General features: G+C 57.7%; 54 protein-coding genes, 1 tRNA gene, 3 pseudogenes and 1 other annotated feature (1 of these 59 cut by a window edge). Of the genes and pseudogenes, 23 read left to right on the forward strand and 35 right to left on the reverse strand.

The features are described from left to right. Positions 1-82: 82 nt before the first annotated feature. From ykgO to MYY08_RS14340, 4 genes are all read right to left on the reverse strand, one after another. Complete coding sequence (gene ykgO, locus MYY08_RS14325) at positions 83-223, reverse strand: type B 50S ribosomal protein L36 (protein ID WP_288014670.1); 141 nt, start codon at positions 221-223, stop codon at positions 83-85. A gap of 9 nt (positions 224-232) precedes the next feature. Further along, positions 233-490, reverse strand: a complete 258-nt coding sequence (locus MYY08_RS14330) for a type B 50S ribosomal protein L31 (protein ID WP_288014708.1) — start codon at positions 488-490, stop codon at positions 233-235. Positions 491-715: 225 nt separating this feature from the next. Continuing rightward, on the reverse strand, positions 716-3865 hold the full coding sequence (locus tag MYY08_RS14335) for a multidrug efflux RND transporter permease subunit AcrB (protein ID WP_038627558.1): 3150 nt from the start codon (positions 3863-3865) through the stop codon (positions 716-718). A 17-nt stretch (positions 3866-3882) separates the two neighbouring features. Continuing rightward, positions 3883-5085 carry an efflux RND transporter periplasmic adaptor subunit gene (locus tag MYY08_RS14340; RefSeq protein ID WP_038627556.1) on the reverse strand — a complete coding sequence of 401 codons (1203 nt, stop codon included), beginning with the start codon at positions 5083-5085 and terminating at the stop codon, positions 3883-3885. Between the two features lie 140 nt (positions 5086-5225). Between MYY08_RS14340 and acrR the strand changes: the two genes are divergently transcribed. Then, a complete protein-coding gene (gene acrR, locus MYY08_RS14345) occupies positions 5226-5876 on the forward strand; it encodes a multidrug efflux transporter transcriptional repressor AcrR (RefSeq protein WP_038627554.1) in 651 nt (216 codons plus the stop codon). Between the two features lie 4 nt (positions 5877-5880). On the opposite strand, the gene rsmS is transcribed toward acrR, so the two are convergent. Together rsmS and MYY08_RS14355 are read right to left on the reverse strand one after the other, a co-directional pair. Beyond that, positions 5881-6036, reverse strand: coding sequence for a pleiotropic regulatory protein RsmS (gene rsmS / locus MYY08_RS14350; protein ID WP_071883697.1), 156 nt, complete (start codon positions 6034-6036; stop codon positions 5881-5883). Between the two features lie 10 nt (positions 6037-6046). Continuing rightward, positions 6047-6289, reverse strand: a complete 243-nt coding sequence (locus MYY08_RS14355; RefSeq protein WP_038627552.1) for a GlsB/YeaQ/YmgE family stress response membrane protein — start codon at positions 6287-6289, stop codon at positions 6047-6049. A 127-nt stretch (positions 6290-6416) separates the two neighbouring features. Between MYY08_RS14355 and MYY08_RS14360 the strand changes: the two genes are divergently transcribed. From MYY08_RS14360 to MYY08_RS14400, 9 genes are all read left to right on the forward strand, one after another. Then, positions 6417-6797, forward strand: coding sequence for a DUF454 family protein (locus MYY08_RS14360; RefSeq protein WP_038627550.1), 381 nt, complete (start codon positions 6417-6419; stop codon positions 6795-6797). Between the two features lie 206 nt (positions 6798-7003). After that, positions 7004-7555 carry an adenine phosphoribosyltransferase gene (apt, locus tag MYY08_RS14365; RefSeq protein ID WP_084970009.1) on the forward strand — a complete coding sequence of 184 codons (552 nt, stop codon included), beginning with the start codon at positions 7004-7006 and terminating at the stop codon, positions 7553-7555. A gap of 79 nt (positions 7556-7634) precedes the next feature. Next, positions 7635-9584 carry a DNA polymerase III subunit gamma/tau gene (gene dnaX / locus MYY08_RS14370; RefSeq protein ID WP_038627545.1) on the forward strand — a complete coding sequence of 650 codons (1950 nt, stop codon included), beginning with the start codon at positions 7635-7637 and terminating at the stop codon, positions 9582-9584. Beyond that, positions 8926-8987: a sequence feature (DnaX frameshifting element), on the forward strand. (Overlaps the previous gene by 62 nt.) A gap of 51 nt (positions 9585-9635) precedes the next feature. Beyond that, entirely contained in the window at positions 9636-9965 is a 330-nt protein-coding gene (locus MYY08_RS14375) for a YbaB/EbfC family nucleoid-associated protein (RefSeq protein WP_038627543.1), read from the forward strand. Beyond that, positions 9965-10570 (forward strand): recombination mediator RecR, encoded by a 606-nt coding sequence (recR, locus tag MYY08_RS14380; RefSeq protein ID WP_038627541.1) that lies wholly within the window; start codon positions 9965-9967, stop codon positions 10568-10570. Before MYY08_RS14375 ends, recR begins: the two co-directional genes overlap by 1 nt. Before the next feature lie 103 nt (positions 10571-10673). Continuing rightward, entirely contained in the window at positions 10674-12542 is a 1869-nt protein-coding gene (gene htpG / locus MYY08_RS14385; RefSeq protein ID WP_038627540.1) for a molecular chaperone HtpG, read from the forward strand. 244 nt (positions 12543-12786) lie between these two features. Continuing rightward, a complete protein-coding gene (gene adk / locus MYY08_RS14390) occupies positions 12787-13431 on the forward strand; it encodes an adenylate kinase (RefSeq protein WP_038627538.1) in 645 nt (214 codons plus the stop codon). 382 nt (positions 13432-13813) lie between these two features. Beyond that, positions 13814-14773, forward strand: coding sequence for a ferrochelatase (gene hemH / locus MYY08_RS14395; RefSeq protein ID WP_084970008.1), 960 nt, complete (start codon positions 13814-13816; stop codon positions 14771-14773). Positions 14774-14830: 57 nt separating this feature from the next. Then, entirely contained in the window at positions 14831-16135 is a 1305-nt protein-coding gene (locus tag MYY08_RS14400; RefSeq protein WP_084970007.1) for an inosine/guanosine kinase, read from the forward strand. Positions 16136-16173: 38 nt separating this feature from the next. Here MYY08_RS14400 and ybaL read toward each other — a convergent pair whose 3' ends face one another. Beyond that, positions 16174-17868 carry a YbaL family putative K(+) efflux transporter gene (gene ybaL, locus MYY08_RS14405; protein ID WP_288014676.1) on the reverse strand — a complete coding sequence of 565 codons (1695 nt, stop codon included), beginning with the start codon at positions 17866-17868 and terminating at the stop codon, positions 16174-16176. A gap of 521 nt (positions 17869-18389) precedes the next feature. Here ybaL and ushA point away from each other — a divergent pair. Further along, the gene (gene ushA, locus MYY08_RS14410) at positions 18390-20081 is read left to right on the forward strand and encodes a bifunctional UDP-sugar hydrolase/5'-nucleotidase UshA (protein ID WP_288014710.1); all 1692 of its coding nucleotides are present in this window, start codon (positions 18390-18392) and stop codon (positions 20079-20081) included. 53 nt (positions 20082-20134) lie between these two features. Here the strand turns inward: ushA and MYY08_RS14415 are convergent, their stop codons facing one another. After that, positions 20135-20572 (reverse strand): multidrug/biocide efflux PACE transporter, encoded by a 438-nt coding sequence (locus MYY08_RS14415; protein WP_038627530.1) that lies wholly within the window; start codon positions 20570-20572, stop codon positions 20135-20137. An 87-nt stretch (positions 20573-20659) separates the two neighbouring features. Here MYY08_RS14415 and MYY08_RS14420 point away from each other — a divergent pair, with 87 nt between their 5' ends. Further along, positions 20660-21523: a LysR family transcriptional regulator gene (locus tag MYY08_RS14420; RefSeq protein WP_038627528.1), complete on the forward strand. Its 864-nt coding sequence runs from the start codon at positions 20660-20662 to the stop codon at positions 21521-21523. Here MYY08_RS14420 and ybaK read toward each other — a convergent pair. The 3 genes from ybaK to copA form a co-directional block, all read right to left on the reverse strand. After that, positions 21520-21999, reverse strand: a complete 480-nt coding sequence (gene ybaK / locus MYY08_RS14425; RefSeq protein WP_038627526.1) for a Cys-tRNA(Pro)/Cys-tRNA(Cys) deacylase YbaK — start codon at positions 21997-21999, stop codon at positions 21520-21522. The two genes, MYY08_RS14420 and ybaK, sit on opposite strands and share 4 nt — an antisense overlap. A 168-nt stretch (positions 22000-22167) precedes the next feature. Continuing rightward, positions 22168-22971 (reverse strand): TraB/GumN family protein, encoded by an 804-nt coding sequence (locus MYY08_RS14430; RefSeq protein WP_038627524.1) that lies wholly within the window; start codon positions 22969-22971, stop codon positions 22168-22170. Positions 22972-23049: 78 nt separating this feature from the next. Further along, positions 23050-25674 carry a copper-exporting P-type ATPase CopA gene (gene copA, locus MYY08_RS14435; protein ID WP_288014678.1) on the reverse strand — a complete coding sequence of 875 codons (2625 nt, stop codon included), beginning with the start codon at positions 25672-25674 and terminating at the stop codon, positions 23050-23052. A gap of 675 nt (positions 25675-26349) precedes the next feature. On the opposite strand from copA, the gene cueR reads away from it, so the two are divergent. Beyond that, complete coding sequence (gene cueR, locus MYY08_RS14440) at positions 26350-26757, forward strand: Cu(I)-responsive transcriptional regulator (protein WP_038627520.1); 408 nt, start codon at positions 26350-26352, stop codon at positions 26755-26757. On the opposite strand, the gene MYY08_RS14445 is transcribed toward cueR, so the two are convergent. From MYY08_RS14445 to tesA, 5 genes are read right to left on the reverse strand one after another with little or no spacing between them, the layout of a single operon-like run. Next, positions 26754-27212, reverse strand: a complete 459-nt coding sequence (locus MYY08_RS14445) for an NfeD family protein (RefSeq protein WP_038627518.1) — start codon at positions 27210-27212, stop codon at positions 26754-26756. The genes cueR and MYY08_RS14445 overlap by 4 nt on opposite strands. Further along, positions 27212-28129: an SPFH domain-containing protein gene (locus tag MYY08_RS14450; RefSeq protein WP_038627516.1), complete on the reverse strand. Its 918-nt coding sequence runs from the start codon at positions 28127-28129 to the stop codon at positions 27212-27214. Before MYY08_RS14450 ends, MYY08_RS14445 begins: the two co-directional genes overlap by 1 nt. A 53-nt stretch (positions 28130-28182) precedes the next feature. Next, positions 28183-29040, reverse strand: a complete 858-nt coding sequence (locus tag MYY08_RS14455; RefSeq protein WP_038627514.1) for a co-chaperone YbbN — start codon at positions 29038-29040, stop codon at positions 28183-28185. A gap of 56 nt (positions 29041-29096) precedes the next feature. Continuing rightward, positions 29097-29894 (reverse strand): SDR family oxidoreductase, encoded by a 798-nt coding sequence (locus tag MYY08_RS14460; RefSeq protein WP_038627512.1) that lies wholly within the window; start codon positions 29892-29894, stop codon positions 29097-29099. Between the two features lie 28 nt (positions 29895-29922). Beyond that, a complete protein-coding gene (gene tesA / locus MYY08_RS14465; RefSeq protein WP_038630093.1) occupies positions 29923-30546 on the reverse strand; it encodes a multifunctional acyl-CoA thioesterase I/protease I/lysophospholipase L1 in 624 nt (207 codons plus the stop codon). Here tesA and ybbA point away from each other — a divergent pair. Both ybbA and ybbP read left to right on the forward strand, forming a co-directional pair. Continuing rightward, a complete protein-coding gene (ybbA, locus tag MYY08_RS14470) occupies positions 30517-31203 on the forward strand; it encodes a putative ABC transporter ATP-binding protein YbbA (protein ID WP_084971464.1) in 687 nt (228 codons plus the stop codon). The genes tesA and ybbA overlap by 30 nt on opposite strands. Continuing rightward, complete coding sequence (gene ybbP, locus MYY08_RS14475; RefSeq protein ID WP_288014682.1) at positions 31200-33608, forward strand: putative ABC transporter permease subunit YbbP; 2409 nt, start codon at positions 31200-31202, stop codon at positions 33606-33608. The genes ybbA and ybbP overlap by 4 nt, the downstream gene beginning before the upstream one ends. A gap of 76 nt (positions 33609-33684) precedes the next feature. Here ybbP and purK read toward each other — a convergent pair whose 3' ends face one another. The 4 genes from purK to ppiB all read right to left on the reverse strand — a co-directional run bounded on the left by purK (position 33685) and on the right by ppiB (position 36613). Further along, positions 33685-34752, reverse strand: coding sequence for a 5-(carboxyamino)imidazole ribonucleotide synthase (gene purK, locus MYY08_RS14480; RefSeq protein ID WP_084971723.1), 1068 nt, complete (start codon positions 34750-34752; stop codon positions 33685-33687). Then, complete coding sequence (purE, locus tag MYY08_RS14485) at positions 34749-35258, reverse strand: 5-(carboxyamino)imidazole ribonucleotide mutase (protein WP_288014685.1); 510 nt, start codon at positions 35256-35258, stop codon at positions 34749-34751. The genes purK and purE overlap by 4 nt, the downstream gene beginning before the upstream one ends. A gap of 144 nt (positions 35259-35402) precedes the next feature. Beyond that, on the reverse strand, positions 35403-36119 hold the full coding sequence (gene lpxH, locus MYY08_RS14490; protein ID WP_288014687.1) for a UDP-2,3-diacylglucosamine diphosphatase: 717 nt from the start codon (positions 36117-36119) through the stop codon (positions 35403-35405). Beyond that, positions 36119-36613, reverse strand: a complete 495-nt coding sequence (gene ppiB, locus MYY08_RS14495) for a peptidylprolyl isomerase B (RefSeq protein ID WP_038627502.1) — start codon at positions 36611-36613, stop codon at positions 36119-36121. Before ppiB ends, lpxH begins: the two co-directional genes overlap by 1 nt. Positions 36614-36858: 245 nt before the next feature. On the opposite strand from ppiB, the gene cysS reads away from it, so the two are divergent. The 3 genes from cysS to MYY08_RS14510 all read left to right on the forward strand — a co-directional run bounded on the left by cysS (position 36859) and on the right by MYY08_RS14510 (position 40283). Beyond that, complete coding sequence (cysS, locus tag MYY08_RS14500; RefSeq protein WP_288014689.1) at positions 36859-38244, forward strand: cysteine--tRNA ligase; 1386 nt, start codon at positions 36859-36861, stop codon at positions 38242-38244. Positions 38245-38449: 205 nt separating this feature from the next. Then, positions 38450-39208 carry a DeoR/GlpR family DNA-binding transcription regulator gene (locus MYY08_RS14505; RefSeq protein ID WP_038627498.1) on the forward strand — a complete coding sequence of 253 codons (759 nt, stop codon included), beginning with the start codon at positions 38450-38452 and terminating at the stop codon, positions 39206-39208. Beyond that, positions 39201-40283 carry an oxidoreductase gene (locus MYY08_RS14510; RefSeq protein WP_038627496.1) on the forward strand — a complete coding sequence of 361 codons (1083 nt, stop codon included), beginning with the start codon at positions 39201-39203 and terminating at the stop codon, positions 40281-40283. The genes MYY08_RS14505 and MYY08_RS14510 overlap by 8 nt, the downstream gene beginning before the upstream one ends. Positions 40284-40361: 78 nt before the next feature. On the opposite strand, the gene ybcJ is transcribed toward MYY08_RS14510, so the two are convergent. Both ybcJ and folD read right to left on the reverse strand, forming a co-directional pair. After that, positions 40362-40574, reverse strand: a complete 213-nt coding sequence (gene ybcJ / locus MYY08_RS14515) for a ribosome-associated protein YbcJ (RefSeq protein WP_038627494.1) — start codon at positions 40572-40574, stop codon at positions 40362-40364. After that, positions 40574-41440: a bifunctional methylenetetrahydrofolate dehydrogenase/methenyltetrahydrofolate cyclohydrolase FolD gene (folD, locus tag MYY08_RS14520; protein WP_038627492.1), complete on the reverse strand. Its 867-nt coding sequence runs from the start codon at positions 41438-41440 to the stop codon at positions 40574-40576. Before folD ends, ybcJ begins: the two co-directional genes overlap by 1 nt. A gap of 181 nt (positions 41441-41621) precedes the next feature. Between folD and MYY08_RS14525 the strand changes: the two genes are divergently transcribed. Continuing rightward, positions 41622-41698: transfer RNA gene (locus MYY08_RS14525), tRNA-Arg, on the forward strand. An 18-nt stretch (positions 41699-41716) separates the two neighbouring features. Here MYY08_RS14525 and MYY08_RS14530 read toward each other — a convergent pair. The 11 genes and pseudogenes from MYY08_RS14530 to MYY08_RS14580 form a co-directional block, all read right to left on the reverse strand. Continuing rightward, a pseudogene (locus tag MYY08_RS14530) lies at positions 41717-42877 on the reverse strand (integrase). 134 nt (positions 42878-43011) lie between these two features. Further along, a pseudogene (locus tag MYY08_RS14535) lies at positions 43012-43104 on the reverse strand (helix-turn-helix domain-containing protein); the annotation flags it as partial. 80 nt (positions 43105-43184) lie between these two features. After that, on the reverse strand, positions 43185-43358 hold the full coding sequence (locus tag MYY08_RS14540) for a hypothetical protein (protein WP_167401658.1): 174 nt from the start codon (positions 43356-43358) through the stop codon (positions 43185-43187). A gap of 45 nt (positions 43359-43403) precedes the next feature. Continuing rightward, on the reverse strand, positions 43404-43703 hold the full coding sequence (locus MYY08_RS14545) for a DUF7739 domain-containing protein (RefSeq protein WP_084970567.1): 300 nt from the start codon (positions 43701-43703) through the stop codon (positions 43404-43406). Next, the gene (locus MYY08_RS14550; RefSeq protein ID WP_084970568.1) at positions 43693-43923 is read right to left on the reverse strand and encodes a hypothetical protein; all 231 of its coding nucleotides are present in this window, start codon (positions 43921-43923) and stop codon (positions 43693-43695) included. The genes MYY08_RS14545 and MYY08_RS14550 overlap by 11 nt, the downstream gene beginning before the upstream one ends. A gap of 66 nt (positions 43924-43989) precedes the next feature. Continuing rightward, positions 43990-44289 carry a hypothetical protein gene (locus MYY08_RS14555; RefSeq protein ID WP_084970569.1) on the reverse strand — a complete coding sequence of 100 codons (300 nt, stop codon included), beginning with the start codon at positions 44287-44289 and terminating at the stop codon, positions 43990-43992. A gap of 3 nt (positions 44290-44292) precedes the next feature. After that, positions 44293-44613, reverse strand: coding sequence for a hypothetical protein (locus MYY08_RS14560; protein WP_133052072.1), 321 nt, complete (start codon positions 44611-44613; stop codon positions 44293-44295). A gap of 264 nt (positions 44614-44877) precedes the next feature. Then, entirely contained in the window at positions 44878-45252 is a 375-nt protein-coding gene (locus tag MYY08_RS14565; RefSeq protein ID WP_145055386.1) for a hypothetical protein, read from the reverse strand. Positions 45253-45347: 95 nt separating this feature from the next. Then, positions 45348-45590, reverse strand: a complete 243-nt coding sequence (locus MYY08_RS14570) for a hypothetical protein (RefSeq protein WP_288014695.1) — start codon at positions 45588-45590, stop codon at positions 45348-45350. A gap of 333 nt (positions 45591-45923) precedes the next feature. Then, complete coding sequence (locus tag MYY08_RS14575; RefSeq protein WP_288014696.1) at positions 45924-46403, reverse strand: hypothetical protein; 480 nt, start codon at positions 46401-46403, stop codon at positions 45924-45926. Next, positions 46396-47001 carry a hypothetical protein gene (locus tag MYY08_RS14580; RefSeq protein WP_288014698.1) on the reverse strand — a complete coding sequence of 202 codons (606 nt, stop codon included), beginning with the start codon at positions 46999-47001 and terminating at the stop codon, positions 46396-46398. The genes MYY08_RS14575 and MYY08_RS14580 overlap by 8 nt, the downstream gene beginning before the upstream one ends. A gap of 84 nt (positions 47002-47085) precedes the next feature. On the opposite strand from MYY08_RS14580, the pseudogene MYY08_RS14585 reads away from it, so the two are divergent. Together MYY08_RS14585 and MYY08_RS14590 are read left to right on the forward strand one after the other, a co-directional pair. Next, positions 47086-48253: pseudogene (locus MYY08_RS14585) on the forward strand (IS3 family transposase). A gap of 210 nt (positions 48254-48463) precedes the next feature. Next, positions 48464-49924, forward strand: a complete 1461-nt coding sequence (locus tag MYY08_RS14590) for a hypothetical protein (RefSeq protein WP_288014700.1) — start codon at positions 48464-48466, stop codon at positions 49922-49924. 245 nt (positions 49925-50169) lie between these two features. On the opposite strand, the gene zwf is transcribed toward MYY08_RS14590, so the two are convergent. Then, positions 50170-51645 carry a glucose-6-phosphate dehydrogenase gene (gene zwf, locus MYY08_RS14595; protein ID WP_288014702.1) on the reverse strand — a complete coding sequence of 492 codons (1476 nt, stop codon included), beginning with the start codon at positions 51643-51645 and terminating at the stop codon, positions 50170-50172. A gap of 632 nt (positions 51646-52277) precedes the next feature. On the opposite strand from zwf, the gene dsdA reads away from it, so the two are divergent. Both dsdA and MYY08_RS14605 read left to right on the forward strand, forming a co-directional pair. Continuing rightward, a complete protein-coding gene (gene dsdA / locus MYY08_RS14600; RefSeq protein ID WP_288014704.1) occupies positions 52278-53603 on the forward strand; it encodes a D-serine ammonia-lyase in 1326 nt (441 codons plus the stop codon). 377 nt (positions 53604-53980) lie between these two features. Continuing rightward, positions 53981-54802 (forward strand): Cof-type HAD-IIB family hydrolase, encoded by an 822-nt coding sequence (locus tag MYY08_RS14605; RefSeq protein ID WP_038627482.1) that lies wholly within the window; start codon positions 53981-53983, stop codon positions 54800-54802. Positions 54803-54878: 76 nt separating this feature from the next. Here the strand turns inward: MYY08_RS14605 and MYY08_RS14610 are convergent, their stop codons facing one another. Then, positions 54879-55846, reverse strand: partial view of an iron-containing alcohol dehydrogenase gene (locus tag MYY08_RS14610; RefSeq protein WP_288014706.1) — the 3' portion only. Its footprint extends 175 nt past the window's final position; the window shows 968 of its 1143 coding nt (coding positions 176-1143); its start codon lies beyond the right edge, outside the window; its stop codon occupies positions 54879-54881.

A 55846-nucleotide genomic window follows, 5' to 3' on the forward strand; every position in this document is an offset into this window, starting at 1 on the left:
GTATTAACGAGTCACCGATGATGAGGCGTTGAGAGAGATTTTACAGGGAAAAGGGCCGTTGTGGCTACGGCCCTGTGATGCGTTAGCGTTTTTTCTTTCTGCCCTGAACGGCTTTAAAGCGTGGATTGCTTTTGCAAATAACGTAGATGCGGCCGTGGCGGCGCACCACTTTGCAATCTTTATGGCGCGCCTTTGCCGTGCGCAATGAGCTGAGTACCTGCATGACCCTTCCTTATTGGCCTTTACCGAGAAAACGGCCATAGCGCTGATTAAAACGTGCGGTGCTGCCTTCACGGCTGTAATCCTTTTGCTTGCCCGTATAGTGCGGATGCGAAGCGGAGGAGACCTCCAGCGCGACATACGGGAAGGTTTCGCCATCAATATCGATGGTACGATCGGTTTTAATGGTTGAGCCGGTTTTGAAATAGTGATCGACGCTGGTGTCATGGAAGACAACGGTACGATAGTGAGGATGAATACCTGGTTTCATCATGATCTCCTTTTGATATGTTATATCATAACAATTAGTATGCACTTTTCTGTATGTCAATGCAATGCCTCTCTGAGGAAGGCGCTATCACAGCGATGCAGGGCCGCAGAGAGTGAACCGAAAGAAGAATGCGAAAAAGGGAAGGAACAGACGAGGTGCCACGCCGCAAACGGCCTGCAAAAAAAGAGGCCACCTGATGGTGGCCTCTGAATCAATGCGTTTTACTTAGTGCTGGTGTTCAACAGGATGGCCCTGTTCCAGCTCTTCTTTATGCTTGCTGAAGCGGCGGCGAACCACCACGAAGAAGACCGGCACAAAGAAGATAGCCAACACGGTCGCAGTAACCATACCGCCCATTACACCGGTACCTACCGCATTCTGCGCGCCGGAGCCTGCGCCAGTACTGATAGCCAGCGGCAGTACGCCCAGAATAAAGGCCAGTGAGGTCATCAGGATGGGACGCAGACGCATGCGTGTCGCTTCCAGCGTCGCTTCCACCAGGCCTTTGCCCTCCTTCTCCATCAGATCCTTGGCGAATTCCACAATCAGGATGGCGTTCTTCGCCGACAGGCCAATGGTTGTCAGCAGGCCTACCACGAAGTAAACATCGTTGCTCAGACCGCGCAAGGTAGTGAAGATCAGCGCGCCGATAACGCCCAGCGGCACCACCAACATTACGGCGAACGGAATCGACCAGCTCTCATAGAGCGCGGCCAGACACAGGAACACCACGATGAGAGAGATAGCGTACAACGCAGGCGCCTGGTTGCCGGAAAGGCGTTCCTGATAGGACATGCCCGTCCAGTCATAGCCGATGCCCTGCGGCAGCTGAGAAGCCAGCTGTTCCATCAGCGCCATCGCGTCGCCGGAGCTGCGTCCCGGCGCGGCCTGACCCAGAATTTCCATGGACGGCAAGCCGTTATAGCGCTCCAGACGCGGCGAACCATATTGCCAGCGCGCCGTTGAGAAGGCGGAGAAGGGCACCATATCCCCGTTAGAAGCGCGTACGTACCATTTATTGATATCGTCCGGCAGCATACGAGAATCAGCCTTACCCATCACATACACTTTCTTCACACGACCGCGATCGATAAAGTCGTTCACATAGGAGCCACCCCAGGCGGCGCCCAGCGTCGTGTTGATATCAGAGATGGAGACGCCCAGCGCCTGCGCCTTCTCTTGATCCACCGTCAGCTTATACTGCGGCGTATCTTCCAGACCGTTAGGGCGTACGCCGACAACGGTATCCGGATGCTGCGCCACCATGCCTAACAGCTGGTTACGGGCCTGCGTCAGCTTATCGTGACCCAGGTTCGCCTGGTCGATCAGTTCAAAGTCGAAGCCGGTGGCGTTACCCAGTTCGATAATTGCCGGCAGGTTAAATGGAATAACCATGGCGTCTTTGATGGTGCTCAGCGCCTGCATGGCGCGGCCTGCGATTGCGGGCACCTTGTTTTCTGAGCCGCCACGCTCGTCCCACGGCTTCAGACTGACGAAGGCGATACCGGTATTCTGACCGCGACCGGCAAAGCCGAAGCCGTTAACCGTAAACACCGACTGCACGCTGGCTTTCTCTTTGGTCAGAAAGTAATTACTGACCTGGTCGAGAACTTTCTGCGTACGCTCCTGCGTGGCGCCAGCGGGCAGCTGCGCCTGGGCCAACAGCAGACCCTGGTCCTCTTCCGGCAGGAAGGAGGTAGGGAGACGCATAAACAGCACTGCCATGCCGACCACGATAAACAGGTAGATCAGCAGATAACGACCAGTGCTGCGGACGATATGCCCCACGCTGTCTACGTAGTGGTTGGTGCTCTTGTCGAACAGGCGGTTAAACCAGCCGAAGAAGCCGGTCGTCTTGCCGTGATCGCCTCGCTTAATCGGCTTAAGCAGGGTGGCGCAGAGCGCGGGCGTCAGGATCAGCGCGACGATGACCGACAGCACCATGGCGGAAACGATGGTGATGGAGAACTGACGGTAGATAACCCCGGTCGACCCGCCGAAGAAGGCCATCGGGATAAAGACCGCAGAGAGCACCAGCGCGATACCCACCAGGGCGCCCTGGATCTGGTCCATCGATTTGCGCGTCGCTTCTTTCGGCGGCAAACCTTCTTCCGCCATGACACGCTCGACGTTTTCCACCACGACGATGGCGTCATCCACCAACAGGCCGATGGCCAGCACCATCCCGAACATCGTCAGCGTGTTTATCGAATAGCCGAACGCGTTAATGATAGCGAACGTACCCAGCAGCACCACCGGCACTGCAATGGTTGGGATCAGCGTGGCGCGGAAGTTCTGCAGGAACAGATACATTACCAGGAACACCAGCACGATCGCTTCAAAAAGCGTTTTCACCACCTCGAAAATGGAGATTTTAACAAACGGCGTGGTGTCATAAGGGTAAACCACCTTCAGGCCTGCCGGGAAGGTAGGCGAAAGGCGTGCCAGCTCTGCTTTTACCGCATCCGCAGTATCCAGCGCGTTAGCGCCGGTCGCCAGTTTGATCCCCAGACCGGAAGCTGGCTGTCCGTTAAAGCGCGCAATGATCTCGTAGTTTTCCCCGCCTAGCTCAATAGTGGCGACATCGCGCAGACGTACCTGCGAGCCATCCGGGTTAACTTTCAGCAAAATTTTACCGAACTCTTCCGTTGAGGTCAGACGCGTTTGCGCAATGATCGAGGCGTTAAGCTGCTGGCCTTTCACCGGCGGCGTACCGCCAAGCTGACCTGCGGCGACCTGGGCGTTCTGGGTGGAGATAGCGTTTACGACGTCGACCGGCGTCAGCTGATAGTTATTCAGCTTATGCGGGTCCATCCAGATACGCATCGCATACTGCGCGCCAAACAGCTGGGTATCGCCAACGCCGGTGGTGCGGCTGATGGGATCCTTGATGTTGGAAGAGACGAAGTCGGCGATATCGTTCTGCGTCATGCTGCCGTCCTCGCTCACGAAGCCGGCGACCATCAAGAAGCTGCTGGACGATTTCTCTACCTGGATACCCTGCTGCTGCACTTCCTGCGGCAGCAGCGGCATCGCCAGCTGCAGTTTATTCTGCACCTGCACCTGAGCGATATCGGCGTCAGTGCCGGACTGGAAAGAGAGCGTCAACTGCAGCGAGCCGGAAGAATCACTGTTCGAAGACATATACATCAGTCCGTCGATACCGTTCATATTCTGCTCGATAACCTGCGTGACCGAATCCTGCAGCGTTTTCGCATCGGCGCCGGGGTAGTTTGCACTAATCTGTATCGCTACAGGAGCAACATTGGGATATTGCTCAATCGGCAGCTTAAGAATCGATAGCGCACCCGCCAGCATAATAATGATGGCGATGACCCACGCGAAAATGGGGCGATCGATAAAGAACTTAGCCATGAATCAGTGGCTCCTGTTTAAGACTGAGATTGTTCAGACTGCGACTGCGGCTGCGAGGGTTGATTAGCTTTCGCATCTTCTGTCACTTCCTGCGGCGTAACCTGAGCGCCAGGCTTCGCACGCTGCAGTCCAACAGAAATCACGCGATCGCCAGCCTGCACGCCCTGCGTGACCAGCCATTTGTCGCCAATTGCCTGCTGCGCCGTCACGTTGCGAACCGCCACCTTGTTGTTCTGATCGACCACCATGACCGTCGCCTGACCGGTCGGCGTACGGGTCACCGCCTGCTGCGGCACCAGTATCGCGTTCGGGTTGGTGCCTTCTTCCAGACGCGCGCGCACGAACATGCCCGGCAACAGAGTATGGTCAGGATTCGGGAACACGGCGCGCAGCGTAATGGAGCCGGTGGTTTCATCGACGGTCACATCAGAAAATTCCAGTGTGCCCGGCTGCTTATATTCGCTACCATCAGGCATCATCAGCGTGACATTCGCTTTACCGTCGGTCTGTTTCAGCTGACCAGACTCCAGCTCCTTGCGCAGGCGCATATATTCATCGCTGGACTGGGTGACATCGACATACATCGGATCGAGCTGCTGCACGGTGGCCAGCGCCGTGGTCTGGCCGGTTTGCACCAGCGCGCCCTCGGTCACGGCGGATTTACCGATGCGGCCGCTGATAGGGGAGGTCACTTTGGTATAGGCAAGATTAATGCGCGCCGTTTCCAGGCTCGCCTTCGCGACCGCCACGGCCGCAGCCGTCTGGCTCTGCGTGGCGACCGCCTGATCGTAATCCTGCTGGCTGATATATTTGGTGCCCAGCAGCGGCTGATAGCGTTTTACCGTTACGGCGGCGATTTGCGCATTAGCCTGCGCCTGTGCTAAATCGCCTTTGGCGCTGTTATAAGCGGCCTGATAAGGCGCCGGATCGATCTGATAAAGCGATTCGCCCGCTTTAATATCGCTGCCTTCAACGAAGTTGCGTTTCAAAATAATGCCGGAAACCTGCGGCCGCACTTCCGCTACGCGATAGGCTGACGTTCTGCCCGGTAGCTCGGTCGTAATTTTCAACGGTTCGCTTTTTAATGTTACTACGCCGACTTCAGGCGCCTGTTGCTGTTGACCAGCCTGCTCGGACTTATTGTCACATCCTGTTAGCGCAAAGCTGCCTGAAAGCATCAGGACGGCCGCCAGAGGCGTTAACCCTCTGTTATTTTTCATAAATCAACCTCGATTGTTCGATATCGATTGGTCAATGGATCACAAACCGTTGAGCCATTGCTGCGTTTAAATTATGGTCATGCTATGGTACATACATTCGCAAATGTATGTAAATCCGCCGCCTGGTAAAAGCACTCACTATGGCACGAAAAACCAAACAGCAAGCCCTTGAAACACGGAATCAAATTCTTGATGCCGCGATTGCGCGTTTCTCTGAGTTCGGCGTTTCAGCAACCTCCCTGGCCGATATCGCTACGGCGGCTGGCGTAACGCGGGGCGCTATCTACTGGCATTTTAAAAACAAGACCGATCTGCTGAATGAGATCTGGGCGCAGTCTGAGTCTGGCCTGGAAGATGTTGAGCAAGAGTATCAGTCAAAATACCCTGACGATCCACTTTCCCTGATGCGCGCCATGCTGCGCTACGTCTTTGAAGCGACCGCGCGCGACCAGCGGCGGCGCTCTTTGCTGGAAATTATCTTCCATAAGTGCGAATTTGTGGGCGAGATGCTGCCGCTGCAAATCATGCAGCAGAACCTCTATCTTGAATGCTATGAGAAGATTGAAGAGGTGCTCGGCAACTGCATTAGCGCGGGGCAGCTGCCGGCGGGGCTGAACTTGCGCCGCGCGGCGATCATCATACGCGGCTACATTACCGGCATTATGGAAAACTGGCTGTTTATGCCCGACAGCTTCGATATTGAACAGGATGCGCCGATGCTGGTGGAAACCCTGATTGATATGCTTAAGCACAGCCCCAGCCTGAGCCAGCCGGCGGTCAGCCCAGGCTGAACGCTCAGGACGCGACGGGCGACTGTTGCTTATTTTCATAATCGCGGCGCACGATCTCCAGCGCCGCCAGCACGGTTTCGGGCGCGACGTCGCTCTGTTCCAGCAGCATAATCAGATCGACCGCCAGCTTGATCTCATCCGGTGCGCTTTCCAGTGACATGATGTGCTCCTTAATGACGAATAATGCGCGCCACGCCTGGCAGCACCAACGCGCCGGCCAGCGCCAGCAGCAGCGCGCGTGGGTGCAGGCTGGCCAGCGTTCCCCAGTTAAAATAGACGCTAATATAGCCGCCCACCAGAGCGCCGATCGTCGCCAGAATCAGCGTCGGCAGCCAGCCGCCGCGTACGGCGAAAAATTTGCCCGCGATCAAGCCCACCAGCACGCCGATAACCAGCCAGGATAACAGTCCCATATCTATGTCCTTAAAAAGCGATTGCGAATCGGTAATGTTGCTATTGATAAAATAGCCGCTTAACGGCTGAGGAACAGCTTACCGCCTGTGATAAAGTGATCCGGTTGGCTCTTTAGCAGGATATTTCATGCAGCGCATTATATTACTGATTATTGGCTGGTTGGCTATTGTACTGGGGGCGCTGGGCGTCGTGCTGCCGCTGTTGCCGACGACCCCGTTTATACTGCTCGCCGCCTGGTGCTTCGCCCGTTCGTCGCCGCGCTTTCATCACTGGCTGCTTTACCGCTCCTGGTTCGGCAAATATCTGCGCCACTGGCAGCAGCATCGCGCGCTGCCGCCGGGCATAAAGGGACGCGCCATGCTGCTGACCGTCGCGACTTTCGCCCTTTCTCTCTGGCTGGTGAAGCTGTTCTGGCTAAGGGTCATGCTGCTTTGTATGTTGGCCGCGCTGCTGCTGTTTATGTGGCGGATGCCGGTAGTGACGGAAAAAGAAAAAGGCGAGCGCTGACCGGCGTTTTCAGATTTACCTTAGCGTTTTTCAAACACTTACGCTATCAGGATGGCGATCGGTATTGCATTTATCCTGCAGTTTGCTTAGATTTGTTCGTTTTCGTGCGCGGCTTCCCTTGTTTCACTCTTTTCCGCCTGCGGCGCTGCCCGTCAGCGTAAGGCGAAGCTGCGCGAGTCAGTTTAGTATTCACCAGGCATAACATTATGACCGCGACTGCGCAGCAGCTTGAGTATCTTAAAGACAGTATTAAAAGCGTACCGGACTATCCGAAGCCGGGTATCCTGTTTCGTGATGTCACCAGTCTGCTGGAAGATCCGCAAGCTTTCGCAACAACTATCGATCTGTTTATTGCGCGTTTCCGCGATCGTGGCATCACCAAAGTGGTGGGCACCGAAGCGCGCGGATTCCTGTTCGGGGCGCCGGTAGCGCTGGGTTTGGGCGTCGGCTTCGTGCCGGTGCGCAAGCCGGGCAAACTGCCGCGCGAAACCTGGAGCGAAACCTACGATCTCGAATATGGCAGCGACCAGCTTGAGCTGCATCGCGACGCCATCAAACCGGGCGACGTGGTGCTGGTGGTGGACGATCTGCTGGCGACCGGCGGCACTATCGAAGCGACGGTAAAACTGATCCGCCGCGCCGGCGGCGAAGTGAAAGATGCGGCGTTCGTTATCAATCTTTACGACCTCAACGGCGAAGCCCGTCTCAATGCGCTGGGCATCGAATGCTACAGCCTGGTCTCTTTCCCCGGCCACTGAGTTTCCCGCCTTCAGCCTCGCCGTCGCGGCGGGGCTGTGTTAGCATGTCCTACTGGTTTTCAAGACATCTCGTGAACGAATGAGTTATCAGGTTCTGGCCCGAAAGTGGCGTCCACAAGCGTTTTCCGATGTCGTTGGTCAAGAGCATGTTTTAACTGCGCTGGCGAACGGCCTGTCGCTGGGACGAATCCACCACGCTTATCTTTTTTCCGGCACCCGCGGCGTCGGAAAGACCACTATTGCGCGTTTGTTGGCCAAAGGGCTCAATTGCGAAACCGGCATTACCGCCACGCCATGTGGCGTATGCGACAACTGCCGTGAAATCGAACAGGGCCGCTTTGTCGATCTGATTGAAATCGACGCCGCGTCGCGCACTAAAGTCGAAGACACGCGCGATCTGCTGGACAACGTGCAGTACGCCCCGGCGCGCGGTCGCTTTAAGGTCTACCTGATCGATGAAGTGCATATGCTGTCGCGCCACAGCTTCAACGCGCTGTTAAAAACCCTCGAAGAGCCGCCCGCGCACGTTAAATTTTTGCTGGCGACCACCGATCCGCAAAAATTGCCGGTCACCATTCTTTCCCGCTGCCTGCAGTTCCATCTTAAAGCGCTGGACGTCGATCAGATCCGTCAGCAGCTGGAATATGTATTGCAGCAGGAGAACATCAACGCCGAGCTGCGGGCGCTGCAACTACTGGCGCGCGCGGCCGACGGCAGCATGCGCGACGCGCTCAGCCTGACCGATCAGGCCATCGCCACCGGCCAGGGGCAGGTAACGACGGAAAGCGTCGCCGCGATGCTCGGCACGCTGGACGACGATCAGCCGCTGGCGTTGATCGAAGCGCTGGCCGCCGCCGACGGCCAGCAGACCATGTCTTTGCTGCAACAGGCGGCGAGCCGCGGCGTAGAGTGGGAAGCGCTGCTGGTGGAGATGCTGCGTTTGCTGCATCGCATCGCCATGATTCAGCTGCTGCCTTCTGCGCTGAGCGACGAATACGCCGCGGTTGAACAGCGTCTGCGCGAGCTGGCGCGCATCGTGCCGCCGGCCGACGTGCAGCTCTATTACCAGACCATTTTGATGGGCCGTAAAGAGCTGCCGCTGGCGCCGGATCGCCGCATGGGCGTGGAGATGACTCTGCTGCGCGCGCTGGCGTTTCATCCGCAGGTCGAGATCGCCGAGCCGGTTACGCGCCCGGTGATGACGCCGCAGACTAATGTACAGGTGCCGCCTTCCGCGTCCGCCGCCGCGTTTGCCGCGCCGGAAGCGCCGAAACCGGCACCGTCACCCGCAGCGGCCACTTCTGTCCCGGATATTCCTCTGCCTGACGCCACCAGCCAGCTACTGCAGGCGCGTACACAGCTGTTGCGTCAGCAGGGAGCGAACAAACCAAAAAAGAGTGAGCCGGCAGCGCACAGTGCGCGGCCGGCAGGCTCGGCGCTGGAACGTCTCGCTCAGGTAACCGAGCGGGCCAGCAAACGACCTGCGGCGGAAAACACGGCGCCGGTCAAGAAAGAGGCCTACCGCTGGAAGGCGCAGAACACCGTCGTCGAGGCGGAGGCGCCGCAGGTCGCCACGCCGAAAGCGCTGCGCTCGGCGCTGGAGCATGAAAAAACGCCTGAACTGGCGGCGCGGCTGGCGGAAGAGTCGTTGCAGCGCGACGCGTGGGCGGCGGAGATCGCTACGCTGACGCTGCCCAAACTGGTGCAGCAGCTGGCGCTCAACGCCTGGAAAGAAGAAACGGCGCAGGGCGTCTGTCTCCATCTGCGCAGCAGCCAGCGTCACCTTAACTCCGCTTCGGCGCAGCAGGTGCTGACCGATGCGTTAAGCCAGTCCAGCGGCAAGCCGGTTGAACTGACTATTATTGAAGATGATAATCCAGCGGTGTTGACGCCGCTGGAATGGCGACAGAAGATCTATGAAGAAAAGCTGGCGCAGGCGCGTCAGTCCATTATCGCGGATAGCCACATTCAGACTCTTCGTCGCTTTTTCGACGCCGATCTGGATGAGGAGAGTATTCGTCCCGTTTGAATCGCCGCATAAACCTGATGGCTTATGCGGCCCGAGCAAAGAGAGAAGAGTATGTTTGGTAAAGGCGGTTTGGGTAACCTGATGAAACAGGCCCAGCAGATGCAGGACAAAATGCAGCAGGTGCAACAAGAGATCGCTGAAATGGAAGTGACCGGCGAATCTGGCGCGGGCCTGGTAAAAGTGACCATCAACGGCGCGCATAACTGCCGTCGCGTCGAGGTGGACCCAAGCCTGCTGGAAGACGACAAAGATATGCTGGAAGATCTGGTTGCAGCGGCGTTCAACGATGCGGCGCGCCGCATTGCCGAAGCGCAGCAGGAGAAAATGGCCTCCGTCTCCTCCGGCATGCAGCTGCCGCCGGGCTTTAAGATGCCGTTCTGATGCAAACCAGCCCTTTGCTGGAGTCGCTAATGGAAGCGCTGCGCTGCTTACCGGGCGTCGGCCCGAAATCAGCGCAGCGTATGGCGTTTCAGCTATTGCAGCGCGATCGCAGCGGAGGCATGCGCCTGGCTCAGGCGCTTACGCGCGCTATGTCGGAAATTGGTCACTGCGCGGATTGCCGCACCTTTACCGAGCAGGAGATCTGCACCATCTGCGCGAACCCGCGTCGCCAGCAGAACGGGCAGATTTGCGTGGTGGAGAGTCCGGCGGATATTCACGCCATTGAGCAAACCGGGCAGTTCGCCGGGCGTTATTTTGTGCTGATGGGGCATCTTTCTCCGCTGGACGGCATCGGCCCGCAGGACATCGGGCTCGATCGTCTTGAGCAGCGTCTGGAGAAAGAGACCATTCAGGAGCTGATCCTCGCCACCAACCCCACGGTGGAAGGCGAAGCGACCGCCAACTATATCGCCGGGCTCTGCGCGCAGTATGGCGTCGAGGCCAGCCGCATCGCACACGGCGTGCCGGTCGGCGGCGAGCTGGAAATGGTGGACGGCACCACGCTGTCGCACTCGCTGGCCGGACGGCACAAGATTAAATACTGACCACTTGCTGGCACATTCCGTTGTGCCAGCTTGAAAATATTTTTCCCATCCCCACATCTCCCTCAACGTTCGATAAACCTGTTTCAGTTGAGGTAGCCAAACCATGAAAGGACAAGAGACGCGTGGTTTCCAGTCAGAGGTTAAACAGCTTCTGCATCTGATGATCCATTCCCTCTATTCGAATAAAGAGATCTTCCTGCGCGAACTGATTTCCAACGCCTCCGATGCGGCGGATAAGTTACGTTTTCGCGCGCTCTCCACGCCTGAACTGTATGAAGGCGACGGTGAACTGCGCGTAAGGGTCTCTGTCGATAAGGAAAACCGCACGCTGACCCTGAGCGACAACGGTATCGGCATGCGTCGCGATGAGGTGATTGAGAACCTCGGCACCATCGCCAAATCAGGCACCAAGGCGTTTCTTGAATCGCTGGGCTCCGACCAGGCGAAAGACAGCCAGCTGATTGGCCAGTTCGGCGTCGGATTCTACTCCGCGTTTATCGTCGCCGATAAGGTGACCGTACGCACCCGCGCCGCCGGCGCGGCGCCGGAAGAGGGCGTATTCTGGGAATCCGCCGGCGAAGGCGAATACACCATCGACGATCTGACGAAAGCGGATCGCGGCACAGAGATCACTCTGCATCTGCGCGAAGGCGAGGATGAGTTCCTCGACAGCTGGCGCGTGCGCAGCATCATCAGCAAATATTCCGATCATATCGCGCTGCCGGTTGAGATCGAAACCAAAGATGAAGAGAGCGACACCACCAGCTGGGAAAAAATCAACAAGGCTCAGGCGCTGTGGACCCGCAATAAAGCGGAAGTCACGGACGAAGAGTACAACGAATTCTATAAGCACATCGCGCACGACTTCAGCGATCCGCTGACCTGGAGCCACAACCGCGTGGAAGGCAAGCAGGAATACACCAGCCTGCTTTACATTCCGGCGCGCGCGCCCTGGGATATGTGGAACCGCGATCATAAGCATGGCCTGAAGCTCTATGTGCAGCGCGTCTTTATTATGGACGACGCCGAGCAGTTTATGCCGAACTACCTGCGTTTCGTGCGCGGCCTGATCGACTCCAACGATCTGCCGCTGAACGTGTCGCGTGAAATCCTGCAGGACAACCGTATCACGCAGAATCTGCGCAACGCGCTGACGAAACGCGTTCTGCAAATGCTGGATAAACTGGCGAAAGATGATGCGGAGAAATATCAGCAGTTCTGGCGCGAGTTCGGCCTGGTGCTGAAAGAGGGCCCGGCGGAAGACCACGCCAACCAGCAGGCGATCGCCAAACTGCTGCGTTTCGCTACCACCAGCAGCGAAGGCTCAGCGCAGACCGTTTCGCTGGAAGAGTATGTCAGCCGCATGGTGGAAGGGCAGGAGAAGATTTACTACATCACCGCCGACAGCTACGCCGCCGCGAAAAGCAGCCCGCACCTGGAGCTGTTCCGTAAGAAAGGCATCGAAGTGCTGCTGCTCTCCGACCGCATCGACGAATGGATGATGAGCTACCTCACCGAGTTCGACGGCAAGGCGTTTCAGTCGGTCAGCAAAGCGGATGAAACGCTGGATAAGCTGGCTGACGAAGAGAACGAAGCGCAGAAAGAAGCGGAAAAAGCGCTGGAGCCGTTTGTCGATCGCGTCAAGACGCTGTTGGGCGAGCGCGTGAAAGAGGTGCGCCTGACGCATCGTCTCACCGACACGCCGGCTATCGTCACCACCGACGCTAACGAAATGAGTACCCAGATGGCCAAGCTGTTCGCCGCGGCCGGACAGGCGGTGCCGGACGTGAAGTACATCTTCGAGCTGAACCCGGATCACGCGCTGGTGAAACGCGCGGCCGATACGCAGGACGAAGCGCGCTTCGCCGAGTGGGTTGAGCTGCTGCTGGATCAGGCGCTGTTCGCCGAACGCGGCACGCTGGAAGATCCGAATCAGTTCATCCGCCGGATGAACCAGCTGCTGCTGGCCTGATCGTTATCCGTCCCATAAGCCGGCCCTCGCGCCGGCTTTTTTACGGCTGCGCTCTGTCTGAAAAATGGCGATTATCCGATGCCGGACTGGATTCTATGGACGATCCGGTTGATGATGATCCCAGACATATATTGTTACTCGCCAGAGCCGCCTCCCGCCCCGTTTCCTTGTGGTAGCCGGGGCTTAATGGTATGTTCTTGGCCTTCTCAGTTAGATCAAAGCAATTCGCAAGGGGATTTACGCAATGCGTATTATTCTGCTCGGCGCTCCGGGCGCAGGTAAGGGCACTCAGGCTCAGTTCATTATGGAGAAATACGGTATTCCGCAAATCTCTACGGGCGACATGCTGCGTGCGGCGGTAAAAGCCGGCACGGAGCTGGGCAAACAGGCGAAAGCCATCATGGATGAAGGCAAACTGGTGACCGATGAGCTGGTCATCGCGCTGGTCAAAGAGCGTATTGCGCAGGAAGACTGCCGCAATGGTTTCCTGCTGGACGGCTTCCCGCGCACCATTCCGCAAGCGGATGCGATGAAAGAAGCGGGCATCAAAATTGACTGCGTGCTGGAGTTCGACGTGCCTGACGAGCTGATCGTCGAGCGTATCGTTGGCCGTCGCGTACATGCGCCGTCAGGCCGCGTTTATCACGTGACCTTCAATCCACCGAAGGTGGAAGGTAAAGATGACGTGACCGGCGAAGAGCTGACCACGCGTAAAGACGACCAGGAAGAGACCGTGCGCAAGCGTCTGGTGGAATACCATGAAATGACCGAGCCGCTGGTCGCTTACTATCAGCAGGAAGCGCAGGCGGGCAACACCCAGTATCATAAAATCGACGGCACGCGCAAAGTGACCGAAGTCAGCGCTGAGCTGGCGAAGATTCTGGGCTAATCTCCGTTAATCCGCCGCCGGGCGTTCTCCCTGTATGCCCGGCGCGTTTTTCCTCACGCTTATCCTGACTAAGCCGCTCCCGCAGCGCTTCTTTCCTCACTTTCCCCTATACTTTGCCGCTTAGCGCTTTTTTCTCTCGCAGGGAAAGGTTTTACCGGCGAGCTAATCCGCGCCAGACAAGGTAAAATAAATGGCGAAAAATAAGTTAGAGCCTATCCCAGTAAGCGTTATTGGCGCAGGCAGTTTAAACACGGACAGCGCGCAGAAACCGGAGCGTACACGCAGTACGTGAGGATTTTGAGCACTGCCCAGGTTAAAAATGGCAAGCAAAATAGCCCTACTGGGATAGGCTCTTAATCCATTTAGATAACAGGGATATACGATGAGGCAAGATAAACCCGGCGTCTTGCTGGTTAACCTGGGGACGCCAGATGCGCCAACCACGCCGGCGGTAAAACGCTACCTGAAACAGTTTCTCAGCGATAAGCGCGTCGTCGATACCCCGCGCTGGCTGTGGTGGCCGATCCTCAACGGCATTATTCTGCCGATCCGCTCACCGCGCGTCTCGAAGCTCTATGCCTCCGTCTGGATGGAGGAGGGATCGCCCCTGCTGGTTTACAGCAAACGTCAGCGTGACGCGCTGGCGGCGCAGCTCGATATCCCCGTTGAGTTAGGGATGAGCTACGGCAATCCCAGCCTGAAAAGCGCGATGGACAGCCTGATGGCGCAGGGCGTGACGCGTCTGATCGTGCTGCCGCTTTATCCACAGTTTTCCTGCTCCACCGTGGCGGCGGTCTGGGATGGGCTGAGCAGCGTCTTCGCTGGCTACCGCTCGATGCCTGACGTGCACTTTATTCGCGACTATGCTGAACATCCCGCCTATATCGCCGCGCTGAAGGCATCTGTTGAGCGCTCGTTTGCGAAAAACGGCAAACCGGATCTGCTGGTGTTGTCGTTCCATGGCATTCCACAGCGGTTCGCCAACGAGGGCGACGACTATCCGCAGCGCTGCCGCGACACCACCGATGCGCTGACGCGCGCGCTGGGACTGAGCGAAAACGAAGTGATGATGACCTTCCAGTCGCGCTTTGGCCGCGAGCCCTGGCTGACGCCTTATACCGATGAAACCCTGCGCGGTCTGCCGGCGAAAGGCGTGCGTCATATTCAGATCATGAGTCCGGGCTTTTCCGCCGACTGTCTGGAGACGCTGGAGGAGATCAACGAGCAAAACCGAGAATTCTTCCTGCACGCCGGTGGCGAAAAGTTTGAATATATTCCGGCGCTCAATGACGATAAAGAGCATATCGCCATGATGCTGGCGCTGGTAAACGCGCATCGCTGAGTAACGGCGGGGAGTGTGATATCATTCTCCGCCTGTTTTATTCTGAAGCCAACAACCATGAAATTTCCCGGTCAACGCAAATCCAAACACTATTTTCCCGTCAGCGCCCGCGACCCGCTAATCCAGCCCGTTCAGCCCGAAAGCGAAACCGGCACCAGCTGGGTCGTCGGCATCGATCAGACGCTGGTGGATATCGAAGCGAAAGTCGATAACGCCTTTGTAGCGCGCTACGGTCTTAGCGTTGGTCACTCGCTGGTGATTGAGGATGATGTGGCGGACGCGCTTTATGCGGAGCTGATGCGCGACAATCTGATTACGCACCAGTTCGCTGGCGGCACTATCGGCAATACCATGCACAACTACTCGGTGCTGGCGGACGATCGCTCCGTGCTGCTCGGCGTGATGTGCAACAATGTGCAGATCGGCGGCTACGCCTATCGCTATCTCTGCAACACTTCCAGCCGCACCGATCTTAACTATCTGCAGGGCGTCGACGGCGCTATCGGCCGCTGTTTTACACTGATCGGCGATAACGGCGAGCGTACCTTCGCCATCAGTCCCGGCATGATGAACCAGCTGCGGCCGGAAAGCATTCCGGAAGCGGTGATCGCCGGCGCCTCCGCGCTGGTGCTGACCTCCTATCTGGTGCGCTGCAAGCCGGGCGAACCGATGCCGGAGGCGACCATGAAGGCGGTCGCCTGGGCAAAGCAGTACAACGTGCCGGTAGTGCTGACGCTGGGCACCAGGCATGTGATCGCCGAGAATCCGCAGTTCTGGCGCGACTTTCTGCGTGAAAACGTCTCTATCCTGGCGATGAACGAAGAGGAAGGGCTGGAGCTGACCGGCTACGCCGATCCATTGCAGGCGGCTGACAAGGCGCTGGAGTGGGTCGATTTAGTGCTTTGCACCGCCGGGCCCAACGGTCTCTATATGGCGGGCTACACCGAAGAGAGCGCGAAGCGCCAGACCAATCACCCGCTGTTGCCGGGCGCGATCCCGGAATTTAACCAGTATGAGTTCAGCCGCGCCATGCGCTATCAGGATTGTCAGCAGCCGCTGCGCATCTATTCGCATATCGCCCCTTATATGGGCGGGCCGGAGAAGATCATGAACACCAACGGGGCGGGGGATGGCGCGCTGGCGGCGCTGCTGCACGATATTACCGCTAACAGCTACCATCGCAACAACGTGCCGAACTCCAGCAAACACCAGCGCAGCTATTTAACCTACTCGTCACTGGCGCAGGTCTGCAAATATGCCAACCGCGTCAGTTATCAGGTGCTGAATCAGCATTCGCCGCGTCTGACGCGCGGGCTGCCGGAACGTGAAGATAGCCTGGAAGAGGCGTACTGGGAACGTTAAGCCGAAGATTGCGCGGCGCAGAGCGCCGCGCAGAAAGATCAGTTCGGATGCTGCGGCGTCAGCAGGGTCGGCGTCGCGTCCAGCCCCGCTTTTAACATCGCCAGCATGCTGTTGGCAATTTCCCGCTCGCCCATAATCACATTGTCCGCGCCGCGTTCGAGGATGTAGTGCACCTCGTCGTCGTAGTGCGCGCGGGCGATAATTTCCAGGTGCGGATGTTTTTCGCGCGCCGCCGCGATAATCTCGCCTGCCTCATAGCCGTTAGGAATGCTCATCAGCAGCCAGCGGGCGCAGTCCAGACGCGCCAGCTCCATGGTTTCGACGCGCGCCGCATTGCCTAATACCGCCCGAACGCCCTGTTCGCGCAGCGCCTCGACGCGCGTGCGCGCGTTCTCCACCACCACAATCGGGATCTCCGCGTCGATCAGTAGCTCGCTTACCAGGCTGCCGACCCGGCCATAGCCGACAATCACCGCATGGTTGCAGATATTAACTGGGATCTGTTTCTCTTCTTCCGTCGCCTCTTCCATGCTCTGCTCCTCGAAGTTTTCATGCTTATCGAGATAGCGCCCCAGCAGGGTAAAGAGGATCGGGTTGAGCATAATCGACAGAATCGCGCCCGCCAGCACCAGGTTGCGACCCTCTTCGCTGAGCAGGTTCAGCGAAATACCCAGGCCCGCCAGAATAAAGGCGAACTCGCCGATTTGCGCCAGACTGACGGAGATAGTCAGCGCGGTGCGGCGCGAGTGGCCAAGCAGCGTTACCAGCAGCCAGGCCGCCAGCGATTTGCCCAGCACGATAATCGCCAGCGTGCCCAGCACCGCCAGCGGCTGCTGGATGATGATCATCGGATCGAACAGCATGCCGACCGACACGAAGAACAGTACCGCGAAGGCATCGCGCAGCGGCAGCGTATCGTGCGCGGCGCGATGGCTCAGCTCAGATTCGTTCAGCACCATGCCAGCAAAGAAGGCGCCCAGTGCAAAAGAGACGTCAAAGAACTCCACTGCGCCAAAGGCGATGCCCAGCGCCAGCGCCAACACCGACAAGGTAAACAGCTCGCGCGAGCCGGTGGCGGCGCTGCGCGCCAGAATCCACGGCACGACGCGGCGGCCCACCACCATCATCAGCACCATAAAGGCAGCGACTTTGCCGATGGTCCACAGCAGATCCCACGCCAGCAGCGACAGGCTGGCGTTGCCTTTTTCCAGCATGCCGGCGATGGCGGGCAGCAGCACCAGCGTCAGCACCATCACCAGATCCTCGACGATCAGCCAGCCGATGGCGATCTGCCCGCGCTGGCTGTCGATCAGCTGCCGTTCTTCCAGCGCGCGCAGCAGCACTACGGTACTGGCCGTGGAGAGACAGAGCCCGAACACCAGCCCGGTCATCCAGTCCCAGCCAAGCGCCGTGCTGAGCCCGATGCCCAACAGCGTGGCGACGGTAATTTGCGCGACAGCACCGGGAATGGCGATGGTTTTTACCGCCATCAGATCCTTCAGAGAAAAGTGCAGGCCCACGCCGAACATCAGCAGAATGACACCCAGCTCCGCCAACTCAGGCGCCAGTTTGGTATCGGCGACGAAACCCGGAGTAAAGGGACCCGCCAGAACGCCCGCAACTAAATAACCCACCAGTGGGGAAATGCGTAGACGACTGGCGAGCATTCCCAGGAGAAAAGCGAGGACAAGGCCTCCGACGATAGTGGTAATCAGCGGGGTGCTGTGGTGCATGCTGTCTCCTTCTGTGTGCAACTGTGTCCGGTTGTAACCAGTGTAAAACAAAATGGAGACGCACGGGTGAGAATAAAGGGAGAGAAAGTGAAAAAAGTGCGGGAAATCTAAAAAACAGCCGGTGTGGGCCATTTTTTTTACTTATGACCCTACACCCTTGATGAATGCTGTTGATGACCGTCATTTTTTTGCAAAAACAGCATGCTAAAAAGCACTTCTTTATTACATAAGGTTAATAAAACCGATGCAAGGCGTTGAAAAGCAAAATTAGCGGCTGTTTTGCACGTAATATTTCATCGGCTTAAAAAAGTTTAACCGCTTTTCATGCGGAAGATTGCGACAGCGCCAGGCTTCAGGCATAACTAGCGTTATTCTGACGGCGGCGCCTGGTTCGCCGTCGCTGATTATTATGGCGGCGACTGCCCGCTCAGCGGGCGGGGCGGCCTGAAGGTTTGTCGACAAGGAGAATGACGTTGCGCTTTATCAATACCTTTATTATTGGCGGGATACTCTCCCTCAGCATGCTCTCCTCCCAGGCGCTGGCCTGGGAAAAGGGGCGCGTTTACAAATTTACCGTTTTGCATACCAACGACCATCATGGGCGTTTCTGGCATAACGAACAGGGAGAGTATGGTCTGGCGGCGCAAAAAACGCTGGTGGACAGCATTCGCTATGATGTGCAGGCGCACGGCGGCGGCGTGCTGATCCTCTCCGGCGGCGATATCAATACCGGCGTCCCGGAATCCGATCTGCAGGATGCGGAGCCCGATTTTCGCGGCATGAACCTGGTGGGCTACGATGCGATGGCCATCGGCAACCATGAGTTCGACAATCCGCTTTCAGTGCTGCGTCAGCAGCAGAAGTGGGCCAAATTCCCGCTGCTGTCCGCCAATATTTATCAAAAAAGCAGCGGCAAGCGTCTTTTCCAGCCTTATGCCCTGTTTAATCGCATGGGACTGAAAATCGCAGTTATCGGCCTGACCACTGACGACACGGCGAAAATCGGCAATCCTGAATACCTGACCGATATTGAGTTCCGTCCGCCTGCCGCCGAGGCGAAAAAAGTGGTGGAGGCGCTGCGCGCCGATGAGAAGCCGGACGTGATTATCGCCGCCACCCATATGGGGCATTACGATAACGGCAACCACGGCTCCAATGCGCCGGGTGATGTAGAAATGGCGCGCGCGCTGCCGCCGGGTTATGTCGATTTGATCGTTGGCGGCCACTCGCAGGACCCGGTCTGCATGGCGAAAGAGAATGTGAAGCAGGTGGATTACGTGCCAGGCTCGCCCTGCGTGCCCGATCGACAGAACGGCACCTGGATTGTGCAGGCGCATGAGTGGGGCAAATATGTGGGCCGCGCCGATTTCACCTTTAAAGACGGCGTGCTGACGCTGGATAACTATCAGCTGATCCCGGTTAACCTGAAGCACAAGGTGAAAAACAGCGAAGGCAAAGAGGAGTGGATCAACTATCAGGCTGAAATCGCGCCGAACAGCGCGATGATGAAGCTGCTGACGCCGTTCCAGAAAAAGGGCGAGGCGCAGCTGAATGTACAGGTCGGCAGCGTCGACGCCCGTCTTGAAGGCGATCGCAGCAAGGTGCGCTTTGTGCAGACCAACCTGGCGCGTCTGATTCTGGCGGCGCAGATAGAGCGCACCAAAGCGGACTTCGCTGTGATGAGCGGCGGCGGCGTGCGCGACTCCATCGCGGCGGGGCCGATCAGCTATAAAGACGTGCTGAAAGTGCAGCCGTTCGGCAACACGCTGTGTCAGGTAGAGATGACCGGGCGCGAGGTGGAGAAATATCTCGCCGTGGTGGCGAATAAGCAGGTCGACTCCGGCGCCTATGCGCAGTTCGCCAACGTCAGCCTGGTGGCGGACGGCAAGGGCGTCAGCGAGATAAAAATCAACGGCGAGCCGTTGCAGGCGGATAAAACCTACCGCATGGCGACGCTAAGCTTCAATGCCAACGGCGGCGACGGCTATCCCGTGATCAATACGCTGCCGGGCTTTGTGAATACCGGCTTTGTCGATGCGGAAGTGCTGAAGCAGTATATTGAAAAGCACTCTCCGCTGAAGGCGGCGGATTACGCGTCGCACGATGAAATCGTACATCTCAGCGAGGCGGAAAAGGCGGCGCGGCAGAAGCAGGAATCCCATCGCCGCAGCTATCCGCAGATGATCCTCGCCTGGCTGACCGGCAAGGAGTAAGCGGAGAGGCCTGATGCGATCGCCGATCCGCGCGTCGCATCAGAGCGGCGAATTTAACCATGATGGCAGGCGTGACGCGCCTGCCATTTTTCCCGCGCGCGATCCCACAGCCAGTTATACGCCACGGTATAGGGCAGGAAGAACAGGAAGAAACCGATCTCCAGCAGAAACGCCTGCCACAGCCCGATGCCTAACATCGCCGCCGCTACCGGCAGGCCGATAAGAATAAAGCCGCCTTCAAAGCAGAGCGCATGCACGATGCGCAGCCCCACACCGCGTTTGACTTTGGCCGGTGGAAACAGGCGGTCAAATAGCGCGTTGTAGATGATATTCCACACCATGGCGATAGTAGAAAGCGCCAGCGCCACCGCGCCCATCTGAAACAGCGGTTTATTCATCAGTATCGCTGCCAGCGGCGACACGATCATAATAGCTAACGCCTCAAAGCCTGTAGCGTGAAGCAGGCGTTCTTTCAGCGAACGGGTTTTCATAACGTCTCCTTAATATAACGGACGCGCATTTTCTGGCTTTCTTCAGATAAAATAAAATGACCTCCCATCGATAAAAGCGATAGAAATATGCGTTATTCACCGGAATCTTTGCAGGCTTTTGTGCTGGCGGTCGAAAAAGGATCCTTCTCCGCGGCGGCGCGCGCGCTGGGGAAAAGCCAGTCAACCGTCAGCGCCGCGATCGCCAACCTGGAGGCGGATTTAGGGTTTAAACTGTTTCACCGCGAAAGCCGGGAACCGGTATTAACCGAAGCGGGCGGGCGCGCCCTGCGGCAGGTAGAGGAGATCCTCGCCGCCAGCCAGCGGCTGGATGAGCTGGCGATCAGGCTGTCAGACAACGTTGAACCGCGCCTCAGCATGGCGATCTCCGATTTCTGGCAGGCCGATCATCATGAGCAGCTGCTGAAGCAGTTTGCGACGCGCTATCCCCATATCGAATTCGAATGCATGATCGCCGAAGATGAAGATGTTATCGATCTGCTGCAAAGCGGGCGCATTCATCTCGGCGTGATACGCGTGCAGTCACGGCTGCCTGCGACTATCGCCGCGTCGCGTTTGCAGGTGCAGCCAAAGATGGAGGTTTTTATTCATCGCGCGCATCCGCTGGCGGCCCAGAAAGAGGTCAGCCAGGCGGAGTTGAATCGCGTCAGGCAGTTGCAGCTGAATACCTGGATCGGCAGAGAGAATCGGGCGCGCGGGCCGGTGTGGTCCGCGCCTTCCTATCTGCTGCTGCTGGAGATGGCGGAGCAGGGGTTCGGCTGGTCGATTCTGCCGCGCTGGCTGGTAGAGCAGTTTGGTCATGGCGTCCTGCAGGCGCTGCCGGTGGCAGGCTGGCCGCAAAGCATCGCGGTGGATGCAGTATGGTCGACCCGCACGCCGCCGGGACCGGCGGGACGCTGGATGATCGATCGGCTTTGCGCGCAGCGCGCCTAATCGCGACGGGCGATGTCAGCCAGCGCCGCGTCCAGCAGCGTAGCCAGATCGCTGGCGGCCAGCTCAATATCCAGGCCGCGCTTGCCGCCGGAGATAAACATAGTAGGAAAGCTGGCGGCCTGCGCGTCGATCACCGTCGGCAGGCGCTTTTTCTGCCCCAGCGGACTGATGCCGCCAATCAGATAGCCGGTCACGCGCTGCGCCAGCTGCGGATCGGCCATCTCCGCTTTTTTCGCGCCGAGCGCCTTCGCCACTTTTTTCAAATCGAGCTGACTGGCGACGGGCGTCACCGCGACGGCAAGCTGTTTGGCGTCGCCGTTCAGCGCCACCAGCAGGGTTTTAAAAACCTGCCGCGCATCCAGATTAAGCTTGCGCACCGCCTCATCGCCGAAGTGGGTTTCATGGCTGTCATGTTCGTAAGGGTGCAATGTGAAAGGGATTTTCTGCTTTTCCAGTAGTTTTATCGCCGGGGTCATCGCTTTTTCCTGACAGTGAAAACTTACAAATGGGTTAAAAATAGCGCTGGTGAAATCGCAGGCTTTAAGGGAAAATTACCCTCGCGTCAGCGATGCATTTGCTGATGAATAACCAAAATCATAAACAAATTCCTCTTTGACGGGCCGATAGCGATATTGGCCTTTTTTTTATTTACGCCTCAGCAGCGCAGGTAAATTATTCTCGCCGTACAGATGCAGCGCGCCGACCGCCACCACATAGCGTCCCGGCGGCAACGCGCGCAGCTGCGTATCCCAACGCTGGTTGCGCTGGCTCATCAGCACATCGTTTAGCTCGTTGCTGAAGGTGTTCGGCAACGCCGCCCGGCGCTGTAGCGGCGGCTTCTCCAGCCACCAGCCGATCATGGTTTGCAACAGACGGGCGTTGGTGTGCCAGTGCTCCAGCGTGTCGGCCAGCAGCAAACGGCCATTCTCCGGCAGCGTTTTCAGCAGGTCGAGCTGCTCGCCGGCTCCTTCCAGCTCAATCACCCGACGTCCCTGCGCATGAGCCGCCTGCAACAGCTGATAATCGATGCCGTAATCAGGACGCAGACCGAGCCGCTGCGCCTGCTGCGCCTGCAGCATCAGCGCAACCTGCCAGGCGGGGAGAGGATCGAACTGTGTCAGAGTGAGTTGAAACTCGTCGCACAGGCGGCTCAGACGCTGCAAGGTGGCCGCGTCCAGCCTCTCCGCCAGCGGCGGCTGCGGTTCGCTGTAGCTGAACGGAGAGGCGCTGCCGGTGATATCCGCTTCAACAATCAACGCGTCCGCCTTTTCCAGGCGGCTCAGCAGGCCGGGCGGCAGCGGCATCATATTGCGCGTGCCCATATGGATGCTGCCCACCAAATGCAGCTGCCGGTTGCCCGGCAGCCAGACGTCGGTTGCCGGCCAGCTGTAATGCGTCGGCGCCAGCCGGTGATACAGCGCCTTCAGGTTGTAGAGCCAGTTATCCATTCTTCCACCCGATTCCACCCGTAAACGATCCATGCTAGCGGTTTCATCTGCCGATGAACAGGTGAAAGCGTAAGCGTATTATTCAGTCGGGGGTTGATAGCGCAGCAGCCGGTTGGCGTTGCTGACCACGGTAATCGAAGAAAGCGCCATGGCGGCGCCGGCAATCACCGGGCTTAGCAGTGTGCCGGTCAACGGCCACAGCACGCCAGCGGCAATCGGTATTCCCAGCGAGTTATAAATAAACGCGCCCAGCAGGTTCTGCTTCATATTACGCAGCGTCGCTTTCGCAATCGCCAGCGCATCGACTACGCTGTGCAGATCGTGACGCATCAGGGTAATGGCTGCGGTCTCAATCGCCACATCGCTGCCGCCGCCCATGGCGATGCCGACATCGGCCTGGGCCAGCGCCGGCGCGTCATTGATGCCGTCGCCGATCATCGCAACCTTATGGCCCGCCTGCTGCAGGCGACGAATGGCGTCTGCCTTGCCGTCCGGCAGTACGCCGGCGATCACCTCATCCAGCCCGGCCTCCTGCGCAATGGCTCTCGCGGTCACCTCATTATCGCCAGTCAGCATAATCAGCCGGTAGCCCAGCCCGTGCAGGCGTTGCAGCGCGCGCATGCTTTCATCGCGCAGCGGATCGCGGATCGCCAGCAGGCCCGCCAGCTTGCCCTCAACGGCAAGAAATACCGGCGTAGCGCCTTTTGCCGCCAGCTCATCGGCCAGCGCGGCGGCGCGCTCGGCGCTAACCTGCTGCTGCGCCAGCAGCGCCGCATTGCCCAGCAGCATCGGTTTACCTTCCAGCGTCGCGCTAAGGCCCATGCCGCGCAGGGTGCGGAACTGCGCGCCTTCCGGCAGCGCGCCTTCACCGGCGCGGTCGCGTATCGCTTTTGCCAGCGGATGATTCGAGCCCTGTTCCAGCGCCGCTGCCCATCGCAGCACCTGCGTTTCGCTGAAACCCTCAAAGGCGACGATCTGCGTCACCTGCGGCGCCCCCTGAGTAAGGGTGCCGGTTTTATCAAATACCAGCGTATCCAGCTCGCTGGCGCGTTGCAGGGCGTCGGCGTCGCGCACCAGCACGCCAAACTCCGCAGCGCGTCCAACGCCAGCGATGATCGACATCGGCGTGGCGAGGCCCAGCGCGCAGGGACAGGCTATAATTAATACAGTGGTGGCGATCACCAGCATATAGACCAGCGACGGCTGCGGTCCGAAGAAATACCAGACGGCGGCGCTGAACAGGGCGATCAGCACCACGGCCGGAACGAACACCGCCGAGATGCGGTCAGCCAGCTGCCCGATAGCAGGCTTGCTGCTTTGCGCCTGGCGCACCAGCTGAATAATGCGCGACAGCGTGGTATTTTTTCCAATCGCGCTGGCGCGAAGCAGAATCGCGCCATCCTGCACCAGCGTACCGGCATGAATCGACTCGCCCTGCGACTTATGCTGCGGCAGCGGTTCGCCGGTCAGCATCGACTCTTCCATCCAGGCTTCGCCTTCGCTAATCACGCCGTCAACCGGCACGCGATCGCCCGCCGTCAGACGCAGGATCATGCCCAGCTGCACGTCGCTTAACGGCACGGTTTTCTCGCCGCTCTCCGTTATCACGCGCGCCGTCGCCGGGGTTAAGTCCAGCAGGCGCTCCAGCGCTTTCGACGATCGCTGGCGCGCGCGCTGCTCCAGCGCATGACCAAGGTTTATCAGGCCGATGATCATGGCGCTGGCTTCATAATAGAGATGGCGCGCGGCGGCTGGAAAAAAGTCGGGCCACAGATTGACGCTGATGGAATAGAGCCAGGCGGTGAGCGTGCCGAGCGCCACCAGCGTATCCATTGTGGCTGAGCCATTGCGCAGGCTGCGCCATGCGCTGCGATAAAAATGACCGCCGGCGACCACCATCACCAGCAGCGTCAGAACGCCAATCACCAGCCAGCCGCTGCGGTTGCTGGCGGTCAGCATCATATTGTCACCGAACAGGCCGTAAACCATCAGCGGCACGCCTAACGCCAGCGCCAGCGCCGACTGCCAGCTGAAGCGGCGCATCGCCTGGCGCGCGCTTAACTGTTGTTTCTCGCGCCGTTCGCTTTCGTCGCCGATCACCTCCGCGCCATAGCCAGCGTTCACCACGGCGGATACCAGCGCTTCCGGCTGCGGCGAGCCGATAACCAGCGCGCTGCGTTCGGCAAGGTTGACGCGCGCCTGCTGCACGCCGTCGACCTGCGCCAGCGCCTTTTCCACCCGGCTGACGCAGCTGGCGCAGCTCATTCCTTCAATCAGCAGCTGGTAGTTTTCCGCCGCCGTATCGGCCTGCGCCGGAAGCGAAGCGTTCTCTGCTGGCCTGCTTTCCTCCGGAAGCGGGGCGTTCCCCGCTGGACGGTTTTCTGCCGGTTGCAGGATGTTCTTCGCTGGCTGAGTCTCTGCCGGAAGCGTGGAGTTGTCCGCTGTCAGCGCTTCCGGCGTCGGTTCTGATACTGTCAGCGGTTCAGCCTTTGGGCGCGAGCTGTCCTGGCTGCTGGCCTGATATCCCGCCTGTTCAACAGTGGCGATCAGCGCTTCTGCGGATGCGTCGCCGGTTACGCGCGCTTCGTTCAGCGTCACCTCGGCCTGTTGCACATCGTCGCGCTGTTCCAGCGCATCTTTAACGCGTTTAACGCAGTGGCCGCAGGAAAGGCCGTCCAGCGTTAACAGAGTGGTATGTGACATAAAGCATCTCCTTTCTGCCTGCGCAGAATCAATGACTGAAGTAATAAGGGTAAACCTTCCTTTAAGGGGAAGGTCAAGTTTCCTCAGATAAGATTTTACCGGGGCGGCAGCGAGCGTCATATGCGTAGACGCGGGGCACAGAATTAACCGGCATAACGCAAGAGGCCAGAAGCGCCGTTGGTCTGTGGTTAAGCGGGGTTCGTCTGCGGTGATAAATAAAAAAGGATATGTTGGCTGCGATCATGCCGCGGCTATCTTTTTATAATAATGGCGCGTTTTATACCGCATCGCGCCACCTTACCAACAATTAACAGCCTTATTTAACGCTTTTTATTAACCCTATTTACGGGCAACGTTTTTCGGCCTCTTTTGATCAACATCACGTTCAGCAGGTAAAAAAGTATAACGGCCTGGGCAGGTAGGTTAAGGACGGAAAATAAAAATCATTATCGGCCACAGTCGTAAACAGCCGCGTCAATAATCCATAAAAAAAGCGATGGCGGCGTCTTAAAATGTTTGTTTGCCGATCGAACTTGCTGCGATGCGGCGGCCAGCGCTTGAAGGGCGGGTTTCAGTTTCCGTCGCTGACAAATAGCGTTATAAATGGGAGGCGTCGGCCTCAGGCTGCCGGAGCGGGAAAGAGAGACTGCCCGTAATCAACCGAAGGGGGATAAGATGAATATTAGCGATGTAGCGAAAAAAACCGGTTTAACCAGTAAAGCGATCCGCTTCTATGAAGAGAAAGGGTTGGTGACGCCGCCGCTGCGCAGCGAGAATGGTTATCGCAGCTACACGACGCGCCACCTGGAGGAGTTAACGCTGCTGCGCCAGGCGCGTCAGGTCGGTTTTAACCTTGATGAGTGTCGGGAGCTGGTGCACCTGTTCAACGATCCGGCGCGCCACAGCGCGGATGTAAAAGCGCGCACGCTGCAAAAGGTAAAAGAGATCGAGGCGCATATATTTGAACTGAACCTGATGCGTGAACGGCTGTTGGCGCTGGCGGAAAGCTGCCCCGGCGATGAGCGCGCGGACTGCCCGATCATTAATAACCTTGCGGGCTGCTGCCATCGCGCGGACAGCTAACGCGTCGTTTCCAGCGGCGCAATCCGCAGGGTAACGCCTTCCACGCCGGTGACCACGACCCGCGTGCCGGCAGGCAGATCGTGATCGGCCTGCACGCGCCAGCTGCCGTCGCCGATACGAACATGCCCCAGTCCGTTCACCAGCCCTTCCGTCAGCGTCAGCGACATGCCCGTCATCTGCCGCGCGCGCTGATTGAGATGCATATCAGGCTGCCGCTGCTGTCGGTATGCCAGCCAGCGATACCAGAGAAACGCGGCGATCAGCGTCAGCAGGGCGAACAGTACGCCCTGCGTCTCCCAGGTGAAGGGCAGCAGCCAGCGAATCAGACCTACCGTTAGCGCGGCGATGCCGCTCCACAGCAGGTAGCCGTTGGAGCCCAGCATTTCGGCAATCAGCAGCAGTCCGCCCAGCGTCAGCCAGAACCAGTGCGGATGATTGACGATGGCGGCCAGCATTATCTGTCGCTCCGCGTGGGCCGCGTTTCATTCAGCAGCTCGCTGATGCCGGCGATAGAGCCCATAATGCTGGTGGCGTCCAGCGGCATCAGCACCACTTTGCTGTTGTCGGCGGAGCCGATTTTTTGCAGCGCGTCGGTATATTTCTGCGCCACGAAGTAGTTTACCGCCTGTACATTGCCTGCGGCGATCGCCTCAGAAACCATGGTGGTAGCGCGCGCTTCCGCTTCGGCGGCGCGTTCGCGCGCCTCCGCCTGTAAAAATGCCGCCTGACGCTCGCCTTCCGCCTTCAGGATTTCCGACTGCTTCTCGCCCTCGGCGCGTAAAATCGCCGCCTGACGGATGCCTTCCGCCGCCAGAATATCGGCGCGCTTGGTGCGCTCCGCCTTCATTTGGGCATTCATCGCCGCGATCAGCTCCTGCGGCGGACGCACGTCGCGAATCTCGATACGCGTTACCTTTACACCCCACGGGTTGGTCGCTTCATCAACAATATGCAACAGGCGGGTATTGATGCTGTCGCGCTGCGACAGCATTTCGTCCAGCTCCATCGAACCCAGCACCGTACGGATATTGGTCATCGTCAGGTTAATAATCGCCTGCACCAGATTGCTGACTTCATAAGCGGCGCGCGCCGGATCGACGACCTGAATAAAGCAGACGGCGTCGATGGTGACGTTGGCATTATCTTTAGAGATGACTTCCTGCGATGGCACATCCAACACCTGCTCCATCATATTGATTTTGCGGCCGATGCGATCCATAAAGGGAACGACGAGATTGAGGCCCGGCTGCAACGTTTTGGTATAGCGGCCAAAACGCTCAACGGTCCACTGATAGCCCTGCGGCACGATTTTCACGCCTGCCCAGACGACAATCAGCGCGACAACAATAAGAACGGGAATAACGGCGAACATATAACCTCCAGACTGTCGTAAGACGGGCCGTTTCCCTGGCCCGTATTAGCGGATTAGTAGAGCAGGGAGTATAACAGGCGACGATATTTGGCCGCCAGCGCGTCGCCGGTGCCCAGCGCCGCCAAAATTTCCTGGAGCATCTTGCGCGCCTGGCCGTCCGCTGCGTTCAGATCCTTTCTCAGATGGCCGTACAGCAACGCCAGCGCTTCTTCGTTGCGGCCTACCTGATGCAGTTGCAGCGCCAGCTTGCTGGCCAGATCGGCGTTATCCGGGTCGCTTTCCAGCTGCTGCTGCAACTGCTGGATTTCCGGCGTGTCTGCCGCCTGCTTCAACAGATCGATTTGCGCCATCAGCCCCTGATAGCGGGTATCCTGATCCTGCAAAGGCACCACTTTCAACACCGCTTCCGCTTCATCGCTGCGGTTAAGGCTGATCAACACCTCGGCCAGCAGGAAGCCGATTTCGCTCGACTGGTTGCTCAGCTGCCAGGCTTCTTTCAACAGCGGCAGCGCGTCCAGCGTTTTCCCCTGCTGCACCAGCGCCATAGCCTGCTGCGCCTTTAACTCTTCCTCGCGCGGCAGCACTTTTTGCAGCAGCGCGCGGATCGCCTCTTCCGGCTGCGGCCCCTGGAAGCCGTCTACCGGCTGGCCGTTCTGGAACAGATAAACGGTAGGGATGGCGCGCAGACCGAACTGCGACGCCACCATCGGCTCATTATCACAGTCGAGCTTCGCCAGCAGGAATTGTCCCGCATACTCCTGCGCCAGCCGTTCCAGCACCGGCGTAAGCTGCTGGCAGTGCTGACTGCGATCGGACCAGAAATAGAACAGCACCGGCACCGTCATGGACTGCTCCAGCGTCTGCTGCAGGTTGGATTCGTTGATATCGATAATCGAAGCGTGTAGTGACATGTATGCGTCTCTTTGTCTGATGACTTTGTTACGATATTGGGGCGCTACGCCCGGCTTCAAGCAGAATTTGCATTATCGCGCGCGTTGCCGCGTAAAATGCGATCCAGCATCCAGCCTGGCAGCAAGCGTCGCAGCCAGCTCATGGCATGCGCGACCAGCGTCACAGGATAGCGCAGGCGCGGGCGACGGCTCTCCAGCGCATGGCGCAGCTTAGGCAGGATCGCTTCCGGCGGCAGGGTAAAACGCGCCGCAATGCCGGGATTCCGCACCGGTTTATCGCGCTGCGTCTGATTCACATTGTCCGTAAAACGGGTATGGACAGGGCCGGGCTCGATCAGGCTGACGCGCACGCCGCTGCCGTGCAGCTCCATGCGCAGAGCGTCAGACCAGGCTTCCAGCGCATATTTGCTGGCGGCATAGGCGCCGCGTCCGGGCGTAGAAATCAGCCCCATCACTGAACTGGTATTGATAATGCGCGCCTCGCCGCTGGCGCGCAGCGCTGGCAGCAGCAGCATCGTCAGCTGATGCGTGCCGAACAGGTTGCTGGCGAACTGCTGTTCCAACTGACGGCGCGACAGGCTTTCCAGCGGGCCGTAAACGCCGTAGCCGGCGTTATTGAATAACCCGTAGAGCCGGTTGCCGGTCAACGCAATGACCTGTTCAGCGGCGCGGGCAACGCTCGCTTCATCGTCTAAGTCGAGCTGGATGCCGCAAAAGCCCAGCGCCTCCATGCGCGCCACGTCCGCTTCTTTGCGGCAGGCGGCCAGCACGCGATAGCCGCGCATCAATAAATCGTTGGCTGCCGCCAGGCCGATGCCGCTGGAGCAGCCGGTGATTAACACGTTTTTTTGCATAACTTTACGTCTCTGGCTTCGTTGCCGTTCAGGACTCGTGTTTAACTAGTGGCGTCAGCGCCTTATCCATCAGCTCGGTAATAAAGTCCTGCGCATCGGGCGCCGGATGAATGCCGTCCTGCTGCATCCATTGGGGCTGAAGATAGACCTGTTCCATAAAAAAGGGCACCAGCGGCACATTGTACTGCTGAGCCAGTTTGGGATAGATATTGCTGAAAGCTTCGGTATAGCGGCGGCCATAGTTCGCCGGCAGACGAATCTGCATCAGCAGCGGTTCGGCGTTGGCGGCCTGCACCGTAGTGATAATTTTGCGCAAATCCTGTTCAATATTTTGCGGCGGGAAGCCGCGCAGCCCATCATTACCGCCCAGTTCGATCAATACCCAGCGCGGTTTGTGCTGCTGTAGCAGCGCCGGCAGACGCGCCAGGCCCTGCGCCGCCGTGTCGCCGCTGATGCTGCCGTTCACCACCTGCGGCTGCTGCCGCCACTTTTTATCCAGCAGCGCGGGCCAGGCTTCACCGGCGGACATGCGGTAGCCGGCGCTCAGGCTGTCGCCCAGCACCAGCAGGGTATCGGCTGACGCGACGCGCGCCAGCAACAGTAACAACAACAGGAAGGGATAATGCCAGCGGAAAACATTGTTGAAGTTCATCATCTTACTAAATCCGTCGGTGAAGGGGAGCATCAGCTGTTCATCCTTACCGGAGTTGACCTGGTTGTCAAACCAGGGGAGAGCATCGCCCTGATTGGCGAATCCGGCTCAGGCAAGTCGACGCTGCTGGGCATTCTGGCCGGGCTGGATGATGGCAGCAGCGGCGAGGTGCGTCTCTGCGGCCAGTCCCTGCCGCAGATGGATGAGGAGCAGCGCGCCGCATTGCGCGCGCGTCATGTCGGCTTTGTCTTTCAATCTTTTATGCTGGTGCCGACGCTGAGCGCGCTGGAAAATGTACAGCTTCCGGCGCTGCTGCGCGGTGAATCGGACCGGCTAAGCCGCGAGCAGGCGCAAAGTCTGCTGGCGCAGCTCGGCCTGGGCAAGCGGCTGCATCACCTGCCGACGCAGCTTTCCGGCGGCGAGCAGCAGCGCGTGGCGCTGGCGCGCGCCTTTAACGGGCGTCCCGACGTGCTGTTCGCCGATGAGCCGACCGGCAACCTCGATCGTCAAACCGGCGACCGCATCGCTGACCTGCTGTTTTCCATGAATCGCGACAGCGCCACCACGCTGATCCTCGTCACGCACGACGCGCAGCTGGCGGCGCGTTGCGATCGTCGGCTGCGCGTCCGCGACGGTAAGCTGTGGGAGGAAGCATGATCTGGCGTTGGTTCTGGCGCGAGTGGCGTTCGCCCTCGCTGCTGATCGTCTGGCTGGCGCTGACGTTGTCGGTCGCCTGCGTGCTGGCGCTGGGTACGCTCGGCGACCGCATGGAGAAAGGGCTGACCCAGCAGAGCCGCGAGTTTATGGCGGGCGACCGCACGCTGCGCAGCAGCCACAGCGCGCCGCAGGCGTGGCTGGAGCAGGCGCAACGGCAGGGGCTCCAGCTCTCCGCTCAGCTCACCTTTATGACCATGACCTTTGCGGGCGACAGCCCGCAGCTGGCGGCGATCAAGGCGGTAGACGCCAGCTATCCGATGTTCGGCAAGCTGCGCACCGAACCGCCGGGCCTGAAGCCTCAGCCGGGCAGCGTGCTGCTGGCGCCGCGGCTGATGGCGCTGCTGGCGGTGAAGCCCGGCGACGAACTGGAGGTCGGCGATGCTCGTCTGCGCATCGCCGGCGCGATTTTACAGGAGCCTGACGCCGGGTTTAATCCTTTTCAGACCGCGCCGCGCCTACTGATGAACCTGGCGGACGTGGAGAAAACCGGCGCGATTCAGCCCGGCAGCCGCGTAGCCTGGCGCTATAAGTTCGCTGGCGACGCCGAGGCGCTCAGCCGCTATGACCGCTGGATTACGCCGCAGCTGAAAAGCGATCAGCGCTGGCTCAGCGTCGAGAATTCCGAAGATGCGCTGGGCCGTTCGATGCAGCGCGCGCAGCAGTTCCTGCTGCTATCGGCGTTGCTGACGCTGCTGCTCTCGGTCGCGGCGGTCGCGGTGGCGATGAGCCACTACTGCCGCAGCCGTTACGACTTGGTGGCGGTGCTGAAGACGCTGGGCACCGGTCGCGGCGCGCTGCGGCGGCTGATCGTCGGACAATGGTTCGCGGTGCTGCTGCTGGCCGCGCTGGCTGGCGGCGTGCTGGGCGCGGGGTTTGAGACGCTGCTGCTGCGGATGCTGCGGCCGGTGTTGCCAGGCGAACTGCCGCCTGCCGGGGTCTGGCCCTGGATTTGGGCGCTGGGCGCGCTGTTTGTGATTTCGCTGCTGGTGGGGCTGCGTCCTTATCGGCTGCTGCTGGAGACCCAGCCGTTGCGCGTGCTGCGGCAGGACGCCATCGCGCCGGTCTGGCCGCTGCGTTACTATCTGCCTGTGATGGCGCTGGTGGTGGTTGCGCTGCTGGTGCTGCTGGTGGGCAACAGCAAACTGCTCTGGGCGCTGCTGGGCGGCATTGTGCTGCTGGCGCTGCTTTTGGCCGCGCTGGGGTGGGGCGCGCTCTGGCTGCTGGGGCGTCTGACGCTGCGCAGGCTGGCGTTGCGGCTGGCGGTGAATCGCCTGCTGCGTCAGCCCTGGGCGACGCTGAGCCAGCTGGCCGCCTTTTCGCTCTCCTTTATGCTGTTGGCGCTGCTGCTGGTGCTGCGCGGCGATCTGCTTGAACGCTGGCAGCAACAGTTGCCCGCCGACAGCCCCAACTATTTTCTGCTGAATATCAGCCGCGACCAGGTGGCGGACGTGCAGCGTTTTCTGGTTCAGCGCGAGATTCATCCCGGCACCTTCTATCCCATCGCCAGGGTGCGCCTGACGGAGATTAACCATCAGAAGGTCGATCCGCGTCGCGACAGCGCGCTTAACCGCGAGTTGAATCTGACCACGCTGTCGCATCGGCCTGAGCATAATCCGATCGTGGCCGGCGAGTGGCCGCCGCGCGCTGGCGAGGTCTCTATGGAAGCGGAGCTGGCCGACCGGCTCGGCGTCAGGCTCGGTGATACGCTGACCTTTACCGGCGATACCCAACAGTTCAGCGCTAAAATCAGCAGCCTGCGTAAAGTGGATTGGGAAAGCCTGCGTCCCAACTTCTTCTTTATCTTTCCGCCGGGTGCGCTGGATGAACAACCGCAGACCTGGCTTACCAGCTTCCGTCTCGACGGGCATCCTGAAACGCTGGCGCAGCTTAACCGCGCCTTTCCGACGCTCAGCCTGCTCGATATCGGCGCGATGATGCGTCAGATCGGCCAGATACTGACGCAGGTCAGCCAGGCGCTGGAAATCATGGTAGTGCTGGTGACCGGTTGCGGCATTCTGCTGCTGCTGGCGCAGATACAGGTAGGGATGCGGCAACGACGCCAGGAGCTGGTGGTCTATCGCACGCTGGGCGCGGGTAAAAAGCTGCTGCGCGCGACATTATGGTGCGAGTTTGCCCTACTGGGCGTGGTGGCTGGCGGCGCGGCGGCGCTGGGGGCGGAGGCGGCGCTGTGGGGATTGCAGCGCAAAGTGTTCGATTTTCCGTGGCAGCCGGATTACCGACTCTGGATAGTGTTGCCGCTGAGCGGCGCGCTGCTGCTTTCGCTGTGCGGCGGCTGGCTGGGCATTCGACTGTTGCGTGGCAAAGCGCTGTTCCGCAGCTTCTGATAAAAACGGCCCGCATGCGCGGGCCGTTGAGGTTCAAAAACGCTGGGGCTGGCTGTCTTCATGGACAGCGCACGCCTTACCCTAAAAGGCTCTGCGCCCAGGCGATGCCGCTGGCGTACTCCGGCGGCAGCATCGGCGTCAGCGCCGTCAGCGCGGCGGCGATACGCTGGCCGTCAGGATCGCTGAGGTTCAGGTGTCCCACCTTGCGACCCGGACGCACCTCTTTCTCATACCAGTGCAGATGCACCAGCGGCTCGCTTAGCCACTGCGGATTCACATCGGTGCCGATCAGATTGATCATCACCGACGGCGTGCTGACCACCGGCGTCGGCAGCGGCAGGTCGAGAATGGCGCGTAAATGCAGCTCAAACTGGCTGACGGACGCGCCGTTTTGCGTCCAGTGGCCGCTATTGTGTACGCGCGGCGCCAGCTCGTTAATCAACAGCCCCGCGGGCGTGACAAAGCACTCCATTGCCATGACGCCGACATAGTTCAGCTCATGCAGAATGGCGCTCAGCATTTGTTCCGCCTGCTGTTGCTGCGCCTTGTCCGGCTGCGGCAGCGCCACGCTGGTGCGCAGAATGCCTTCCTGATGCAGGTTGTGCGTCAGCGGATAGAACACCGTCGCGCCGTTATGTCCGCGCGCGCCGACCAGCGACACCTCGCCGGAAAAGTTGATGCCCTGTTCAACGATGCACTCCCCGTAGCACTCGTCCGGCAGCGCGGCGGTTTCCGCTGCGCGCAGACGCCACTGGCCGCGCCCGTCATAGCCGCCGGTGCGACGCTTCACGATCGCCAGTTCGCCCAGACGGGCGAAAACCTGCGGCCACTCCTGCGCAGAGGAGAGCAACTGCCAGGGCGCGGTCGCCAGGCCCAGCCGATCAAGTAGCTGCTTTTGGGTTAACCGATCGGCAAGCAGCGGAAAAATCTCGCGGTTCACAAACGCCGGATGGCGCGCCAGCTCACGCGTCAGGGCGGTTTCCGGCCAGCGTTCGATTTCAGCGGTGATCACGCTTTGCTGAATCGGCAGCGCTTCCGGCTCGGCGTCCAGCCCCACCGGATAGACGGCGATGCCCAGCGGTTCGCCCGCCTGACGCAGCATACGGCCCAACTGACCATTTCCTAATACGCAAACTGGCTTCATGCTTCCTCCCGCGGATCGGGATTATTCAATACGTCGTCGGTCTGCGCCTGACGCCAGGCGGCAAGGCGCGTCGCCAGTTCGCCGTCATGGATCGCCAGAATCTGTGCGGCCAGCAGGGCGGCGTTGACGGCGCCCGCTTTGCCGATCGCCAGCGTGCCCACCGGGATGCCGCGCGGCATCTGTACGATGGAGTAGAGACTGTCGACGCCGCTCAGCGCGGCGCTCTGCACCGGCACGCCCAGCACCGGCACCAGCGTTTTCGCCGCCAGCATGCCCGGCAGGTGGGCCGCGCCGCCGGCGCCTGCGATAATCACCTGATAGCCTTTTTCCGCCGCGCCTTCGGCAAAGCTGAACAGCTTATCCGGCGTGCGGTGAGCGGAAACGATTTCAACATGGAAGGGAACGGCCAGAGCGGTAAGGATCTCCGCAGCGAACTGCATTGTGGCCCAGTCACTTTTGGAACCCATGACGATGGCGATGCGGGTCGGGGCGGCGTTAAGAGACATGCGGATCTGACTCCTGTGATTATGCAAAGGTCACCGGCGTGGTTGCCACGCGGTCGGGAAGGGCACAGAGAATAGCATGTCTCTTCGGCAAGGAAAACGGTTGCGTAGCCCGATAACGGGCGCTGAAGCGGGATCTTTTCCGCTTCAGAAAGGGAAGTGAATCAGGTTAATCGCCTGCGGGGTAACTTCAATCATCGAACCGGCGCTGTGCCAGGCGCCCAGCACCAACCGCTCTGCGGGCTGGCCGTTCGCCGTCAGCGTATGGACCGCCGGACGATGGGTATGACCGTGGATCAACCACTGAACCTGATGGCGCTGCATCGCCTCGCTGACCGCCTGCGCATTGACATCCATAATTGCCGTGGACTTCTGGCTGTTGGCGTTTTTGCTGCCGTCGCGCATACGCAGCGCGATACGCTGACGCAGCCGCAGCGGCAGGGCGAGAAACAGCCTCTGCAGCCAGCGCTGATGCACCTTGCGGCGAAAGCGCTGATAGCCTTCATCGTCGGTGCAGAGCGTGTCGCCATGCATAATCAATATCGAACGACCATAGAGATTCAGCACCTGCTCCTCAGGCAGCAGCGTCATGCCGCTGGCGCGGGCGTAGCGCTGGCCGAGCAGAAAATCGCGGTTGCCGTGAATAAACCAGACCGGCAACGGCAGCGTGCGCAGCGCCGTCGCGATCTGCTGATGAAGCGGATTGGGATCGTCATCGCCGATCCAGGCTTCAAACAGGTCGCCGAGAATATAGAGCGCGTCGGCGGTTTGCGCTTCGCGCTGCAAAAAACGCAGAAAACCGGCAGTAATTGCCGGTTCTTCCTGGCACAGATGCAAATCTGCGATAAACAGCGTGCGTGACATTACTCGCTAACGATGACTTTCTGAATGATCACGTCTTCTTTCGGCACATCCTGATGCATGCCGCTGCGGCCGGTGGAAACGGCTTTGATCTTGTCGACCACGTCCATGCCTTCCACCACTTCAGCGAACACGCAGTAACCCCAGCCCTGCAGGCTTTCGTCACGGAAGTTGAGGAAGTCGTTGTCTGCAACGTTGATGAAGAACTGCGCGGTGGCGGAATGCGGAGCGGAAGTACGCGCCATCGCCAGCGTGCCGCGGGTGTTTTTCAGACCGTTGTTAGCTTCGTTGCGGATTTCCGCTTTGGTCGCTTTCTGCTTCATGCCCGGCTCAAAGCCGCCGCCCTGAATCATAAAACCATTGATCACACGGTGGAAAATGGTGTTGTCGTAGAAACCTTCACGGCAATAATCCAGGAAGTTCTGCACGGTCGCAGGCGCTTTGTCATCAAACGTTTTGATCACGATATCGCCATGATTGGTCTGGAAAGTAACCATAATCTCGTCCTGTAAAGGTTGGGGTTCTTAAGATACTGCGCCCGCCTGCGCGGGCCAGTTTTAACAGACGCTTCTTATAACATAATTTCCGGGGCGGCGTCAGTAAGCGCAAAGGGGCTTTACAGGGACTCCCGGTGCGCTTTTGCCGCCGCGCGCCTGCGTCCTTTCTTGCATTGCGTAGCGCTTACGTGAAAAATAGACCCTCTTAGTTTCGTTTATCCGCACACGCTTATACGGAAAGTTCAATGCTGAAAATTTTTAATACCCTGACGCGCCAAAAAGAGGAATTTAAACCGATCCATGCCGGTGAAGTGGGCATGTACGTGTGCGGTATTACCGTTTATGACCTGAGCCATATCGGTCACGGCCGAACCTTCGTTGCCTTCGATATCGTGGCGCGCTATCTGCGTTACTGCGGCTATCAGCTGAAATATGTGCGCAATATCACCGATATTGACGACAAAATCATCAAGCGCGCCAATGAGAATAATGAAACGGTGGAAGCGCTGACCAACCGCATGATCGCCGAGATGCACGCCGACTTCAGCGCGCTGAATATTCTGCCGCCCGATCTGGAGCCGCGCGCTACCCGTCACATCAGCGAAATCATCGAGCTGGTGGAAAAACTGATCGCCCGTGGACACGCTTACGTGGCGAGCAACGGCGACGTGATGTTCGCCGTCGACAGCGATCCTGAATATGGCTGCCTCTCGCGCCAGGATCTGGAACAGTTGCAGGCGGGCGCGCGCGTGGAAGTCGCCGACGTCAAGCGTACCCCGATGGACTTCGTGCTGTGGAAAATGTCGAAGGCGGATGAGCCAAGCTGGCCTTCGCCGTGGGGCGCCGGGCGACCGGGCTGGCATATCGAATGTTCCGCCATGAACTGCAAGCAGCTGGGCGAGCATTTTGATATTCACGGCGGCGGCTCCGATCTGATGTTCCCGCATCACGAAAATGAGATTGCGCAGTCCACCTGCGCCCATGACGGCCCTTACGTCAACTACTGGATGCATTCCGGCATGGTGATGGTCGATCGCGAGAAGATGTCCAAATCGCTGGGCAACTTCTTCACCATCCGCGACGTGTTGCAGCATTTTGACGCTGAAACGGTGCGCTACTTCCTGATGTCCGGCCACTATCGCAGTCAGCTTAACTACGGCGAAGAGAATCTGAAACAGGCGCGCGCCGCGCTGGAGCGTCTCTATACCGCGCTGCGCCATACCGACGCCAGCGCCGAACCGGCAGGCGGCGAGGCGTTTGTTGCACGCTTCCGCGAGGCGATGGATGATGACTTCAACACCCCGGAAGCTTACTCCGTGCTGTTCGATCTGGCGCGTGAAGTGAACCGTCTGAAGGCGGAAGATAAGGCCGCGGCGGACGGGCTGGCGGCGCGTCTGCGCGAACTGGCCGGCGTGTTGGGTCTGTTGGCGCAGGACCCGGAGCAATTTCTGCAAGGCGGCGCGGCGCAGGATAACGACGAAGTGGCCGAGATCGAGGCGCTGATTAAAATGCGCAACGACGCGCGCAAGGCGAAAGACTGGGCGCAGGCGGATGTCGCGCGCGACAAGCTGAACGCGTTAGGCATCGTGCTGGAAGATGGCCCACAGGGCACCACCTGGCGCCGTAAGTAATATTCTCCCTCAGGGCTGGCGTTGACCAGCCCTTTTTCTGCGTCCGGTCGTTTTCTGCGGATGATTTTCCGCCTGCCGCCACTCCCGGCGTGCTTTTGCGACTACTCTCTCTAATGCCTGACCCTCCATCAAAAAGATCCTTTTGATCCCTCTTTTGCTGTTATTTGCCGTTTTTTGCAGTATATTGCTGCAAAGGAGGATCGCTATGCATAAAGTTGCGCGTCAAAAAGCGCTGTTAGGGCTGTTAAGCGAGCAGGGACAGCTGGGCGTGGCGGAGCTGGCCCGCACGCTGCGGGTATCGGTCGACACTGTACGCCGCGATCTTAACGATCTGCAACGCCAGGGGCTGGCGCAGAAAAACCACGGCGGCGCAATTGCGCTGGATGTGCCCGCGATGTCGCGCAATGCGCGCAGCGGCGTGCTTAACGCAACCAAGCAGCGGCTGGGCAGGGCGGTGGCCCAGCAGATCCCGCCAGGCAGCACGCTGATGCTGGACGCCGGCAGCACCGTTTTGGCGGTGGCCGCCGCGCTTACGGTTCCTGCGCGAGTGATCACCGCATCACTCGATATCGCCTGGGCGCTGAGCGGTCGGGCGGATATTGAACTGATTTTGCTGGGCGGGCAGTGGGATAACAGTCAGCGCCTGTTTGCTGGCGCCGCCACGCTGGCGGCGCTGCAACGCTATCGCGCCGATATCGCCATTTTCGGCGCCTGCGCGGTCGACGCCAGGCTGGGCATTAGCGCCAGCCAGGAAGCCGATGCCGAAATTAAACGCGCCATGCTGGCGTTCAGCGCCCAACGCTGGCTGGTCGTCGATCATTTAAAACTGGACCGCTGCCAGCCGCATCGGGTAGCGGATTTAGCGGATATGCAACGTCTGTTTATCGATCGTCCCTGGAATGCGCTGCCCGCTATGCCATCCACCGACGTTTCAGTTATCGCCGAAGGAGAACAACATGAGTGACAACGCAATGATCAACGTGGCGCTGATTGGCTACGGCTTCGCCGGAAAGACCTTTCACGCACCGCTGCTTTCCGCCACGGCGGGACTGAACCTCTACGCTATCGTTTCCAGCGACGCCGCCAAAGTGCAGGCTGATTTTCCCGGTATGCGAGTGATCGCCGATGCGCAGCAGGCGATCGCCGATCCGAATATCGATCTGGTGGTGATCGCGTCGCCCAACACCACGCATGCGCCGCTGGCCAGAGAGGCGCTGGAGGCGGGCAAACATGTGGTGGTGGATAAGCCTTTTACGCTGAATATGCAGGAAGCGCGCGAGCTGATCGCATTGGCCGAAGAGAAAGGACAGCTGCTGTCGGTATTTCACAATCGCCGCTGGGACAGCGACTATCTCGGCGTGCGCCAGGCGATAGAGCAGGGGCTGGTGGGCAGGGTCGTGCAGTTTGAATCTCATATCGACCGTTTTCGTCCGCAGGTACGCGTACGCTGGCGCGAGCAGAACGTGCCGGGCAGCGGCCTGTGGTTCGATTTAGGCCCGCATCTGATCGACCAGGCGTTACAGCTGTTTGGCCTGCCGGAAAGCGTGCAGGGCAATATCGCCACGCTGCGTGAACAGGCGGAGGTGAACGACTGGGCGCATGTTGTGCTGAACTATCCTGAGCATCGCGTTATCCTCCATTGCAGCATGCTGGTTGCCGGCGGCGTATCGCGCTTTAGCGTGCATGGCGATAAAGGCAGCCTGATAAAAGCGCATGCCGACCGCCAGGAGAGTCAGCTACTGGCGGGGGTGACGCCCGGCAGCGCAGGCTGGGGCGCGGACGACGACGCGATGGTGCTCTACAGCGGAGAAGAAGCGCCGCGCCAGCTGCCGACGCCAGCGGGCGATCAGCGTCAGTACTATATACAGATCGCCAACGCGCTGAACGGTCAGCAGGAGAATCCGGTGCCGCCGCAGCAGGCGCTGGCGGTAATGGCGGTGCTGGAAGCGGCGGTAAAAGCCTCGGAGAGCGGCCAGGCGCAGCAGCCCGCATTAAGCGAAGCGGAAAAAAGCGCGCTGCGTTTACAGCAGGCACAGTAATCGACAGCAGAGAGCGCTTTCAGCAGGGACGCTGACGCGCGGCAGAAAAAACAGCCGGTTTAACCGGCTGTTGTCGTCTCAGGCAGTGACCTTGACGCGCTGTCCGTCAAACTCCACCGTTTGTCCGGCGATAATCTTGCAGCGCTTACGCGTTTCAACCTGACCATCTACCGTCACCAGACCATCGGCGATGAGATTCTTCGCCATCGCGCCGCTTTCTACCCAGCCTTCCAGCTTCAGCAGATCGCATAGGTCAACGTGCGCATGTTTACCTAAAGAAAACGTGGCCATTATGCGGCTCCTTTATCATGATACTCTTCGCACGCCTGCAGCGTATTTTGAATCAGCGTTGCGACCGTCATCGGCCCAACGCCGCCCGGTACCGGCGTAATCCAGGAAGCGCGTTCGGCGGCGACGTCAAACTCCACGTCGCCTACCACTTTGCCGCTTTCCAGACGGTTAATCCCTACGTCGATAACGATCGCGCCGGGTTTAATCCACTCGCCAGGGATAAAGCCCGGCTTGCCGACCGCGACCACTAACAGATCGGCATGCTCAATATGATGACGCAGATCTTTGGTAAAGCGGTGCGTCACGGTGGTGGTGCAGCCAGCCAGCAGCAGCTCCAGGCTCATCGGACGGCCGACGATATTCGAGGCGCCGACCACCACCGCATTCAGGCCGTAGGTATCGATATTATAACGCTCCAGCAGCGTGATGATGCCGCGCGGCGTACAGGGGCGCAGCAGCGGCGCGCGCTGACAGAGGCGGCCGACATTATAAGGGTGGAAGCCATCGACATCTTTATCCGGCGCGATACGCTCCAGCACCTTGACGTTATCGATGCCCGCCGGCAGCGGCAGCTGCACCAGGATTCCGTCAATTTCGCTGTCGTTATTCAGCGTATCGATCAGTTCAAGCAGCACGCTTTCGCTGGTGGTTGCCGGCAGATCGTAAGAGCGGGAGATAAACCCCACCTCTTCGCAGGCGCGACGCTTGCTGCCGACATAGATCTGCGAGGCGGGATCTTCGCCCACCAACACTACCGCCAGGCCCGGCGCGCGCTTTCCGTCCGCCAGCCGCTGTTTCACTTTTTCAGCAACCTCAAGGCGCACCTGCTGCGCAATCGTTTTACCGTCAATAATTTTTGCTGCCATCAGGGAAGGAATCCATCTGTGTGAGTGAATCGGGGAATGCGGCGTATTTTGTCAGAAGCGCGCGCCGCTGTCAGTCCCTGAATCGCGCTGTCTGGTTACATCTTCGGCGAAGCGCGCGGCACGGCTGTAAAAACGTTGACTCGCTGCCTTTGCGTCGTATAATTCGACCCAACTCACCAAGGCGCCCTTAGCTCAGCTGGATAGAGCACCGGCCTTCTAAGCCGTAGGTCACAGGTTCGAATCCTGTAGGGCGTGCCATTAAATATCAATCACTTATCACTCACCTCCAGCTTTCAGATTTTCAACGTGGGACAGATTTGGGACACGACTGCTAAGAATCGCGTCAATTTTCCTTGCGTGTTCGGTTAGGTGGTTAGGTGCCAGATGTGCATAACGCTACACCATCTCGATGCTTTCCCGGCCACCCATTTCCTGCAGCGCCGAAAGCGGAACTCCTGACTGAATGAGCCAGCTTGCCCAGGTGTGTCGCAAGTCGTGAAACCGGAAGTCCTCAATACCGGCTCTTTTTAACGCTGCTCGCCATGCAGTGTTTGAATCGACGCGCATCTTTCTGACTCCGGCCGTTGTCGTTCCGTCATTTCGCTTCACAGCCTCGGTGTGTACAAACACCCAGTTGTGATGCTTGCCAAGCTGCTGCTTCAGAACGGCGCAGGCTGTGTCATTCAGTGCAACGCCAATTGCTCTGCCTGACTTGCTTTCCTCCGGGTATATCCATGCCACCTTGCGCTGCATGTCAATCTGCTGCCATTTCAGATCGACAATGTTCGACCGGCGCAACCCTGTCGCCAGTGCAAACTCTACGGTAGACTTGAGCGGCTCAGGGCATTCATCAATCAGCCGCTTTGCTTCAGCGGGTTCGAGCCACCGTACCCGCTTATTTCTTTCCTGCGGCACCTTGATGACAGGTGACTTCTCGATCCACTTCCATTCCCTTTCGGCTGCACGCATCAGCGCCTTCATGAGCGCCAGATGCTTGGCCTTCGTAGATGTGGATACCGGCTCCGGCTTATATACCCCAATATCGATTCCTTTCTTCTGCATCGATGCAGCGCGCTGTTTCCATCTTTCCTCTGATTTACGGTTGGTCATCCTGCTGACCGCAGCGTAAATTTTCGCCTCGCTGATATCCTTCAGCAAAACTCCTTCAAAATGCATGAGCCAGAATCCAATCCGGCCCTTATCTGCATCCAGAGATTTCTTATGCGCTTTCTCTTCCAGCCAGCGCATGCAGGCTTCTTCGAACGTTACATCAGGAAAGTCACCAAGGCGCTCTATTCGCCACAGTTCAGCCTTCCTGCGGTCGTGCAACTCCTGTGCTTGCTTTCGGTCCTCTGTGCCAAGAGATTCCTTAATTCGCTTGCCGCCCGGCGTCGTGTAACTCCCGTACCAGACGGAGCCCCTGCGGAAGATGGACATGATAATTTCTCCTCATATGCACCTGCCGCGCTCACTGCGACAGTGTGCATTGGATTATTGAGAGCGGCAATACATGCCTGGCGGGTGACGAGATAGGGTGACTTCGGTTTGGACGGGTCTTTGCGTGTTGCTGTCAGGCGTCCCGACCGTATCCAGTTGCTGGCCGTGGATCGGGAGATGCCGAGAAACGCGCAGGCCTCATCCAGGGTAAGCGCGTAAGCTTCCATGAATGACCTCTACAGGTAGTTGAATATTGCTCTGGCGATGATGAACGCAATGATTGTGATGATGAGGTGGAGTGGGGTGATCATTTAGCGCTCAGAATGCTGCTAAACTTCTCATCCATTTCACGCCTGAAGCGGGCTATATCATTATCCATGTTTTTGAACGGCACTTTCTTTCGGCTTCGCTGCAAGGTATAGCCACAGCGGGCCATGTACTCGCCACTTTTTAGCCATTCGTAAAGTATATCTCTGGACATAACAACTCCTCACGCATAGCGCGATAGTGAATAGGAGGATGGGAGTTAGCGGCTGCGGAAGCCGTTGCAGTCGCGCAGGAATTCGATGAGGTAAGCTTTCATTCTGGCATGTGAGCGGTGGTCATTTCCGTTAACCCAGCCATCTGGCGGCGTCCACGCCTCTATCAATGCTGCCATTTTCTTTGCCTTGCCTGGCGTGATATCCAAAAGGTCATTGGTATGCTGCGTATCAACGAGCTTCTCCATGCCTAGTATGCCCAGCACTTTAAACCATGTGCCGTTAGGCAATCCCAGTCCTCTTATACGCTGTCCCGGGCGACGTTTATCGATTAATTCAACTGACATGTTTTATCTCCTTATCAACCTGACGCACATAAAACGATAACCAGCGCTTGGCCGGAAATGTATTAGGCGGTAGGCATTGAACGGTTTTGGCGTGTTTATCGAGAAGGGTGGTGATAATGTTGTCGTGGTCTGACTTTGGCTGGCCGTCGATGGCGTTGGTGATTTCGCTCCTGCACTTACGCGCTACGGCCCTTAGCGCGTTTTTGGTTTCCGGTTCCACGCTTCTTTACTCCGGATCCAGGCAATAAAAAACCGCCCGTGGGCGGCTTAGTGGGTTATTTAACCTTCACTCAAAATTTTCTGCTTCAACGAAACCGCCCCATACTCTCATATTGATTAGTTGCTCAATTGAATAAGCCTTCGAAATCCTTTTTTCGTCGAACTCACTGACCCTACTAAATGGCTGATGGTTAATGCCATTAATGGCGATTAAGCTGTTTTTATCTGTGATTAATTGATAATTAGGCCTGATTCCTTCACCTGTCATTCCAATCCTAACCGTCTCAGCATTATGAAAGCGGGCCGCCTCAATAATCCCTTCAATGTGTCCGGAAACCCATTTCCTTACTTCCATTCTAAGGTTCATACTTCAGCTCCATTTTTTATATCTGGCTGCGCTTAAAAATAAAGAATTTTGTTTTAATCTCACACCAACTTGGTCAAGTGCGTATCCACGCTCTTCCATTATCTGTCTGACCATTTTCCCCAACATCTGCTTGACGCGATCCCTTTTAACTTCATCACCGAACCTCTCTAAGAGGCTGGGTTGTAAAGGCTCCAGTGCCGGTTTTGACAGATAGCTTGCAGTTTCCATCATTATTAATGATTCATGAGATGTCAGGAATGCCCACAACTCCTTTCCTAGGTTGGTATCGGCAATGTCAGAAAAACTTCCAGTAATGAATTCCATATATACCCCTTGTTTGTATAGTGTATATATGGCATATATGAATTCACATGTCAAATTAATGATGTTGTATTGGCGTGAATACATCTCGGCGTTAAATACGGTTGGAAGCTCTTCCCCTTTCATTTACGTTATACTGGCCGCCTTTTAAACCAGTTCTTCCAGCTCACTGGCTGCATCATTAATGCCTGCGCGCATGGGATACCTCCGGGGTTTAGGTGCAAAAAAACCGCCTCGGTGGGCGGTTGGTATTTTTAGACCAGATGATTAGTCCTTCGTTAGATACTTGTATGCTCCCCAAGCTGCAAGGCCAGTTAATGCTGCGCCAGCTACCGCCCACCCAACTACTGGAACTACGGCACTACTTGCTGCTGCTGAAGCTATAGCTGTGACTCCTCCTGCCATTCCTGTGCCGCCTGCTGCGATTGCACCACCGCCAGCAGCAGCCAACCCCGCAGTTGTTGCAGAAGCGCTACCTGCAACAACCGCGGCGGCGGCGGTAGCTTCGGCAGCAGCAATAGCACCGCTTACGCCTATCGCAGCACCAATTCCTGCCCCAGCACCGGCACCAACGCCAACCGCAACGCCTTCACCGATTTTTTTGATTCCGTCCTTATCAACGTTGAATTGTCCTTTACTCATCTAAAATTCCTATTGATTCACCGGGATTAGCCCCGTCAACTCTTAATCGACTTCTCTAGGAAAAACTTTACTTGGAACGGTAAACAGGTGAGGTATCAGGTGATCTCTGTGGGCTTGGTATACAAAAGCCTGGTTGGTACGCCGTACTTTTTGCAATCTTGATATTGTGACTTTGTTACTGAAGACATGACTCCGTTAATCTCAGCTTCATGCACCGCGGGCTCACTAAACGCCTTCCGTAGCGCCAGTAGCTCGCGGGCCATCTCCACCACGGCGCTGGGTGCTACTCCATATCCATTACCTTTAATGAAATTATTAAGCATTTCATTCGGAGCCATAATTATTTCCTTACCTCACCACATTCCAGCTGAGCCAACGGCCGACGCTCATTTACGCGACGCTTCATGAACTCGCATTCTGCTTTGGTGGGATAGATTTTATCGGTCAGGGGTAGAGCGTGAGAGTGAGCGGTAATGAGGAGTATGAAGCCTGCTAACATTCATTCTCCTTACTTTCGTCTGTTGGAATTCCCGCTAAAACGTCCCGCATCTTATAGGCACATTTTAATCTGACCTTTCTGGCTATTCTCTCAATGGCCTTTGCAGACTTTCCTATTGGCCAACAGACGATAAACGCCGGAAGAAGCATGGTGAGGGAGTATTTGAATCTGGTCACTGTCCCTCCGGTTTCGGTGCTGCGGCGAGCATTGCATCCCATACCTGCTTTGTAGCCAGCTGCTTATCACCAGCGTCATATATTTCCGCTGTGGGCTCGACCGGCACCAGTTGCCAGCCAGGAGGCGCAACGTGATGCACAATTACTGTTTTCTCCGGGCCGCCTGCCGTGTCAAATCTTGCCAGCGCCTCATACTGCGGCGCGGTGTTGTCGATTGGATTGGCGTACAGAGCCACATCAGTGGGCTTTTCATTGCCAGGCGGCCACATATATCCAACTCCCCCGCCAAATCCATCAATGTTGCTTTGCGCTGTAAATGCAACTGGCTCAGCGGTTAATGCCGCCAGGGCAATAAGGGCCAGCTTAGCAATTTCAGTGTCTTTTACGCTGAATGCTTTTGAGTGATTAGGCTTAGAATACTCTGTGTATATTTCTGACACTCGCTCAATCAGCGCCTGCCGTTCCTGATTATTCATCTGCCACCTCCACAACAACGCCTGCCGCTTTGAGTATTCCAATTACGTCCTGCTGGTAGTTGTAAACACCATCTGACCAGGTGTAGCGCTCACCAGAAATCGTCTGCTTCAGGCTTGGCAACTTAACCGGCGCTGGCGGCGCGGCAGTCAACGACAGCGCACCATCAGCCCAGCCACGATCAAACCCCGGCATAGCTGGCAGCGACGCAACAACGTCAGACGGCAGCGCGTCGATATAGTCCAGCGCGGCGCGGGCCACCTCTGCGACTTCATTCTGCACTACCGGCGCTGGCGGCGCGGCGTGGAGGAATAGCGGCACAGGGCTTACTTGGCGAGCGTCCGGGCAGACTGTAACTGTCCCCAAGTATCCCTTAGAAAGCGCCTCTATGACTCGACTAACCGTATATGCCACCGGCGGCTGCTTCGCCAGCGCTGCTATCTGCGCGTCACGCTGCGACAGTGCATCGAGCATCGCATCAACGTCCGCAGCAGCGCGTAGAGCAAAGTCAGTTATGCTCAACTCACATTCCGTCTCTTTGCCGTTTTCGTTCTCATGCGTTACAGCGAATGAATCACTGTCGATTTCGTTATCTGCCAAATGCCGCAACAGTGTAGTGGTTTACTGAATTTGGCCACCTGAACAGAGGTGATATGCTCGCCTCAGAACAATACAGGTGCCCAAATGAAAAAAAGAAATTTCAGTGCAGAGTTCAAACGCGAATCAGCCCAGCTTGTCGTCGATCAGAATTACACCGTTTCTGAAGCGGCTAAAGCGATGGATACAGGGCTTTCTACCATGACGCGCCGGGTTAAACAGTTGCGTGATGAACGTCAGGGCAAAACGCCAAAAGCCTCGCCGATAACGCCGGAACAAACTGAAATTCGTGAGCTGAAGAAAAAACTTCAACGTATTGAAATGGAAAACGACATATTAAAAAAGGCTACCGCGCTCTTGATGTCAGACTCCCTGAACAGTTCTCGTTAATCGGGAAGCTCAGAGCGCGTTATCCCGTGGCGATACTGTGCCATGTGTTTGGGGTTCACCGTAGCAGCTACAAATACTGGAAAAGTCGTCCTGATGAACCGGATATCAGGCGGACAGCGTTGCGTAGCCAGGTGCAGGAGTTATACAGCATCAGTCATGGCTCAGCGGGCGCAAGGAGCATTGCCACTATGGCAACACTTAAAGGCTTCCGTATGGGGCGCTGGCTTGCTGGCAAGCTCATGAAAGAGCCGGGACTTGTAAGTTGCCAGCAGCCAACACACCGGTATAAGCGCGGTGGACAGGAACACATCGCTATACCGAACCACCTTGATCGTCAGTTCGCGGTCATCGAGCCCAGCCAGGTATGGTGCGGCGACGTGACTTATATCTGGACAGGAAAACGTTGGGCATATCTTGCTGTTGTTCACGACCTGTTCGCCAGAAAACCCGTGGGCCGGGCAATGTCATTCTCACCGGACAGCAAACTCACTATGAAAGCGCTGGAAATGGCCTGGGAGCGTCGGGGAAAGCCAGGCGGAGTGATGTTCCATAGCGATCAGGGTAGCCACTACACAAACCGGCAGTTCAGGCAGTTACGGTGGCGTTGCAGGATAAAGCAGAGCATGAGTCGGCCGGGAAATTGCCGGGATAACAGCCCAATGGAGCGGTTCTTCCGGAGCCTGAAAAATGAATGGGTTCCCGTGATGGGATACATGAACTTCAGTGAAGCCTCTCATGCGATCACAGATTACATCGTGGGTTACTACAGCACGCTCAGACCGTATGAATATAACGGTGGATTGCCACCAAACGAATCGGAAAACCGATACTGGAAAACTCTAAAGCGGTAGCCAATTTTAGTTGACCACTACACTCCAGACAGCACTGACTTACCCTACGCCTTATTCTGCAAGATTGACCCGTATGACGCTAAACGCAGCCTGTTCCGACTTTTTTGCCGTTTGTGGGAACCACAGGGTTTATTTATCCACTCAGCATAATCGTTGAAGAGACATAACCGGCATACATAAATACCACCGACCGGTTTGCATCTGCTATCAGGAGGACTATACCCATGCTTGCTGTTTCAAGACATCAGCTCAGCCAGACCGATACCGCAACTTCCTCAAGCGCCAAAAACACTTCAGTAGGGAAACCTTCATCAACCCTGAATAACCTGACATCTTCAGAAAGCAACACGGCTGCCAATGGTACGCCTTCTCCCGGCTTACCGCGGACGCTGACCGTTGGCGGAGAAGAATACTGTAATGGCGCACTTAAAGGCAGATACAGTTCTGAACAGATGGCTTATCTGATCTCCGCAGGCACGCCTGATGAAAACAAACCCGTGACACACCATGCTGATGGCAGTAAGGAATATGGTTTTAGTCATAACGGGGATAAAAACTGTATGGCTCGCTTGTATGCCGATAAGGAAAACTCAGTTACTGCTCTGACCATAAAAGACGGACAGGGTAAGGCGATCGTAAATGCGCGATACGATAAAAACTTTTCGGTAAATGGTATGCCTGACAGGCTTAATTTCCACAGGCCCGCCGTGACCATACCGCCTGGTGCGATCTTTAATGGAAGCCTGCCTCCATATCATCCCGATGGCGAGCGCTATCAGGTTATGCCGTTCAGGAACCCCGGCAGTAAAGATCCACTCATGGTGATGGGGTTACGGCATCCCGGCGGCAACCATTTTACGGTTTATGACAGTACCAGCCATCAGCCAGTGACGCAGTTATCCATAGTGACCAGCAGAGAGGAGAGCGGTTCCGGAAAAGATGTGCTGGTCAGCCCTGAGATGGCGCGTCTGCCTGGTGGGATGCGTCATTTTAAAAGCACGGCTGAGGGGGTGAAAACCAGCCAAAGTTCTCCCTCCGGCTTCAAGCGGAAAAGCGACAATCAGCCCTGCGATCGTCATGGAAACCTTTTATCCGCGCCGTCAACATCGCAGGCAGCAACCTCGTCCGCTTCCGCTGTCAGACCATCCAGAATGACCGTAGAAAATATTATTGCAAAGGGGGCTGACCCCACTGACCGCATTGAGCCGACCGGCTTTCAGTCCATTGAACAGTTAAGGATATACGTCAGAGATAATCCTGTTCCCCGGCTGGTTTATCGCGCGCACGACGCTGACGCTGAAGAAATCAGCTATAGCGGTCTGGAACGGAATTTTCTTTCAGACAAAAAAGAAGGTGACGACTATCTTGCAGATATTATTCGGCACACGGCCGCCACAGGCGGATCCGGGGGAAATGTGCTTTCACTTTCAGGCGAAGTTTCAGTAGCGAACCGCTTTCTCCATAATGGCAGGAGCCTGGCGAAAATTGACACGCATCAGCTGCCGGGACGTTTTAAAAGCGCAGCGCAGATCCTGTTAGAAGATGGGGACAGGCTGATTGACAGCGGAAAGGTCAATGTTGCCATGGTGAGGAAGGCACTTGAAAACCTGCTGAGTGAGGGAGAAAAAGAAATTTTCTGTCTGGACGGGGATATTCCCCCGCATGCTGTGTCAGTTTTACGCTGACAGAGTTAATCGACGTGAAGAAGCGGGTAATGTAGCTATCCCCGATCGCGCGGCCATAGCTGGAAAACGCTCGTCCTGGCAGCCGGCAGGATGTAACCAGACTCGGCTGATTCATCAAACAGCGCCGTGGCTTGCTCATGAATCAGCCTTGATTTTACGTGCATCCAGGGCCGCTTTCAGCGCGCCTGCCGACAGCAGGCTGCGTTCCGCTTAAGGTTCACCATTCTGGCTGCGCTGCACAGGCCTTACGAAAACTCATTCCATTCATGGCCTTCGCGCGAGATATTCTCTACCGACGCCAGCGGTCCCCATGTCCCAGCCTGGTAAGGCCTTAACGGGGTATTATTAGTGTCCCAGGTATGGGTAATGGAATCGACCCACTCCCACGCCGCCTCCACCTCACCGCGGCTGAGAAACAGCGCCTGAATGCCGCGCATGCACTCCAGCAGCAGCCGATCGTAAGCATCGGCAAGCTTCGGCTCCGCAAAGGTATCGGAATAGCTCAGATCCAGCTTGGTTATCTGCAAATGATGCTTATGATCCAGACCGGGGATTTTATTAAGAATCTCCAGATCCATGCCTTCATCAGGCTGCAAACGTATCGTCAGCTTGTTTTGCGGCAGCTCCTTATGCGATGCGGAAAAGAGGTTCAACTGCGGCTTTTTAAAATAGATCACGATTTCTGACATTTTTACCGGCATCCGCTTGCCGGTACGCAGATAGAAGGGCACGCCAGCCCAGCGCCAGTTGTCGATATCCACCCTGACCGAAACAAAAGTTTCCGTCTGACTCTTCTTATCCGCGCCTTCTTCTTCAAGATAGCCGGGTACTTTCTGGTCGTTGATCAGGCCGCCGGTATATTGTCCTCTGACCACCTTATCGCGGATATTGCTGCGGTCGATGCGGCGCAGCGAACGTAGTAATTTGACTTTTTCATCACGGATGGCGCGGGCGCTCAGATCCGGCGGCGGCGACATGGTCACCATCGTCAATATCTGCAAAAGATGGCTCTGCACCATATCCCGCATCTGGCCGGCGCGGTCAAAATAACCCCAGCGGCCTTCAATGCCCACCTCTTCAGCGACGGTAATCTGGACATGCTCAATCGAACGGTTATCCCAGTTATTTAAAAACAGAGAATTAGAGAAGCGCAGGGCAAGCAGGTTAAGGACGGTTTCTTTACCGAGATAGTGGTCGATACGGTACACCTGGCTTTCATCAAAATAGCGGTTAACCACATCATTGATCTCTCTGAAAGTCTCCAGAGAATTTCCCAGCGGCTTTTCCATGACGATGCGCGTCGGCGGAAGGTGCAGAGAGGCGGATGCCAGACCTTCGCAGATAGCGCTAAACGTGGCGGGCGGCATGGCAAAATAGTTAATGGTGATACGTTTTTCCTGGTCGACTTTTTCTTTCAGCGCGCTAAACCCTTCCGCGTCGTTCACATCAAGCGGGCAAAAATCGAGTCGTTCGGCAAACCGCGACCAGACTTCTTCATCCACCTCTTCTTTTAAAAAAGCGTTCAGCGCCTCTCTGACGAATTCAACATAGGTTTTTCGATCCCAGTCGGCGCGGCCTACGCCGGTAATGGTGCTTTCGGCATGCAGGCTACGGGATTTTTCCAGCCGGTAAAGGGAAGGGAGAAGCTTACGACGGGCAAGGTCGCCTTTGGTGCCAAAAATAACGAGATCGCAGGCCTGAACGGGTTCGTTGTTTGACATAATGTTTTCCTGACTTGCTGATGGGTTGAAGAAAAGCGAAGGCGCCTGTCGAAACGTTACTGTTGCCATATCGCTTCCATTTCAGTAACCGTTACAGAATTTAAACCGTCTGACGCCCCAGGCCCGGCATGTACGTATGTCGAGAGAGTAGCAGGCAGCGTAAAAATGATAAGTATAGCCGCGTCCATCTGGAAAAAAGCCAGCGCCTTATGAGGCGCGCCTGCCCAGGCACATCGGCAGGCGACTAACCGTCAGGTAAAATTGGAGAGCAGGAAAGTGCATCCCAGCGCGTCATGGAGGCGATCGGCGTCGCGGTGGTGTGGTCGCGAAGAATACAGTGATTTTCAGCAGTCGGGCGATGATCTCTTTAAATGGCGTCGAAACACCAGGGAAATACGAAACTGTAAAGGACTGACGGTCTGGTTACGCCGCCCGAGCGGTCCACAAAAACAAGCATCTCTTTAATAATTTCTTCCTTCATTGCCGTTACGGCGATAAAGGAGGTTAAATCATTACTGCCGTGATGTTTTTTATTGCTTTTATAAGGCGATTAACGCGTTAATTATTATGCTAAGCAGTGCCGTTTAAGCGGCTGTATTCTTCTGTCGTCAACATTTTGCCGGGAGCGCCCAATGACCGATTTTCAGAACAAACTCAGTGCCACACCCGTTGTCGACGAACTTAAAGCTTTGCGCGAAGCCATCTGGTTTAACGATGGGGTGAAGCCCGCCCGCGAAGGGCTGCTGCGCGTCGGGCTGACGCAGGCCGATGTGGAAGATGCTCAGGCAAGGCTACGCCGGTTTGCGCCGCTTATCGCCGCGGCTTTCCCGGAAACGGCGGCGACCGGCGGCATTATCGAATCTGACATGACGCCTGCGCTGAATATGCAGGCGAAGCTGGCGGAGCGCGCGCCGATCGCTGGCCGCCTGTGGCTGAAAAAAGACAGCCATCTGCCGATTTCAGGTTCGATCAAGGCGCGCGGCGGCATCTACGAGGTGCTGGCCCACGCTGAGAAACTGGCGCTGGCGGCGGGGCTGATTACCCTGACGGATGATTACAGCATTTTGCTTTCGCCAGCCTGCCGTCAGTTTTTCAGCCAGCATAAAATCGCCGTCGGCTCTACCGGCAACCTGGGATTATCCATCGGTATTATGAGCGCGAAGCTCGGTTTTCACGTGACCGTACATATGTCCGCAGACGCGCGGCAGTGGAAGAAAGACAGGCTGCGCGCCCACGGCGTTGAAGTAATGGAGTATGAACAGGACTACGGCGTCGCCGTTGAGCAGGGGCGTCAGGCGGCGGCATCCGATCCCGCCTGTTTTTTCATTGATGATGAAAACTCACGCACGCTTTTCCTCGGCTACGCCGTCGCTGGTTTGCGGCTGCCTGCGCAGCTGCGTGAGAAGGGCATCGTCGTTGATGCCGATCACCCGCTGTTCGTTTACCTGCCGTGTGGCGTCGGCGGCGGCCCCGGCGGGGTGGCGTTTGGAATGAAGCTCGCCTTTGGCGACCACGTTCACTGCTTCTTCGCCGAGCCTACGCATTCGCCCTGCATGCTGCTGGGCATGAGCACCGGCCTGCATGATGCGATATCGGTGCAGGATATCGGCCTTGATAACAAAACCGCCGCGGACGGTCTGGCGGTAGGTCGCGCCTCCGGCTTTGTCGGCCGCGCCATGGAACAACTGATCGACGGCTGCTATACGCTGAGCGATGAGTCGATGTATGACCTGCTGGCGCTGCTCTACCAGACTGAAAACCTTCAGCTGGAGCCTTCAGCCCTGGCCGGTATGAGCGGGCCGCAGCGCATCACCGCCAGTCAGGAATATCAGGCTCGCTATCAGCTGACGGCGACGATGATGGAAAATGCGACGCATCTGGTCTGGGCGACCGGCGGCGGCATGGTGCCGGCCAGCGAAATGCAAGGCTATCTGGCGCGCGGCAGATCTAACGCGTAACGGCGCAGGAGTAAAACGTTAAAAACAGGCCCTCCCGATCGCGGAGCGCCTGTTTTGTGTGATAAGGAAACTTATCACGCAGCAAAATCACGCCGTCAGCCGGTCATATCTCCGGTAGCGGTAATTCAGCACGGAAAGCCCCCAGATCGCCACAAACATCGCCACGGAAGCGTAGCCGACCACGCCCATATGTTCGTTCAGCATCGCTATCCGATCCCACAACGCGCCATGCAGCTCGAGTTTGTCCGCCAGCAGCGCCAGACCCAGACCCTGAGGGGGCGCCGCTTCCTTCTGCCGTAACTGCCGATGCGGCGGTCGCGGTCGCTAAAATCATCGGCTAAGCTGAGGCTCAAACAAGTCGAGCGGGAGAGAAGAGGATGGCAGAGGTGAAGCTGGTTGCGGTGGATATGGACGGCACCTTTCTTGATGACGGAAAAAACTATAACCGCGCGCGTTTTCAACGGCAGTACGCGCAGCTGAAGGCGCGCGGCATCCGTTTTGTCGTTGCCAGCGGCAATCAGTATTATCAGCTGCGCTCTTTTTTTCCCGGCATCGCCGATGAGATCGCGTTTGTGGCGGAGAATGGCGCTTATGTCGTCGAAGCGGGCGAAGATCGCTTTGTTGGCGAATTTACCCGCGATGACGTGATGAAAATTATCGATACGCTGCGACACGGCAGCTATCCCGGCCTGAAATTCGTGCTGTGCGGCTATCACAGCGCCTGGTATTTCCCGGACGCGCCCGCCGCCTATATCGAAAAGATGCGCCGCTACTGTCACCGGCTGCGGGCGGTCGCGCATCTGGATGAGATCGACGATCGTCTGTTTAAGTTTGCGCTGAACCTTTCCGATGATTATGTACCGACTCTGATAGCCGATATTGAACGACATCATGCGGGCGTGGCGACGGCGGTCAGCAGCGGGCACGGCTCGGCGGATTTGATTATTCCGGGGCTGCACAAGGCGCACGGTCTGGCGCTGTTGCAGCAGCGCTGGGACATCGATCATCAGCAGGTGCTGGCGTTCGGCGACGGCGGCAACGACCTGGAGATGCTGCATCAGGCGGGCTTCGGCTTCGCCATGGCCAATGCCCCGGAGCGGGTTAAGGCGGCGGCGCGCTATCAGGCGCCCTCGAATAATCATGAGGGCGTACTGGAGGTGATTCAGCAACTGCTGGATGGTCGCGGCCCGTTTGCCTGAGCGAGGCCAAAAATGCCGGTGCGTGCATAAAGCAGCGCCCGGCGTTGACGTTCAGGACGCGCTGAGAGCGCGGGGATTAAACGGCGCAGCGATACGCCTGCGCCAGCATTTCGCGCATTTGCGTTTCACTGTAATCGACCAGCGCGTTTTTGCTGTTGGCGCGCGTCACGATCCAGCTGACCTCTTCCGCGCTCAGGGGTTGCGGCTCGCGCCAGAATGGAAAAATCGCCTGTTCCTGTAGCCACTGCGCCAGATAGCGTGCGGGTTCAGAATGCGCGGCGCCAAACAGCGCCCGATCCAGCTCCGCCATCAGCGCCCGCTGTTGTGGATGGTCGCTGCTCTCCAGCAGGTCGAGAAAAGGCAGCAGCAGCCGACCGCACACCTCGCCATGATGATAATCTTTGATGGCGCCTAGCTCTCCGGCGATGCCGTGGATCACGCCAAGTCCCGCCATACTCAGGCTCAGGCCGCCAAGCCATGACGCCATCAGCATCGCCTCGCGCGCCGTTTCTCCCTGTCCATCCTGGCGGTTAAGCGTCGGCCAGGCCTGAATAAAATGACGCATGCCGCTCAGCGCAGTTTGCCGGGTGAAAAAATTGCCCTTCGCCGACAGCCAGGCTTCAAACAGATGGGTAAAGGCGTCGATGGCGCAGCAGGCCAGGATGCGATCCGGCGTGTTGTCGAGCAGGTTGGCATCGAGAATCGCGACCGGCGGCACAAAGTTGGCGTGGCGCAGCGAGGCCTTCACCTTAACATCGCCTTTGTCCGTTACGACGGCGTTCTGCGTCACTTCGCTGCCGGTGCCCGCCGTGGTGGGGATGGCGATCACTTGCAGCGTATCGCCGCTAATCGGCGTATCGCCCACTTTCTCCAGATAGCGCAGCGTTTGCAACGGATGCTGACTGACCGCCGCGAACGCTTTCGCCGCGTCCAGCACGCTACCGCCGCCGATGGCGACCACGCGCCTTACCTGACCGCGCCAGCGCGCGACCCAGCGGTCAATCTCGTCCGGCGAAGCTTCATGAGCGACAATTTCATGGCCGA

Origin of the sequence: Mixta sp. (assembly GCF_024610815.1) — a bacterium.
Lineage (GTDB): Bacteria > Pseudomonadota > Gammaproteobacteria > Enterobacterales > Enterobacteriaceae > Mixta > Mixta calida.

Bases quoted from the DNA above. Each gene is read 5' to 3' on its own strand.
- MYY08_RS14590 (WP_288014700.1), top strand. From the start codon at position 48,464: ATGCTTGCTGTTTCAAGACATCAGCTCAGCCAGACCGATACCGCAACT.
- htpG (WP_038627540.1), top strand. From the start codon at position 10,674: ATGAAAGGACAAGAGACGCGTGGTTTCCAGTCAGAGGTTAAACAGCTT.
- MYY08_RS14565 (WP_145055386.1), bottom strand. From the start codon at position 45,252: ATGAGTAAAGGACAATTCAACGTTGATAAGGACGGAATCAAAAAAATC.
- rsmS (WP_071883697.1), bottom strand. From the start codon at position 6,036: ATGTCACTGGAAAGCGCACCGGATGAGATCAAGCTGGCGGTCGATCTG.
- adk (WP_038627538.1), top strand. From the start codon at position 12,787: ATGCGTATTATTCTGCTCGGCGCTCCGGGCGCAGGTAAGGGCACTCAG.
- folD (WP_038627492.1), bottom strand. From the start codon at position 41,440: ATGGCAGCAAAAATTATTGACGGTAAAACGATTGCGCAGCAGGTGCGC.
- MYY08_RS14420 (WP_038627528.1), top strand. From the start codon at position 20,660: ATGCGTTATTCACCGGAATCTTTGCAGGCTTTTGTGCTGGCGGTCGAA.
- tesA (WP_038630093.1), bottom strand. From the start codon at position 30,546: ATGAACTTCAACAATGTTTTCCGCTGGCATTATCCCTTCCTGTTGTTG.
- MYY08_RS14330 (WP_288014708.1), bottom strand. From the start codon at position 490: ATGAAACCAGGTATTCATCCTCACTATCGTACCGTTGTCTTCCATGAC.
- MYY08_RS14575 (WP_288014696.1), bottom strand. From the start codon at position 46,403: ATGAATAATCAGGAACGGCAGGCGCTGATTGAGCGAGTGTCAGAAATA.
- ykgO (WP_288014670.1), bottom strand. From the start codon at position 223: ATGCAGGTACTCAGCTCATTGCGCACGGCAAAGGCGCGCCATAAAGAT.
- MYY08_RS14340 (WP_038627556.1), bottom strand. From the start codon at position 5,085: ATGAAAAATAACAGAGGGTTAACGCCTCTGGCGGCCGTCCTGATGCTT.
- ushA (WP_288014710.1), top strand. From the start codon at position 18,390: ATGCTCTCCTCCCAGGCGCTGGCCTGGGAAAAGGGGCGCGTTTACAAA.
- apt (WP_084970009.1), top strand. From the start codon at position 7,004: ATGACCGCGACTGCGCAGCAGCTTGAGTATCTTAAAGACAGTATTAAA.
- ybaL (WP_288014676.1), bottom strand. From the start codon at position 17,868: ATGCACCACAGCACCCCGCTGATTACCACTATCGTCGGAGGCCTTGTC.
- copA (WP_288014678.1), bottom strand. From the start codon at position 25,674: ATGTCACATACCACTCTGTTAACGCTGGACGGCCTTTCCTGCGGCCAC.
- cysS (WP_288014689.1), top strand. From the start codon at position 36,859: ATGCTGAAAATTTTTAATACCCTGACGCGCCAAAAAGAGGAATTTAAA.
- MYY08_RS14335 (WP_038627558.1), bottom strand. From the start codon at position 3,865: ATGGCTAAGTTCTTTATCGATCGCCCCATTTTCGCGTGGGTCATCGCC.
- MYY08_RS14570 (WP_288014695.1), bottom strand. From the start codon at position 45,590: ATGGCTCCGAATGAAATGCTTAATAATTTCATTAAAGGTAATGGATAT.
- MYY08_RS14355 (WP_038627552.1), bottom strand. From the start codon at position 6,289: ATGGGACTGTTATCCTGGCTGGTTATCGGCGTGCTGGTGGGCTTGATC.
- MYY08_RS14430 (WP_038627524.1), bottom strand. From the start codon at position 22,971: ATGGATAACTGGCTCTACAACCTGAAGGCGCTGTATCACCGGCTGGCG.
- MYY08_RS14375 (WP_038627543.1), top strand. From the start codon at position 9,636: ATGTTTGGTAAAGGCGGTTTGGGTAACCTGATGAAACAGGCCCAGCAG.
- hemH (WP_084970008.1), top strand. From the start codon at position 13,814: ATGAGGCAAGATAAACCCGGCGTCTTGCTGGTTAACCTGGGGACGCCA.
- ybcJ (WP_038627494.1), bottom strand. From the start codon at position 40,574: ATGGCCACGTTTTCTTTAGGTAAACATGCGCACGTTGACCTATGCGAT.
- MYY08_RS14460 (WP_038627512.1), bottom strand. From the start codon at position 29,894: ATGCAAAAAAACGTGTTAATCACCGGCTGCTCCAGCGGCATCGGCCTG.
- ybbA (WP_084971464.1), top strand. From the start codon at position 30,517: ATGCCAGCGGAAAACATTGTTGAAGTTCATCATCTTACTAAATCCGTC.
- dsdA (WP_288014704.1), top strand. From the start codon at position 52,278: ATGACCGATTTTCAGAACAAACTCAGTGCCACACCCGTTGTCGACGAA.
- MYY08_RS14540 (WP_167401658.1), bottom strand. From the start codon at position 43,358: ATGTCCAGAGATATACTTTACGAATGGCTAAAAAGTGGCGAGTACATG.
- purK (WP_084971723.1), bottom strand. From the start codon at position 34,752: ATGAAGCCAGTTTGCGTATTAGGAAATGGTCAGTTGGGCCGTATGCTG.
- MYY08_RS14450 (WP_038627516.1), bottom strand. From the start codon at position 28,129: ATGTTCGCCGTTATTCCCGTTCTTATTGTTGTCGCGCTGATTGTCGTC.
- lpxH (WP_288014687.1), bottom strand. From the start codon at position 36,119: ATGTCACGCACGCTGTTTATCGCAGATTTGCATCTGTGCCAGGAAGAA.
- ppiB (WP_038627502.1), bottom strand. From the start codon at position 36,613: ATGGTTACTTTCCAGACCAATCATGGCGATATCGTGATCAAAACGTTT.
- MYY08_RS14445 (WP_038627518.1), bottom strand. From the start codon at position 27,212: ATGCTGGCCGCCATCGTCAATCATCCGCACTGGTTCTGGCTGACGCTG.
- MYY08_RS14510 (WP_038627496.1), top strand. From the start codon at position 39,201: ATGAGTGACAACGCAATGATCAACGTGGCGCTGATTGGCTACGGCTTC.
- MYY08_RS14415 (WP_038627530.1), bottom strand. From the start codon at position 20,572: ATGAAAACCCGTTCGCTGAAAGAACGCCTGCTTCACGCTACAGGCTTT.
- recR (WP_038627541.1), top strand. From the start codon at position 9,965: ATGCAAACCAGCCCTTTGCTGGAGTCGCTAATGGAAGCGCTGCGCTGC.
- MYY08_RS14545 (WP_084970567.1), bottom strand. From the start codon at position 43,703: ATGTCAGTTGAATTAATCGATAAACGTCGCCCGGGACAGCGTATAAGA.
- cueR (WP_038627520.1), top strand. From the start codon at position 26,350: ATGAATATTAGCGATGTAGCGAAAAAAACCGGTTTAACCAGTAAAGCG.
- ybbP (WP_288014682.1), top strand. From the start codon at position 31,200: ATGATCTGGCGTTGGTTCTGGCGCGAGTGGCGTTCGCCCTCGCTGCTG.
- acrR (WP_038627554.1), top strand. From the start codon at position 5,226: ATGGCACGAAAAACCAAACAGCAAGCCCTTGAAACACGGAATCAAATT.
- purE (WP_288014685.1), bottom strand. From the start codon at position 35,258: ATGTCTCTTAACGCCGCCCCGACCCGCATCGCCATCGTCATGGGTTCC.
- MYY08_RS14505 (WP_038627498.1), top strand. From the start codon at position 38,450: ATGCATAAAGTTGCGCGTCAAAAAGCGCTGTTAGGGCTGTTAAGCGAG.
- MYY08_RS14360 (WP_038627550.1), top strand. From the start codon at position 6,417: ATGCAGCGCATTATATTACTGATTATTGGCTGGTTGGCTATTGTACTG.
- MYY08_RS14560 (WP_133052072.1), bottom strand. From the start codon at position 44,613: ATGGAATTCATTACTGGAAGTTTTTCTGACATTGCCGATACCAACCTA.
- MYY08_RS14605 (WP_038627482.1), top strand. From the start codon at position 53,981: ATGGCAGAGGTGAAGCTGGTTGCGGTGGATATGGACGGCACCTTTCTT.
- MYY08_RS14455 (WP_038627514.1), bottom strand. From the start codon at position 29,040: ATGTCACTACACGCTTCGATTATCGATATCAACGAATCCAACCTGCAG.
- MYY08_RS14555 (WP_084970569.1), bottom strand. From the start codon at position 44,289: ATGAACCTTAGAATGGAAGTAAGGAAATGGGTTTCCGGACACATTGAA.
- ybaK (WP_038627526.1), bottom strand. From the start codon at position 21,999: ATGACCCCGGCGATAAAACTACTGGAAAAGCAGAAAATCCCTTTCACA.
- MYY08_RS14400 (WP_084970007.1), top strand. From the start codon at position 14,831: ATGAAATTTCCCGGTCAACGCAAATCCAAACACTATTTTCCCGTCAGC.
- zwf (WP_288014702.1), bottom strand. From the start codon at position 51,645: ATGTCAAACAACGAACCCGTTCAGGCCTGCGATCTCGTTATTTTTGGC.
- dnaX (WP_038627545.1), top strand. From the start codon at position 7,635: ATGAGTTATCAGGTTCTGGCCCGAAAGTGGCGTCCACAAGCGTTTTCC.